Origin of the sequence: Pseudomonas sp. W2Aug9 (genome assembly GCF_023127755.1) — a bacterium.
GTDB classification, from domain to species: Bacteria; Pseudomonadota; Gammaproteobacteria; order Pseudomonadales; family Pseudomonadaceae; genus Aquipseudomonas; species Aquipseudomonas synxantha_A.
In genome coordinates this window covers 28,338-75,676 of record NZ_SPKL01000014.1, presented here as the reverse complement: position 1 = coordinate 75,676, position 47,339 = coordinate 28,338, and the positions used below count along the sequence as shown (strand labels likewise).

Below are 47,339 nucleotides of genomic sequence, written 5' to 3'. Positions count from 1 at the left end.
GCGTTACACGCTGCTGTCAACACCTCTTTTTCAACTTCCTTTTGGCTTCGATGAACTGAAGCAATTTGCTGCCGAAAACTACGTAACTCATTGTTTACCAAGGAGTTTTCCGTTTCGACTGCGCCGGAAGTGGGGCGAATTATAGGCTTCCAGAATCTGCCGTCAACTCTTAATTTGGGTTTTCTATTAAATCCGCGGCAAACTCAAGAATTACACTATATAGACAACCACTGCGTGCGATTTGAGCAATATATTGCTCATCGCTTGACAGTTAAGCATCATAGCGTCTTCTGCTTATTGACTACGACCTCAGAAGAGCCCTCTCAATGACCACTTCACCCCGCAGCCTGGCCTCGGCACTGTTTCCCGTAGGCCTGCTGTTGATCGCCATGGCCTCCATTCAATCCGGGGCATCATTGGCCAAGAGCATGTTTCCCGTTGTCGGCGCACAAGGCACCACCGCCCTGCGTTTGATTTTTGCCAGTGTGATCATGCTGCTCATATTGCGACCATGGCGCGCCAAGCTGACGGCCAAGTCACTGCGCACAGTGATCATCTACGGGATGGCGCTAGGTGGCATGAACTTCCTCTTCTATATGTCACTGCGCACTGTCCCCCTGGGAATTGCCGTAGCGCTCGAATTCACAGGCCCGCTTGCTGTAGCTATCTATGCCTCGCGCCGAGCTGTCGACTTCGTGTGGATTGCTCTGGCGATCATTGGCCTGCTTCTGTTGATTCCGACGGACAAGGCCAGTAGCGGCATTGATCTGATAGGGGCCGCTTACGCGCTGGGCGCCGGCGTATGCTGGGCGCTCTACATTTTGTTCGGCCAAAAGGCGGGAAATGACAATGGCGTCCAGACCGCCGCGCTCGGGGTAATGATTGCCGCCCTCTTCGTTGCACCGATCGGCATCGTGCATGCCGGCGCCGCGCTGCTGACGCCGGCACTGATCCCTGTCGCCATCGGCGTGGCGATTCTGTCCACTGCCCTGCCCTACACCCTTGAGATGGTCGCACTAACACGCCTTCCCGCCCGTACTTTCGGCACACTGATGAGTATCGAGCCGGCGTTCGGCGCCCTCTCCGGCCTGTTTTTCCTGCACGAGCATCTATCGCTCGCCCAGTGGCTGGCCATCACCTGCATTATCCTGGCCTCGGTCGGTGCCACTTTGACGATGCGCCACGAATCCAAACCACTGGTACCCGCCGACTGATCATCTTTAACCCCAGCTCTGGTATTTGCCGCTCATTTAGGCCATGTTTAGGCCGTAACCGAATGTCATTCATGGAGAATTTCGACACGGACTGCATGAACGCTTCGCTCGAGAGCGAGTAAAGCAGCCCTGTTCTTTGCAGGGCGGCTATTAAGGATGGGAATGAAACGAATTTTGATACTGTTGCTGGTTGTGGGCATCGCGGGGTGTGCCGCCACCACTAAAACAGAAGTGAAACGCGGTAAAAAAGGACTGCATATCAACTGTTCGGGCCTGTCCTCCTCCTGGGACCAGTGCTACACCAGTGCCGCCAATTCATGCGGCGCCAAGGGTTATCGAGTGATTGCCAAGTCCGGCGACAACTCCGAAGAGCCAGGGGACTATCCCTTCGGTCTCAACCCTGCCGGCTATACCAGCCGCAGCATGATCGTCATCTGCAAATAGCTGCCCGAGCAGTCTCCCTGACTGCTCATCTTAAATTTCCACACAGGCCAGGCCATTTACGACATGGCGACTAAACTCCTGCTCGATCATCGAGCCAATGGAGTTCCCATGACGCACAACAACAAAATCGTATTGGTGGTAGGCGCCGGTGACGCAACCGGCGGCGCCATAGCCAAGCGCTTTGCCCGAGAAGGTTACATCGCCTGCGTTACCCGTCGTAGTGCCGACAAACTGCAACCACTGGTAGACAGCATTCAATTGGCGGGCGGGCAAGCCCATGGCTTTGCCTGTGATGCACGTAAAGAAGAAGACGTGATCGCACTGGTAGAGCAAATCGAAACGGAGCTGGGGCCCATTGAAGCGTTCGTCTTCAACATCGGTGCGAACGTGCCTTGCAGCATTCTGGAAGAAACCGCACGCAAGTACTTCAAGATTTGGGAGATGGCGTGTTTCTCCGGCTTCTTGAACGCGCGCGAAGTCGCCAAGCGTATGGCCACCCGTAAACGCGGCACCATCCTGTTCACCGGCGCCACTGCCGGCTTGCGTGGGGCCGCGGGATTTGCCGCATTCGCTGGGGCCAAACATGGTATCCGCGCCCTGGCCCAAAGCATGGCGCGGGAATTAGGCCCGATGAACATCCACGTCGCCCATGTAGTAGTCGATGGCGCCATTGATACCGAGTTCATTCGCGAAAATTTCCCGCAAAAATATGCCCTCAAGGATCAGGACGGCCTCCTCAACCCTGACCACATCGCCGAAAACTACTGGTACCTGCACAGCCAGCCCCGGGACGCCTGGACGTTCGAGCTGGACCTGCGCCCCTGGAACGAACCCTGGTAACACGCCCCTATAACAATAAGCAGCGAGTATCGACCATGAGTAAAACCCTGGAATTTTTCTTTGATCTCGGTAGCCCCGCGACTTACCTGGCCTATACCCAACTACCGGCACTCTGCACCGAGACCGGCGCGCATCTGGTCTATCAACCGATGCTGTTGGGCGGCGTATTCAAGGCTACTGGCAACGCCTCACCGATCACTGTGCCGGCCAAGGGTCGCTACATGCTGGATGACTTGGCGCGCTACGCCAAACGCTACAATGTACCGCTCAGTTTCAACCCGCACTTTCCCATCAATACACTGGTACTGATGCGCGCAATCACCGGCATACAAATCCATGAGCCTGAGCGCTTCTCCGACTTTATCGACTGCCTGTTCCGCGCCCTCTGGGTGGAAGGCCGACACCTGGGCGATCCGGAGGTCGTGGCCCACGTGCTGACCGAGCATGGGTTCGACCCAGAGCAGGTATTGGCCCTGTCCAATGATGAAGCCGTCAAAAACGCGCTCAAGGACAAAACCGAACAAGCCGTTAAACGCGGCGTGTTCGGTGCCCCCAGCTTTTTTGTAGGCAATCAGCTGTTCTTTGGTCAGGACCGACTGGACTTCGTGCGCGAAGCCCTCAGCTAAATATCGCTTGCAGCCGGCGCAGGCCGGCTGCAGCCAATCAAATAGCTGTGGTACGCACCTGCAACCACTCAAGCGCCGCACCACTGAGCAGCGGGCTCAAGCGCTCACGCACCTCGGCGTGATAGGCGTTGAACCATTCGCGCTCATCCGCCGTCAGCAACGACGGTTCCAGGCAACGGGTGTCAATCGGGCACAAGGTCAGGGTTTCGAACTTGAGGAACTCCCCAAACTCGGTCTTGCCCGCTTCACGGTTCAACACCAGGTTTTCGATGCGTACACCCCAACGACCAGGGCGATAAGTCCCCGGCTCGATGGAAGTAATCATCCCAGGTTGCATCGCTGTTTGTGGCGCGGCAGCGGCCTGGTAGGCAATAACCTGCGGCCCCTCATGCACATTGAGGAAATAACCTACGCCATGACCTGTACCGTGACCGTAGTCCACCCCTTCGGCCCAGATCGGCGCACGGGCAATCGCATCCAGCAACGGTGAGAGAATACCTTTGGGGAAGTGTGCACGGGACAGGGCAATCACCCCCTTGAGTACCCGCGTGCAATCGCGCTTCTGCTCATCACTCGGGGTACCGATGGGCACCATCCGCGTGATGTCCGTGGTGCCGCCCAGGTACTGGCCACCGGAATCGATCAATAGCAAGCCATCGCCTTCGATCAGGGCATGCTCTTGTTCAGTCGCGTGGTAATGCGGCATGGCGCCGTTGGCGTTGAACGCAGCAATGGTGTTGAAGCTCAGCGACACATAGCCAGGGCGGCGGGTACGCGCCGCAGTCAAGTGTTCGTCGATCGTCAGTTCGGTAATGCGCTCGCGGCCCAGGGCGCTGTCGAGCCAGGCAAAAAATTCGCACAACGCAGCGCCATCCTGCTCCATGGCCTGACGAATATGTTCCGCGTCCGCCAGGCTCTTGCGGGATTTTGCGAGCGTAGTCGGGTTGAGTCCTTCAACCAGCTTGACGCCGGCATCGAGATTTTCCAGCAAGCCGGCCGTCACGCGTGCGGGGTCCACTTGCAAACTGGCCCCCGACGGTACGGCACGCAGTGCATCGGCCACTTCGCTGTAGTCGCGCAACGTCACGCCATCCTGCTCGAGCATCACCCGCAACTCGGCATCGACCTTGCCCAGCGCGACAAACAACGTAGCCTGCTGTTGGTTGATCAACGCAAAAGATACAAATACCGGGTTGAAGGACACATCACCGCCACGCAGGTTGAACAACCAGGCGATGTCGTCCAGCGTCGCGATGAAATGCCAATCGGCGCCCTTGTCTTTCAAGCTGGCGCGCAGTGCGGCGAGTTTCTCGCCACGGCTGACGGTGGCTTGAGGCGGCAGATGCTGGTAGATCGGCTGGTTTGGTAGCGTTGGGCGGTCTTGCCAGACTTCATCGAGCAGGTCGATATCAGTGCGCAAGCGGGCGCCGCGCTCGGCCAGCTTGCCCCCCAGAGTACGTGCCGAAGCCACGGCCATGACCGCACCGTCCACAGCCACTACGCCACCTTCAGGGGTTTGCTCGGCCAGCCATTCCAACGGCCCAGGCTGGCCCGGTTGCAGCTTTACCAACTCAATGCCACTGCCCTTGAGTTCCTTGGTCGCCTGCTCCCAGTAACGGCTATCGGCCCAGACCCCGGCAAAATCCGCCGTGACGATCAGTGTCCCCACCGAACCATGGAACCCCGACAACCATTGGCGCCCCTGCCAGTAGCCCGGCAAGTATTCGGACAAGTGCGGGTCAGCCGATGGCACCAGCAGGGCGTGAATGCCCTCGCGGCGCATCAGTTCACGGGTATGCGCCAGGCGCTGGGGAACCGTTCCATGGGTCAAAGGCTGCGTACTCATTGTGTCTCCTGCTAACCACGAATAATTGTTATATGTTGCCAATGATAAATCAGACCGCCCAAAACGCCGGGGCGCTGGCCAATGCTGCCTTGATCAACTGTGCGGCTTCGTCGATGTCCTGTTCGGTGGTAAACCGGCCCAGGCTCAAGCGAATGGTACGACCGGCGGTGCGAGCATCATGCCCCAGGGCCAGAAGCACATGGGACGGTGCGTTGCTTGCCGAATTGCACGCCGAAGTCGCGGAAAAGGCAATGCCCGCGCTCAGTGTGGCAGAGTTGAACTCACCCTCGCTGAACGTCAGGCTCAGGGTATGTGGAATACGCTGAGTTGGGCTGCCATTGAGGCGCAAGCCGGTAACTGACGTCAGGTGATCCAGCAGGCGCTGGCGCAACGCTGCAATCCGAGCCTTCTCATCAGCAAAGGACGCTGCCGCCAAGGCAAACGCCGTCCCCATGCCGGCAATCTGATGGGTCGCCAGGGTGCCAGAACGCAAGCCCCCTTCGTGTCCACCGCCATGAATCTGCGCCAGCACTTTCTGCTGCGCCAAAGGCCCGACATACAACGCGCCGATACCTTTGGGGCCGTACAGCTTGTGCGCGGAGAATGACATCAAATCCACCGGCCACAGGCCCAGGTCGATGGCTACCTTGCCAGCCCCTTGCGCCGCGTCCACATGAAACAACGCGCCATGCTCACGTACCCGCGCACCGATGGCCGGGATGTCATTCAGGGTGCCCAGCTCGTTATTGACCAGCATCAGCGAGACCAGGAAGGTGTCCTCGCGCAGGGCTTCGCTGACCGCTTCGACGCTGATCAAGCCGTCCGCATCCGGCACCAGGTAGGTCACCGCCACGCCGGCTTCCTGCAGTTGCCGCGCAGTATCCAGTGTGGCCTTGTGCTCGATCTGGCTGGTGATGATATGCCCACCCGCCACACCCCGGGCCTGGGTCACTCCCTTGAGCGCCAGGTTGTTGGACTCCGTGGCGCCGGAGGTCCAGACGATCTGCTCCGGCTGGGCGCCGACCAGTTCAGCGACCTGGCGACGCGCCTGTTCAACCGTGTGCCGGGCCGCCTGGCCGAATGCATGGGAACTGGACGCCGGGTTACCAAAATTGGCATTGAAGCCCAGGCACTCGACCATCACCTGGATAACCCGCTCATCCACCGGCGTGGTAGCGGCGTAGTCAAAATACAACGGACGTTTATTCATGACGTTAAAACTCGCAGAGCGTGCTCCCGAACGCAGCGTCTCGGGGGGGCATCGACCGGAACAGAGGTCGTCAGGTTTAACCGATCGAATGCCATTAAAGAAGGTAACTTTATTTAAATGTGCGTAGGAACGCTCCTGGAATTGAGCTTAACAGGCTGAAGTAGCTCCATGGCAAACAAAAAGCCCGAGGTTCCTTAAGGGAATCCTCGGGCTTTTTATCGCAAGAGGCCGGCTCAACTGGGGCGACCATGCAGGACTACGCTGCGCTCGGCGTTCATTTCACCCTGGCGATCAAAAGAGAAAGGCTTCTGTGGCTGGCCAAGCAACGCAGCGCGCTGCTGCTGATATTCGTCAAACGACAAGCCGCGACGGCTCAGCGCCTCCAGGGCCAATTGCCTGGTCTCCTCGGCGGTGTATGGACGCAATTCCGGGGCTGGATGGGACGCACATCCGGCAAGGACAGAGGTAACAAGTAGCAGCGAAACAGCGAGGAAACGGTTCATGGCGGCGGCTCTGCGAGAGGGGGTTCAAGTCAATGAACACAGGCTACTCCCGGTCCTTCTCGGTGAAAAATCATCGCCCGTGATAGTCGCTATCAACCGGCACGCCACCTTCAACAATCAGCTGCTAATATTCCTTAAAGATCTATAAATATGCAAACACATCCATTTACGGAATAAATCATTTTCTCTATAAATAGCTTCACACGTCAGCAACTGTGCAGTGGCAACAGCCAACCCCAAAACTGGGGTCAGACAACAACTCCCTTTCTCGGCAGCGAGCGCCATACCCATACAGATCAAAGCCTGAACCCGTTGGTACAGCCCTTGTTCAACCTACTTCACCTCTGTTGCTCAGTACCCGCCGTTAAAGGAGCTGTTAACTAGTGTTCCCGTTGCTGCCGCAGCTGTATGCCAGCCTGGCCGGGTACGGGGTTACCAGCCTGACGGGGCCGCTGGGGCATTGAGCCAGTACTTGCCGATCCCGACGTTCTACTCCTGAGAGAGGTGCCCATGCAGCTTTTGACCCTACCGCCCTCGCCCGCCCTTGCGACCTCGATCCGCGCCACGGCCCAGGTCTTCGAAGACCCCAAATCCCAGGCACTGCTCGACCATATCCAACAAGTGGCGCCCAGCGAAGCCAGCGTGCTGATCATCGGCGAGACCGGCACCGGCAAAGAGCTGGTGGCGCGGCATATCCACAACCTCAGCGCTCGGCGCAACCGGCCGTTCGTAGCGGTGAACTGCGGGGCGTTCTCTGAATCCCTGGTGGAAGCCGAGTTGTTCGGCCACGAGAAAGGCGCGTTTACCGGCGCCCTCAGCGCCAAGGCCGGCTGGTTCGAAGAGGCAGACGGCGGCACCTTGTTTCTCGATGAGATCGGCGACCTGCCGATGGCCATCCAGGTCAAACTGCTGCGGGTGTTGCAGGAGCGCGAAGTGGTGCGCCTGGGCTCACGCAAAAGCATACCTATTGATGTAAGAGTCCTGGCCGCCACCAACGTACAACTGGAAAAGGCCATCAACGCCGGGCATTTTCGCGAAGATCTGTACTACCGCCTCGATGTGGTCAGCCTGGAGCTGAGCCCGCTGCGCGAGCGCCCCGGCGATATCCTGCCGCTGACCCGCCACTTTATCCAAGCCTACAGCCAGCGTCTGGGCTACGTCCCGATCACCATCAGCAGCGAGGCCGAGCACAAACTCAAGCGCTACAGTTGGCCGGGCAATATTCGCGAGCTGGAAAACGTGATTCACCACACCTTGCTGATCTGCCGCAACGGCGTGATCGAGCGCGACGATCTGCGCCTGTCGAATATGCGCATCGAGCGCCAGGACGACAGCCAGCACGCCACCGACAACAGCGCCGAAGCCTTGCTTGCGCGGGCGTTTCAAAAGCTCTTCGAGGAACAGGCCGGCGCCCTGCATGAAAAAGTCGAGGACGCTTTATTACGCGCCGCTTACCGCTTCAGCCATTACAACCAAGTACACACCGCCAACCTGCTGGGCCTGAGCCGCAACGTTACGCGCACGCGCCTGATCAAGATCGGCGAGCTGGCGGTAAACAAACGCCGGCCCGGGCAAACGCTGCTGGGCGAACGGATGCTGCATTTATCCATTTAAGCGGCAGTGCAAAGCATCGTCCTGACTGCGCTCAAAACTGCGCAACACCTGGAATGATCCGAAGGTTACAGCCGTCGCTTGATGCGCGCGGATCAGTGTCCAGAAATCTTCGTCGCCGTGCTCGAAACGCTTGAAGGCTGCTTCTCCGTCCTCGCGGGATTGCCATTGCAGGTAATTGAGCACCCGCCGCCCATCATCGCTGACCTGCACACTGGCACTCAGAAAGCCACCATGGCTTGCCGCGAGGCGCTCGCTCTGGGTGGTCAAGGCCGCCACCAGGGCTGATTGCTGGCGGGGCTCGATCTGAAATTCGATCAATTGAGTGAAGCTGCGATTTTTCTCTGATACCTGCATGAGCACTCCCCTTTCTCTGTAGGCAGAATCTTGCGATTCGATGTCACGCAGGGTAAAACCTCTAGTTAAGTCGAGGTCAAGCACTGTTTGGGAGTCTTACATGCTCAGCAACGAACTCAGCGTCGGTCAGTTGGCCGCCCGCAGCGGCGTAGCGGTCACCGCCCTGCACTTCTACGAATCCAAAGGGCTGATCAAGAGCAATCGCAATGCCGGCAATCAACGGCGATATCCACGGGACGTACTGCGCCGGGTGGTGCTGATCAAAATTGCCCAACGCCTGGGCATTCCGCTGGCGACCATTGGCGAGGCATTGCGGGCCCTGCCCGATGGGCGCACACCGAACGCTCACGACTGGGAACGGCTGTCGGCCTTGTGGCGTCAAGATCTGGATGAGCGCATCAACAAGCTGACGCTGCTGCGCGACAAGCTCAATGGTTGTATCGGGTGCGGGTGCCTGTCGATGGAGGCGTGCCCGTTGCGCAATCACGATGACCAGTTGGGTGAGCGTGGCCCTGGTGCGCAACTGCTGGAGCCCACGCTTGATTCCGATCGGTAAAGCCGGTTGCGCAATGCAACGTGACCTATAGTGAAAAGGCTGTAACTCCATAACCACAATCAAAGGAGAACGTTATGAGCGTTAAACCTATTCCCGAGGGTTACCACGGCATTACTCCCTACCTGGGCATCAACGAGGCCGCAAAGGCGATAGATTTCTACAAAAAGGCCTTTGGCGCCTCGGTGTTCATGCGCCTGGACATGCCCGACGGCAGGGTCGGCCATGCGGAGCTGCGTATTGGCGAAGCGGTGATCATGCTGGGCACGCCCTGTGACGAAACGGCCCTGCGCAATCCCGACTCACATCCCAGTGTCGGTTTGCACCTGTATGTGAATGACGTGGACGCACAATTCAAACAGGCGGTTGATGCCGGCGCCAGCGTAGTGTCCGAGCCGCAGGATCAGTTCTATGGGGATCGCTCGGCGAGTGTGAAGGATCCGTTCGGTCACCTCTGGTTCCTGGCCACCCATAAGGAGGACCTGACCGAGGAGCAAATCCGCCAGCGTGCCATGCAGATGTTCAAGCAAAATTAACCCTGTGGGCGTGAGCTTGCTCGCGCCTGCAACACGCCACGCCTTGCCCCAGGTTCCAGCCGGCCAACACGCGTGGCCTGCTCCGGCAAGCTAAAGGCCTGTGTGGAGTCTGGAACACTTCAAGGGTTTGTCGATCTGACACCCCGGTACGCATTGCGCCCCAGCCATATCGTCATGACCAACAAGGCGGTCAATGGCAGCCCATGGAACAACACGATCACCTGGGCCGGCGTCCACGTCACATAGAACGGCCCGACCACCAGCATGCCCACGCCAAAACCGGCCATCTGGATCAGGGTCAAGAGGCTGAACAGCGGCAAGCGCAAGCTATCGGGCTCGCTTTGCGCACGGGAGATCAACGCCACCTCGGACAATCCATCGCCCAGCCCTGCCCACACCACCAGCAACAGCGCCAGCCACAGTTCGGTCTGCTGGAATGTCAGGATAAAGCCGCTGGACATCAACGCCACACCGAGCATGAACAAGCGCTCCATGCCTTGGGTGCCACGACCTTTCAACACTGCACTGGCGATGCGCGCGCCAACAAACTTGCCACAGGCCCACACGGCCAGCAGATAGCCCATGACCGTCTTGGCCGTGTCCGGTGAAATGTACTGCGACAGCACTGGCCAGCCGACGTTATGGGCCGCGCTGCCAAGGGTGTCGAGCATGCTGATCAGCAACATCGCGGCCAGCACCGGCGCACCGCGCAACCCCTTGGTCAGCTCGTGCCATTCGGCGGCCAGCCCGCGATGCGCGGCAACAGCAACGCTAAACAACGCGCGCAAGGGCAAGACCAGGCAAGCGGCAATCACATAGGTGCCGATGTTGACGGCAAACACCGCTTCAAATCCGCCCGTGGCGATCAGCAAGCCGGAGAGCAAACTGCCGAAGACCGCGCCGGTGGCGGCCGCCGAGGTGATCCATGCATTGGTATTCACCCGCTGCTCCAGCGCGACCCAGGTGGGCAACTGACTGTTGAGGCCAATGGCAAACAGCGAATTGCACAGGCCGATACCGAAGGCGATAAAGGGAAGAAGGGTGAGTTGATGGGCCGGTAACAACACCAGCAGCGGCGTCAGCAACAGCGCCCGGGCCAGGTCCAACCCCGCCAACGTCCCACGCCCGGCAAACCGCCGAAAAAACGGGATGCCAAACAGGCTGGCGACAATCCCGCCGGTGACCCGGCACGCCAGGAAAATGCTGACAAACACTACGCTCTGGCTGAGCCAGTACACATAAGTGGACAACGCCACCATGTTGAGGAACGCGCCAAAATCCGACACACCGCGAGCAAAGATGATCAGGCGAGCGTTGCGGGTCGACAGATTCAGTTGTTGATCGTGGCTCATGCAGGCTGTGCCTCCTCGACACTGCGCAGGCTTACCAAGAGCACATCGCGCCAGGCCGGTGCCGTCTCCACCCGCGGTCGCACCTCCCCGGCCCGATGGTAGAACCCACGGTCGTTGATCACGATAGTCTCCAGAAATTTCTCCATCGGCAGTTGCAGCAGCCGGCTGTGCTCCGTTTCGTCGGCAAACACCTCCGACACCACCGGCACCGTGTTGCATTCGCCAATAAAGTGCATGAACACCCAATCCAGGCCGTCCTGGTGAATCCCCGAAGTGGTCGGGCTGCTTGATGGCCCATCCGCCCGCACCCGGAACTGATGGATATCGATCGTATAAGTCTGTTCGCCCAGGTGCGGGGCAATCACTGCAAGGTCCGTCGCCAGCAGCTTCTGCATGAGTGGGTGCTCGATAAAGCCCTCCTCGCTATAGCTCAGGTGGTTCACGCCCTGGCGATAGTTCACCGCGTAGGTGACCGGCGATTTGAACGCCGTATTCCTGTCGATCTGCAATTGCCGTGACGGTAACAGACGATAGCGCAAGATGCGCCGTTCGCGGTGGGTGTAAGTCCTGAACGCCTCGTCGCGCACCAGGTTATCCCAATACGCGCGAAAGCTTTGCTCCTCACCCGGTTCAACTTTGACCAGTTCGCGAAAGTCCGGGCGATGACAGAAGTGATGTTCGCGCAAAAGCGCCGAAATCTGAGGGATGTCCATATCGCTATCCTGCAACCGGTGGATCGATGAGGATGCGCAGGTGTTGCTGCAACGCATCGTGCAAGGCATGAGCGTCGGCGGCATTGCCAACCTGGGCCCAGCATTTGAGCAAATAATGCTCCTCGATATCCGCGTCAATGTAGTGGCCGGGGTCCTGCGGGGCATATTCCAGCACCGAGCGGTGTTGGTCCAGGAACTGCAGGCCGTCAATGCCCCTGAAAAGGCCACTGTGCTGCGGATAAATCGCCAGCATCGCGTAGTGTTGCCCCGCCTCGGCGATCTTATGTGCGCCGGCCTCCAACTGTGCATTGATGCCCTTCTCGCCCAACAACAATCCCATGTACAACTGATAAGGATCGACACCGGCCAAGTCGCGGAACGCCGAGTTCACATACAGTCCGCCCAGGCGCGGGTTGATCTCGATGACCACCGGCCCTGCGTCCGTCATGCGAAACTCGAAATGCACCACAGCGTTGGTCAGGCCCACCGCGTGCAGGCAGTCCACCGCGTACTGGCGGATCTGCTCACACTGGGCCTGGCTGAACGACGTCGGCGGGGAAATCAGCAGGTTCTCAAGGACGGTGCCGCTGCGCTCGGTCAGTAGCAGTTTTTCATTGATCAGCAGCGGATGGACACGCTCGCCGGCAATCACACATTCCACACTGCCTTCGATGCCAGGAATATAACCTTCCAACAGAATGCTGCGCCCTGGCAGGTATTCACGCCGCAGCCCACCCTCAGGCGGCAGGGCGTGCGCACAGCCGTAGAAGTCCGCATAAGCGGCGGCGCCATGATCACTCACGAAATGCCGATAGTGGCTACGTAGCTCCTCCCAGTTCGAGCATTTTTTGATAAACGCCGAAGCCCCGCCAAAGGGCGGTTTGGCGATCAGTGGATAGCCCACGCGCTCGGCGCTTTGCTGGAGTTCCTGTTCGTTGTTGCACAGCACGAACGGTACCGAACGCAACTCATGCTGTTTCAACACGCGGCGCATCAAGAACTTGTTATTGCACGCCGCAATCGCCTCTGGGTGGCTGTAGACCAAGCCCAACCGCTGACACGCCTGCGCAACGATACAGCCCACCTCCCCTTGTGCGGACGGGTGCCCGGCCTGGCAGAAAATCCCCCGCACCTGATAACGCCCGTCCAACTGTCCGACCAACTCCAGGATGGACTGCTCACTGAGCGTTTCGAGCAGGAACACTTCGTCACTGTCGTCCCTGAGTCGTTGCAGGTGCTTGCGCCCCGCCACGGCGGCCGTCAAACACGCCAAGCCGTGGGCGCGGGCCACCGTGAAATGCGGTTCCCGGTAGCGGTAGCGAGCGCAAGCGCTGTCATCCACATCAATAAACAGAATCGCACCCTGTTTCATACCGCATCCTGCCAACTGCACCATTGGCCCTCCCAGTTGCGAAAACGGTAAGTACGCTGCCCATCGCGAACTTCAAAATGCGGTAAGTCTTCAGGTTTTTCAAAGTCCAACAACGGCACGGTGAACTTGCCTTGTGCGTGAGGAAGTACATATTCGGGCAGGGCAATATTGGATACGCGGCGTTTGAGCCGATCCATTATGACGATGGCTTGGCTGATCGAGGCCTTATACTCTGAAGCACCGGGTGAAAACGGCATGAAGTGATATAAGTAATAGGGCTTTACGCCCAGACGATAAAGATCAATGAATAATTTATGCAACGTCGCTTCATCATCATTCACGCCACGCAACAGCGGCATGTTAGAGAATACTATCGGCACCACGCCCTGAATCCGTTTAACCGCGAGGGCAAAATCAGCACTGAGTTCAAGCGGGTGGCAGACATGCACACCAAATGCATTGACTTTGTACTTGTGCAGCATCGCCACCAACTCATCGGTCACGCGAAACGGGTTGAAACTCAACGCCCGCGAATGAATGCGTATCAGCAGGTCATCACGAATGCCGCGCAATACGGCCAACATCTCCTCAAGCTTGCGGTCGGCCAGCATCAGTGGGTCACCGCCACTGAGAATCACCTCTTCAATCGCCGGGTTAGCGCGAATGTACTCCACCGAATCCTTGAACGAGTCGGTGTTGGCGTTAGCTTTGTCGGTGCCCACCTGCAGCGTGCGCAGCGCCTCGAAACAGAACTGGCAATAGGCATTGCAGGTGTTGGTGGTGCGCAGGATCACGCGGTTGTCGTACTTGTGCTGGCAGATGGGCGTCTTCATCTCATGATTGAGTTCCCAGTTTTCGGAACTGCCGTCGTAGTCGCCCTGCACCTGTTCGCTCCAATACGGTACTACCTGGCGCCACAGTGGGTGGTCCATCACCTCGCCGGTGGTGAGTGAACGCTTGATCAAATCAATGTAGTAAGGCGTGATCTGCATCTTGCGATCTTGCAAGTTGTGCTCGATATGCGCCGTTGTGGCCTCGCCCCATCCACCGCAGGCATTGCGCAGTGCAGGTTCATCGCGGATGGCATTCTTCTGCTGCCAACGCCAGTCTTGCCACTGAACTGAACGATGCATGGCTTGATCAAAAATCGACATGAGTTTGAACTCTCTGTTAAGGCATAGGGACGCGTACTTTTCCAGCGCAGGAAAAGTATTATTCGCAACAATGACAACCGACGGGCAGGCGACAGACCACGATCAAGTAACTAATTTGATCACCGGCACCAGAGAGATAAAACAGTTCGCCACGTGATGGCGCGAATAAACGACTAGCACGGTCATGCAATCAACTTCCTTTTTATAATATTTCGACTTCCAAGTCCGCACCCACTAAAGCCGATACCCGCCAATGTGTCAATACAATAAACTTGTAATTTGTCTGGAATTAACCTGCCCCCGCGCCAACACCCTTTAATGACAAGGGGGGGCTTTCGTTCAAGCCAAGCTATTTGAAAAACAAATAATACTGAAAGCAACGCGCGCCGCTGTTATAGAGAGCGTTATTTCTACTTATATAACTACGTAGCCGCACTTCCGCTGAGCCAGGGGTTGGGCGCGAGGCAGTGGCGCTCAAATGCATGGCTGATGACGAAATCACCCAGCGGCATGATCACGTCCCTGGAGGTCAGGCCCGGCCTCACGCAAGCCGCTGAACGCTTGCAGGCTGGTGTATTGCGTGTTCGATCAGCTCTCAAATGCGGCCTGAATGTGAACCTGAAACATTTTCTTTCATATGCGCCTTAGGGATTTCTCATTCTCATTCGTCTTAATTTAGATACAGCCCGTCGCGTCAGCAAAAGCTACGACTGGCCTTTTCCGGGCTTTCATTGCCCCCTTCGCTCAAGACCCTCATTCATATGTCGAAGAAGTCACGCTCCAAACTCTGGTTTCTCGTACATAGCTGGCTGGCGTTGCCCATCTGGTTCTTTGTACTGATCGTCTGTGTCACCGGCACCCTGGCCGTGGTGAGCCAGGAAATCGTGTGGCTGGCCAACCCGGATATCCGTGCGAGCAAGCCGTCGGATGACGCCCAGCCACTGAGCTTTGACCAGGTGATCGCGGCCATCAAGCGCGATGAGCCCAAGGCAATCGTCCAGTCCATCATTCGCCCGGATGAGTCGCACTTCGCCCTGAGCGTCGGCCTCAGCTACCCGGATGGGCGCTCGGTGGACGTCTACGCCAACCCCTATACCGGAGCGATCCAGGGCATCAGCCCCTCGTTCAACTTCCAGCAATTTACCCGCGCGCTGCATGGCTGGTGGCTGGTGCCGTTCACCAATGGGTACAGCTGGGGCTGGTACCTGGTATCCGCGCTGGGCTTGCCACTGCTTGCCTCGCTGATCACCGGGCTGGTGGTGTACAAACGCTTCTGGAAAGGTTTCCTGCGCCCTACCCTGCGTATCCGACACGGTGCGCGGATCTTCTGGGGCGACTTTCACCGCCTGAGCGGCATCTGGTCCATCTGGTTTATCGCGGTCATTTCAATCACCGGCACCTGGTTCCTGATCGAGGCGGCCTTGAGCGACAACCAGATATCCATTTCCAGTGAGCCCATCGTGCCGGTGATTGCCCGTGAAAAGGTGCCATTGTCGGCGTCGGGCGTCCCGGCACCGATGATCCCTATCGATAAGGCCATCGACATCGCCGCCGAAAAAATCCCGGGGCTGGACGCCAGCTTTGTGTTCATGCCAAGCAACGCGTACAGCCACCTGCAAATCGGCGGGCGCGGCTGGTACCCGTTGATGTTCCAGACCGCGCAACTGAACCCCTATGACGGTGAAATTGCTGTCTCGAACCTGTTGTCCGACCGCACCCCCCTGGAGTTCGTCACCGAGTCGATGCGCCCGCTGCACACAGGTGACTTCGGCGGTTTGTGGATCAAGTTGATCTGGGCCTTCTTCGGCCTGGTGCTGAGCATGATGGTATTGAGCGGCTTGCTGATCTGGACCAAGCGCACGGCCCTGGCCACCCTCAATGCCCTCAAGCGCGAAGCCAAGACGCAACGTCAGCCCGCTTCTATCCCGGCCATGCACGCCAAAACCTCGGAGGCACAGCGATGAGCAAGGTCGCGACCGTACCGCCATCCCCCCTGCGCGCCTTCTGGCTGAAATGGCGTTTTCACATCAATGTTCTGCTGTTGCTGATACCGCTGGGGTTCATGCCCAAGTACTTCGCCGACGCCGCGCTGTTTCGCGGGGATGCCGGCATCGGCGAGCGCGTAGCCGGGCAAGTGCAAGTCGGACCCTGGAGCCTGACCCTGGCCGAGTTCCGCAATGAAGGCCCGAGCCCGAACCCGGCCGGGCCGATGAAATTCTTCAACGCCGCCCTGTGTGACACCTGCGCCAACGAAGTCAAGGCCACCTACCTGCGTATCGGTAAACCCCGCAGCCTGCGGGCCGCCGGGGTGATCTTCTTCGGTACGCCATACCGTATGGGCGCCGCCCTGCCGGTGCCAGAACGCACACCAGTGGACGCCGAAGTCTGGGTGACCATGGAAGGCTGGGACGGCAGCATGCACCAGGGTTCCATCCCGCTGAACCAGGCTTCGCCTGCCACCATTGCCTGGCTGAACAAGCAAGGAGTCAAACCATGACGTTCAAGCGCCTGACCCGCGCCGCACTGTTACTGTGCGCCGGCTTGAGTACCACCGCCTTTGCCCACAACCCGATGTGCGAATGCAAGGAAATCCCCGGCGAGCAGATCCAGTGCAAAGGCGGCTTTTCCGACGGCAGTGGCGCACCCGGCGTGACGCTGGATGTGATCGGCTACGACGAAACCATCCTGGTGCCCGGCAAGCTCGGTGAAGATTCGACCCTGACCTTCAAGAAGCCCGCAGCCGAGTTCTATGTGCTGTTTGATGCAGGCCCCGGCCACGTGGTGGAAATCGACCAAGCGGATATCCAGGCGCAATGAGTACTACACAGGTTGTACGCCCCGCCGGTGCCGGCCATGAAACGCTCTATGTGCTGCTGCTGTGCCTGATCATCCTGGCGGTGGCGGGCACGGTCGTGGCGCTGCACGGTGAAACCCAGGAAATTGCGGCGGTGCCAAGCCACCAGTTGGACGCCCGCCGTGACCTGAGCGCCGCCGAGCAAGGCATCTACGCCGACCTGCGGGTGACTCTGGATGAAATCCACTTGTTGCAGCAGGAGCAAAGCGCCCTGCCGACACCTGAGCAACTGGCCGACGAAGGCTTCGCCCCCTTTGCCCAGGATGCCAGCTCGGTCAGCCGTGGTGGCCATCGCTGGCAGTTACTCCCCTCGGCCGCCTACCTGGGCTTGAGCCAGGCACCGGCCACCAGCGGCTCGCTGCTGATGCGCGTGCAGGGCGACGAGCCGGATATCTGGCTCAACCGCAGCGTCAATCTTGCCGCCCCCTCCGACCTCACTGACCAGGCACTGATCGCAGCCGGCTGGCAGCAAGTGGTTGCGCAATTCGATGCCGGCGTGACCCGCCAGCATCGTCACTGAACGAGAAGACCGATTGCCCATGTCTATTTCATCGCCCCTGTTGCGCCTGTTACTGGTCAGCTTTCTCAGCCTGCTGCTCGCTCCCCTGGCGAATGCCGAAGCAGCTAAACGCCTGCGTATCGGCATCACCCTCCACCCCTACTACAGCTACGTGGCCAATATCGTCGGCGACAAGGCTGAAGTGGTACCGCTGATCCCGGCCGGCTTCAATCCACACGCCTACGAGCCCCGCGCCGACGACATCAAGCGCATCGGCACTCTGGACGTGATCGTGCTCAATGGGGTTGGCCATGACGACTTCGCCGACCGCATGATCGCCACCAGCGAGCGCCCGGACATCAAGGTGATCGAGGCCAACGCCAACGTGCCGCTGCTGGCGGCCACCGGCAATGCCGCGCGCGGTGCGGGCAAGGTGGTCAACCCGCACACCTTCCTGTCGATCAGTGCATCGATTGCCCAGGTCAACAACATCGCCCGCGAGTTGGGCAAGCTCGACCCGGACAACGCCAAAACCTACACCCAGAACGCCCGCACCTATGGCAAGCGCCTGCGCCAGATGCGCGCCGACGCCCTGGCCAAGTTGACCAGCGCCCCCAACCCGGACCTGCGCGTTGCCACGGTGCACGCAGCCTACGACTATCTGTTGCGCGAGTTCGGCCTGGAAGTCACCGCAGTGGTAGAACCGGCCCACGGTATCGAGCCAAGCCCCAGCCAGTTGAAGAAAACCATCGATGAACTGCGCGCCCTGGATGTGAAGGTGATCTTTTCGGAGATGGATTTCCCGTCCACCTACGTCGAGACCATCCAGCGTGAATCCGGGGTCAAGCTGTACCCGCTGTCGCATATTTCCTATGGCGACTACAGCGCTGAAAAATACGAAGTGGAAATGACCGGTAACCTCAACACTGTGGTCCGCGCAATCCAGGAGTCAGGGGCATGACCGCCGCCCAACAACTGAACGCCGTCAGCGTCGGCCCGACCCTGAACTTCGACCAGGTCTCGCTGACCCTGGGGCGCACCGTGATCCTCGACGACGTGAGTTTCCAGGTACAGCCAGGCAGCATCCATGCGCTGGTCGGTCCGAATGGCGGCGGCAAAAGCTCGCTGATCAAGACCCTGCTCGGCCAAACGCCCCACCAGGGCCGTTTAAGCCTGGAGTGGCCGGCCGCGCCCGGCACCATTGGCTACGTGCCTCAGGCGCTGGAGTTCGACCGCGGCCTGCCGATGACCGTCGACGATTTCATGGCTGCCATGTGCCAACGGCGGCCTGCGTTCCTTGGCCTGTCCCGGCATTACGCAGCGGCGATCGGTGACGCACTTGAGCGCGTCGGCATGCACGACAAACGCAAGCGTCGCATGGGCGCGTTGTCCGGCGGTGAACGCCAGCGCGTGCTGCTGGCCCAGGGCCTGATCCCTGCACCGCAATTGCTGGTGCTGGACGAACCCATGTCGGCCCTTGATGAAGCCGGCATCCAGGTGTTCGAACGGCTGCTCAATGATTGGCGCCTGGCCGGGATCACCGTGCTGTGGATCGAGCACGACCTGGAAGCCGTCGGCCGCCTGGCTGACCGTGTCACCGGCCTGAACCGTCGCGTGCTGTTCGACGCCACGCCAAAAGAGGCGCTGACCCCGGACCGCCTGCTGACCCTGTTCTCCACTCACCCGCGGAGCCCGGCACAATGAGTTATGAAGCCTTTCGCTTGATGGTCCAGGGCTGGGCGTCTTCCGGTTACCTGCCGGAAGCCCTGGCCTACGGGTTTGTGGTCAACGCCCTGCTCGCTGGCTTGCTGATCGGCCCGGTGCTGGGCGGCCTGGGCACGCTGGTGGTGGTCAAGCGCTTTGCGTTTTTCTCCGAAGCGGTCGGCCATGCTGCGCTGACCGGCGTGGCCGTGGGCATCCTGCTGGGCGAACCCTACACCGGGCCCTATGGCAGCCTGTTCGGCTACTGCCTGCTGTTCGGCATCCTGCTCAACTATCTGCGCAATCGTACCGGCCTGGCGCCGGATACCTTGATCGGCGTGTTCCTGTCGGTGTCGCTGGCGCTGGGCGCCAGCCTGCTGCTGATCCTGGCCGGCAAGATCAACGTGCATATCCTCGAAAACGTTTTGTTTGGCTCGGTACTGACGGTCAACGGCAATGACTTGCTGGTACTGGCAATCGTCGGTTCGCTGGTCATGGCCCTGGCATTGCCGCTGTACAACCGCATCATGCTCGCCAGCTTCAACCCGCAACTGGCGGCGGTGCGCGGTGTGGCGGTGAAGACGTTGGACTACCTGTTCGTAATCCTGGTGACGCTGATCACCGTGGCTGCGGTCAAGGTGATCGGCGCGATCCTGGTCGGTGCGCTGCTGGTGATCCCTGCCGCCGCGGCGCGCCTGTTGAGTCAATCGCTCAAGGGCTTTTTCTGGGTCTCGGTGCTGATCGCCACTGTGAGTACCCTGTGCGGCATCCTGCTGCCGATCATCTTCGACCTGCCGATCCCGTCCGGCGCTGCAATCATTCTGGTTGCCGGTATCGCCTTCGCCTTCGCCGCCATCGCTCGCGGCACCGTGCCCAGCCTCAAAGGGAATCTTGGATAATGCGCCCTGTCTTTCGCCCAATGGCCCTGGCCATCGCTTGCTTGATCAGTACATCGGCACTGGCTGCCGTTGATGGTTTTGACCCGAAGGAATTCAAGGCCAATCACGGCCTCGGCCATGCCGCGCTGACCAAGGCCAAGTCGGTAAAACCGGTCAAGGTGCTGGCCTCGCTGCCCATTACCTACGGTTTGGCCGAAGTGCTGCTCAAGGATACCGACGTGCAACTTGAACGCGCCGCGCCAGCCAACCTACCTGGCTCGCGGCAGGTGTCCTACTTCACCGGCCGCGGCGCGGCGGCACTCAACACCTTGGCGCAGGACGCCGACGCCGCCATCGGCTTGCGCTCGCTGTGGGCCGATGATCCGCTGTACCCCGTGGCACGGCGCAGCAATATCCGCATCGTTGAAGTGGACGCTGCACGCCCGGTGGACGGTGGCTTGCCGGGCATTGCGGTACAACCGGGTGTCACCGATGGCCTCAACAGCCAACCCTGGCAATCGAGCAACAATCTGGGCCGTATGGCCGATGTATTGGCCGCCGACCTGAGCCGCCTGGCGCCGGCTGTCAAACCCAAGATCGACGCTAACCTGGCCGCGCTCAAACAGCGTTTGCTCAAGCTCACCGCCGACAGCGAGGCGCGCCTGGCCAAGGCCGATAACCTGAGTGTGGTCAGCTTGAGCGATCACTTTGCCTATTTGATCAGCAGCTTGAACCTGGAACTGGTCAGCACCGATGCTCGCCCAGACGCAGACTGGACGCCTGAAGCGCTGCAAAAACTCAGTGCGCAGCTCAAGGACAACGAAGTGGCGGTGGTGTTGCACCATCGTCAGCCGAGTGAAGTGGTAAAAGCAGCTGTCACTGCAGGTGGCTCCACACTGCTGGTGTTGAATGTGGACGGCGCCGAACCGGTGACAGAGTTGCAAACCAATGTGGATCAGGTGATCAAGGCGCTGACGCCATAACGTCTACCCCCACATGAATCGCATCATGGCGCCAGAACTCCAGGTCGCAGTCGATCAAACGCTGGTGCTGGTCATAGTTGACCCGGGCGATGCGCAAGCCCGGGCTGCCCACCGAGACGCGCAGCGCAGCGGCCGCTTCCACCGGCAGTGAGGTCGGCACAATCTCGAAACGCACCCGCCCGTAGTGCAAGTCATATTTGCTGGCATACAGCTCAGTCATCGACTGATTCAAATCACACGCCAGGATCCCCGGAAAATACTGCGGGTTCAGGTAGTGCTCCACGTACAACACCAGGCGTCCGTCAATCCTGCGGCCCCGGCAAATCTGGATCACGCTCGACAACGCCGGCAACTGCAACCACGCGCACACCGCCGCCGACGCCGGTTGCAAGCGTGCGGAAATGACCTGCGTGGAAGCCTCACGCCCCTGGTCGCTGACCATCGCGTGAAAGTGGCTGCGCTGCATCAGGTTATAGGCCAGCCGCGGTGGCGAGACGAACCAGCCCCGGCGCTCTTCGCGATAAATCTGTCCTTGGGCCTCCAGTTGTAACAAGGCTTCCCGCACGGTAATGCGGGTGGTACCAAACAACTCGCTGAGCTTGCGCTCGGCGGGCAATTTGCTGGCTGGCGGCAACAGGCCGTGGTCGATCTGCTCTTGCAGCGCCAGGCCGATGGAAGTTACCGCCTTGATTGCCTCATCCCGCATCAACTTTACCTATCTGGACTAGACCAGCACCGTTCAGGTGCACAAATCGCGCTCTATCTGGGCTTTTGCTGCTGCGAGCCAGCCTAGGCATTACAGATGACCGACAGATGACAGCCGGTATCCACCGCCTGCACCACACCCTGCAATACATCGGCCAAGTCCAGGGCCTGCGGGCTGTTGGGCATGGTCTACGCTAAGTCTGAACTGAGCGACACCCGTGCTTCAAAAACGACATCGACATGAAACTGTCATCCATCGGGCCTAAATTGGCTCAGGTATTGCTGACCTAGACCACACCCTCGCCAACGTTCGTATAAGACGCCGCGTGTAAAACGCCCAAAGGAGCTTCGGATGAAACAGCTTTTCCTGGCATCACTGTTAGGCTCGACCATTGCCATGTGCACCGCCGCCATGGCCGCTGATACCGATCTAAAAACACTGGAAGCCGCCGCCAAGGCGGAAGGCGCCGTCAACAGCGTCGGCATGCCCGATGATTGGGCCAACTGGAAAGGCACCTGGGAAGACCTGGCCAAGACCTACGGCCTCAAGCACATCGACACCGACATGAGTTCGGCCCAGGAAATCGCCAAGTTCAAAGCCGAAAAAGACAACGCCAGTGCCGATATCGGTGACGTGGGCGCAGCCTTCGGCCCGATCGCGGTGAAGCAGGAAGTCACCCAGCCATACAAACCCTCCACCTGGGCGCAGGTTCCGGATTGGGCAAAAGACAAGGACGGTCACTGGGCCCTGGCCTATACCGGCACCATCGCGTTTATCGTCAACAAAAAACTGCTGCACGGCTCCGAAGTCCCGACCAGTTGGGCCGACCTGCAAACCGGCAAATACAAGGTGTCGGTGGGTGATGTAAGCACCGCAGCCCAAGCCTCCAATGCGGTACTCGCCGCCGCTATCGCCAACAAGGGCGACGAGAAAAACATCGCACCGGGCCTGCAGTTTTTCACCAGGATCGCCCAGCAAGGTCGCCTCTCACTGTCCAACCCGACCATCGCCACCATGGAAAAAGGCGAAGTCGAAGTTGGCATTGTCTGGGACTTCAACGGCCTGAGCTACAAAGCCAAGATGGCCAACCCGGATGACTACGTGGTGCTGATTCCATCGGATGGCTCGGTGAAATCGGGCTACACCACCATCATCAACAAATACGCCAAGCACCCGAACGCCGCCAAGCTGACCCGCGAATACATCTTCAGCGATGCAGGCCAACTCAACCTGGCCAAGGGCAATGCGCGTCCGATCCGTGCAGAAACCGACCTGAAGCTGCCGGCCGATATCGCCAAGAACCTGATCCCGGGCGAGCAATACACCAAGGCCAACCCGCAGCCGATCAAAGATGCCGATGCCTGGGAAGCGACGTCCAAGAAGCTTCCGCAGATGTGGAACGAGCAGGTCATCGTAGAGATGAAGTAATCGGTCTCTCTGATCGAAGTGCGGTCAGTGTGGGAGCTTGCTTGCCTGCGATAGCGGTCTGACATTCAACATTGGTGTCCACTGATACACCGCCATCGCAGGCAAGCCAGCTCCCACATTTGATCCGGTTTCAACCGAAAAAACGATATCTGCCCATCTGTCGCGGAGCCCCAGCCCCCATGAAGCACACTGTCATCCTTGTCGTGCTCGACGGCCTGAACTTCGAGGTCGCCCAGCACGCCATGGGACACTTGCAGGCCTACGTCGGCGCAGGACGCGCAGCCCTCTACAAACTGGAATGCGAACTGCCCGCCCTGTCCCGCCCGTTGTATGAATGCATCCTCACCGGCGTGCCACCGATTGACAGCGGCATTGTCCATAACAACGTCTCGCGCCTGTCCAACCAGCGCAGCATTTTCAATTACGCCACCGACGCCGGCTTGAGCACCGCTGCGGCGGCTTACCACTGGGTCAGCGAGTTGTATAACCGCACGCCCTTTCTCGCCGCCCGCGATCGTCACACCGACAACAAGGCACTGGCGATCCAGCACGGGCATTTCTACTGGACTGACCACTATCCGGATTCCCATCTGTTCGCCGATGCCGAGAGCCTGCGGCTCAAGCACGCGCCCAACTTTTTGCTGGTGCATCCGATGAATATCGACGATGCCGGCCACAAGCATGGCCTCGACACCGCGCAATACCGCAACAGCGCCCGTTCGGCCGACATTATCCTGGCCGACTACCTGCAAGGCTGGCTCGACGCCGGCTACCAGGTGCTGGTCACGGCCGACCACGGCATGAACAACGACCGCTCTCACAACGGCCTATTGCCGCAAGAGCGCGAAGTGCCGCTGTTTGTCCTCGGTGACGCCTTCAGCCTGGATGCTGACGCCGCGCCGAAACAAACCGATCTGTGCGGTACCGTCTGCGAGCTGCTTGGCGTGCCGCACGACAAACCGGTGTGCCGGGAGTTGCTCAAGTGAATTCGATGACCCGCGGCAAATGGCTGGCCCTGCTGTGCCTGGTGCCCTTCGCACTGTTCTTTATCGTGTTCGAGATCGCGCCGCTGGTATGGGTGCTGATCAACAGCCTGCAAACCGAAGAGGCCGGTTGGGGCCTGGAAAACTTCACACGGATCTTCAGTTCGAAGTTCTACCGGCAGGCGATTCAGTTCAGCCTGGAGATCAGTTTCTACTCCAGCATCTTCGGCATCGTCATCGCCACCTTGGGCAGTTATTCGTTGCGCCGGGTGGATTCGCCGCTGCGCAACTTCGTCACGGCCTTTGCCAACATGACCAGCAACTTCTCCGGCGTGCCCCTGGCCTTCGCGTTCATCATCCTGCTGGGCTTCAACGGCAGCATCACCATCATGCTCAAGCAGGCCGGGATCATTCAGGACTTCAACCTGTACTCCAAGACCGGCTTGATCATCCTCTACACCTACTTCCAGATTCCTCTTGGTGTGCTGTTGCTCTACCCGGCCTTTGATGCATTGCGCGAAGACTGGCGTGAGTCGGCTGCGCTGCTCGGCGCCAATGGCTGGCAGTTCTGGCGACATATCGGCTTGCCGGTGCTCACCCCTGCCCTGCTTGGCACTTTCGTAATCCTGTTGGCCAACGCCCTTGGCGCCTACGCCACGGTCTACGCCCTGACCACCGGCAACTTCAACGTGCTGCCGATCCGCATCGCGGGGCTGGTCTCTGGTGATGTGTCGCTGGACCCGAACATGGCCAGCGCCCTGGCCGTGGTACTGGTGGCGCTGATGACGGTGGTCACCGTGGTCCATCAACTGCTGCTCAAGAGGAGCTACCATGTCTCGCGCTGATGCCGGCCCGGCCTCCCTCTACCATCGGGTAGTGGTGTACCTGCTGTTCCTTATTCTGGTACTGCCGCTGATCGGCACCTTTGTCTACTCGATCTCCAGCAGTTGGTCGGCGACTATCCTGCCCGCCGGATTCAGCGTGAAATGGTACGTACAGCTGTGGAGCGACCCGCGCTTTCTGATGGCGTTCGGGCAATCGTTGCTGGTGTGTGTGGGCGCGTTGATCCTTTCGGTGGTATTGATTTTGCCGCTGCTGTTCGTGGTGCATTACCACTTTCCCAAGCTTGATGCGCTGATGAACATTCTGATTCTGCTGCCCTTCGCGGTGCCGCCGGTGGTGTCTTCAGTCGGTTTGCTGCAACTGTACGGTTCCGGGCCGTTGGCGATGGTGGGTACGCCGTGGATTCTGATCGGCTGCTACTTCACCGTGGCGCTGCCGTTCATGTACCGGGCGATCACCAACAACCTGCAAGCCATCAACCTGCGCGACCTGATGGACGCCTCGCAACTGCTCGGCGCCAGCACCTGGCAAGCGGCGATCCTGGTGGTGCTGCCTAACCTGCGCAAAGGCCTGATGGTGGCATTGCTGTTGTCGTTCTCGTTCCTGTTCGGTGAGTTCGTGTTCGCCAACATCCTCGTCGGCACGCGCTACGAGACCCTGCAGGTGTACCTCAACAACATGCGCAACAGCAGCGGCCACTTCACCAGTGCCGTTGTGATCTCCTATTTCTTCTTTGTGCTGGTGCTGACCTGGGCCGCCAATATCTTGAACAAGGACAAAAGCCAATGAGCTTCGTCAGCGTCCAACATCTGCAAAAAAGCTACACCGGCACGCCAGTGTTCAGCGATATCAACTGTGAAATCGCCAAGGGCGAGTTCGTCACCCTGCTCGGCCCGTCCGGTTGCGGCAAGTCCACCCTGCTGCGTTGCATCGCGGGGTTAACCTCGGTAGACAGCGGCACAATCCTGCTGGATGGGCAGGACATCGTGCCCCTGAGCCCGCAGAAACGTCAGATCGGCATGGTGTTCCAGAGCTACGCGCTGTTCCCCAACATGACCGTGGAGCAGAACGTCGCGTTCGGCCTGCGCATGCAAAAGGTCAACGCCGACGACAGCCACAAGCGCGTGCAGGAAGTGCTGCAATTGGTTGAGCTAACGGAACTGGCCGGCCGCTATCCGCACCAGATGTCCGGCGGCCAGTGCCAGCGCGTCGCCCTCGCCCGCTCCCTGGTGACCCGCCCGCGCCTGCTGTTGCTCGATGAACCGCTGTCGGCATTGGATGCACGTATTCGCAAGCACTTGCGCGAACAGATCCGCCAGATCCAGCGCGAACTGGGGCTGACCACGATTTTCGTGACCCATGACCAGGAAGAAGCCCTGACCATGTCCGACCGCATCTTTTTGATGAACCAGGGCAAGATCGTGCAGAGCGGCGATGCCGAAACCCTCTATACCGCCCCGGTGGATGTGTTTGCCGCCGGTTTTATCGGCAACTACAACCTGCTCGACGCCGACAAGGCCAGCCAGTTGTTGCAACGGCCAATCAACGGGCGCATTGCCATTCGCCCCGAGGCCATCGAGTTGAGCCGCAGCGGCGAGCTCGATGCGCTGGTGCGCAGCCACAGCTTGCTGGGTAACGTGATTCGCTACCGCATCGAAGCCCGTGGCGTGGAATTGGTGGTCGACGTGCTCAATCGCTCGGCCGACGACCTGCACCCGGACGGCCAGCGCCTGGCACTTTCCATCGACCCCAGCGCACTGTGTGAAGTAGCCTGACAGGCAGCAACCTATTGAGAGAGAACATGACGGATGGCATTGGTAATTTTTGATCTGGACGACACCCTGATCCACGGCGACTGCGCCACCCTGTGGAGCGAACAAATGGGCCGCCTGGGCTGGGTAGACCCTGAGTCGTTCATGCGCAGGAACAACGAATTGATGGACGCCTACAGCCGAGGCGAGTTGCGCATGGAAGACTTCATGGACTTCAGCCTGGAGCCGATGATCGGCCGCACCCCCGAAGAAATCGAGCATCTGGTGGAGCCGTGGGTTGAGGACGTGATCGAGCCGCTGATCTATAGCGACGCCACCAAGACCATCGCCCGCCACCGTGCGAATGGCGACCGGATCCTGGTGATTTCCGCCTCGGGCACTCACCTGGTCACGCCGATTGCGGCGCGTATCGGTATTGAAGAAGTGTTGGGGATTAACCTGGACGTCGGCCACGGCGTGTACAGCGGCAGCACCGTAGGCGTGCTGACCTATCGTGAAGGCAAGATCACGCGCCTGCTGGAATGGCTGGAGCAGGAAGGAGAAACGCTGGAGGGGGCGTATTTCTACTCGGATTCGCGCAATGACTTGCCGCTGCTGCTCAAGGTGGATCACCCGCAGGTAGTGAACCCGGACCCGGTGTTGCGCGCCCATGCCGAACAGGCCGGCTGGCCGATCCACCACTGGACCTGAATCAATAGAGATCAACCTGTGGGAGCTGGCTTGCCTGCGATAGCGGTGCAACAGTGAAGAATTCTTCATCTGGTGCACCGCTATCGCAGGCAAGCCAGCTCCACACTGACTGCATTTCAATCCAGGATTCGGTCAGGCTGTTGGCAATATGGACTACATCGAATGTAGGACTGGGTTCTTCTAACCCTCCACATGCCCCTCAACGCCTTGCAATGCTTTCACAGTGCCTCCATAGTGAGTCTGGACTGAGCCCGTAGCAGTAGCGTCGGGCTTTTTGCATTATGCGACCGGACCATATGGAACCGGCTCCCTCAAAGACGGCCTAATATGCGTTATCAATTGCCCCCGCGTCGAATCAGCATGAAGCATCTGTTCCCCAGTACCGCCCTCGCTTTTTTCATTGGTCTCGGCTTCGCGTCGATGTCGACCAATACGTTCGCAGCCAATAGCTGGGACAACCTTCAGCCTGATCGCGATGAGGTGATCGCCAGCCTTAACGTTGTCGAGTTGCTCAAGCGCCATCACTACAGCAAGCCGCCGCTGGACGACGCTCGCTCAGTAATCATCTACGACAGCTACCTCAAGCTGCTGGATCCGTCGCGCAGCTACTTCCTGGCCAGCGATATCGCTGAGTTCGACAAGTGGAAGACGCAGTTCGACGACTTCCTCAAAGGCGGCGACCTGCAGCCCGGCTTCACCATCTACAAGCGTTACCTGGACCGCGTCAAAGCGCGTCTGGACTTCGCCCTGGGTGAGCTGAACAAAGGTATCGACAAGCTCGACTTCACCCAGAAGGAAACCCTTCTGGTGGATCGCAAGGATGCCCCTTGGCTGACCAGCACGGCAGCGCTGGACGACCTGTGGCGCAAACGCGTCAAGGACGAAGTGCTGCGCTTGAAGATCGCCGGCAAAGAGCCCAAGGCCATTCAGGAACTGTTGACCAAGCGCTACAAAAATCAGTTGGCGCGCCTGGACCAGACCCGTGCCGAAGATATCTTCCAGGCCTACATCAACACCTTCGCGATGTCCTACGACCCGCATACCAATTATCTGTCGCCGGATAACGCGGAAAACTTTGATATCAACATGAGTCTGTCCCTGGAAGGCATTGGTGCCGTCCTGCAAAGCGACAATGACCAGGTCAAGATCGTACGTTTGGTACCGGCAGGTCCGGCGGACAAGACCAAGCAGGTCGCCCCGGCAGACAAGATCATTGGCGTGGCCCAGGCCGACAAAGAGATGGTCGATGTGGTCGGCTGGCGCCTGGACGAAGTGGTCAAGCTGATCCGTGGCCCCAAAGGCAGCGTGGTGCGCCTGGAAGTGATTCCGCACACCAACGCACCGAACGACCAGACCAGCAAGATCGTGTCAATCACCCGTGAAGCGGTGAAGCTCGAAGACCAGGCGGTGCAGAAGAAAGTCCTCAACCTCAAGCAGGATGGCAAGGACTACAAGCTGGGCGTGATTGAGATCCCGGCCTTCTACCTGGACTTCAAGGCGTTCCGTGCCGGTGACCCGGACTACAAGTCCACCACCCGCGACGTGAAGAAGATCCTGACGGAACTGCAGAAAGAAAAAGTCGACGGCGTGGTCATCGACCTGCGCAACAACGGCGGCGGCTCCCTGCAAGAAGCCACCGAGCTGACCAGCCTGTTTATCGACAAAGGCCCAACCGTGTTGGTCCGCAATGCTGATGGGCGTGTCGACGTGTTGGAAGACGAGAACCCGGGCGCCTTCTACAAGGGGCCGATGGCGTTGCTGGTCAACCGTCTCTCGGCCTCGGCTTCAGAGATTTTCGCCGGCGCCATGCAGGACTATCACCGTGCGCTGATCATCGGCGGCCAGACTTTCGGCAAGGGCACCGTGCAGACCATTCAGCCGCTGAACCATGGCGAGCTGAAACTGACGCTGGCCAAGTTCTACCGGGTTTCCGGGCAGAGCACCCAGCATCAGGGCGTGCTGCCGGATATCGATTTCCCGTCGATTATCGACACCAAGGAAATCGGCGAAAGCGCACTGCCTGAAGCCATGCCATGGGACACCATCCGCCCTGCGATCAAGCCGGCGTCGGATCCGTTCAAGCCGTTCCTGACGCAGTTGAAGGCAGACCACGACACCCGCTCTGCCAAGGATGCCGAGTTCGTGTTTATCCGCGACAAGCTGGCCCTGGCCAAGAAGCTGATGGAAGAGAAAACCGTCAGCCTCAACGAAGCGGATCGCCGTGCACAGCACTCCAGCATCGAGAATCAGCAATTGGTGCTGGAAAACACTCGCCGCAAAGCCAAGGGTGAAGATCCGCTCAAAGAGCTGAAGAAAGAAGATGAAGATGCCTTGCCGACCGAAGCGGATAAAACCAAACCGGAAGATGATGCCTACTTGGCCGAGACTGGCCGGATCCTCCTCGACTACCTGAAGATCACCAAGCAGGTGGCCAAGCAGTAAATGATGGCAATTTAATGTGACCGCTCCACGCAGTGTCATCATATAGACATCATTCTGTCGTGAAATGAAAGGACCGCAGGCTTAACGCCTGCGGTCCTTTTTTTTTCGATCGAGATCGCCATGACCGTGACCGAACCGCTGAATGCATTGGGCTCAATCCTGGCTCAAGGCAGTTTGCACACCGCAGGAAGCGCGCCTGATGTTGCCCAAGCCGGATAACGCCACGACTGCCCTCAGCGATGAAGGCAGTGACCTCAGCGCCCTGCTGAACGAACAGCCAGCGGTGGATCAAGACACCGCCACGGCTCAAGTGCTGGAAGCGTTCCATCACCAGGCTAATCTCAATTCACTGGCGGTGCTGGATGGCGGCGGTCGCCCGATTGGAATTGTGCACCGACACTCGCTGTCGGACGCGCTGCTCAAGCCGTTCGCGACCGACTTGTTTGCGCGCAAACCGATCAGCCGATTGATGAGCGATGATTTCCTGGCGGTGGAGTTGAGCCAGTCCTTGCAACAGGTCAGCCGTTTATTGACCAGCCGCGCACGGCAGCGCATCGAAGAAGATTTCATCATCACGTTGAACGGTGACTATCTGGGCCTGGGCCGGGTGATCGACGTGCTCAAGCTGATCACCGAACTGAAAATCCAGCAGGCGCGCTACGCCAACCCGCTGACTTTGCTGCCAGGCAACGTACCGATCCAGCAATGCCTGGCTCGGCTGTTGCAGCAACAGCGCGAGTCGCTGATCTGTTATGTGGATATCGACAGTTTCAAGCCGTTCAACGATATCTACGGCTACGGGCGTGGGGATGAAGTGCTGCTGTGCCTGGCGCAATGCCTGAACGACCAGGTAGACCCCAGCCGCGACTTTGTCGGGCATATTGGCGGCGATGACTTTTTGCTGGTGCTGGGCCCGCAGGATTGGCGCAAGCGGCTCAACCAGTTGCTGGACGACTTCCATACCCAATGCCGACGCTTTTACCGCGCCGAGCACGTGGATGCTGGTTGCTTCGTGTCACTCAACCGTCAGGGCGTGCGCCAGGAGTTCGCCTTGCTATCGCTGTCTATCGGTGTGGTGCATCTGTATCCACAGGCCTGTGCGCAACTCGATGCCAGCCAGTTGGCAGAACTGGCCTCGCAAGCCAAGCACCATGCCAAGGACGTGGCCGGCTACAGCATCCATGTGATCGACAGCCTGGACATGTACTCAGCAGCGCTTTAAGCCTCGGCGGACTCCGGGTATTCGTACTCGAACACCCGCACCACTTCCGAAGCGTGCCAGGAAGCAGCCGCCACGCCATCGGAGGGTCCACTGAAGCGCCCGAGACGCTCCACACACTCAAAGAACCCGGTACGTGGCAGGCGGCTGGCACCCTGGCTGATCACCAGGGAACTGCGCAGCGGCTGCTCGGCCTTGGCATCCAGCGCCGCCAGGTGCTCCAAAGCAGCCGCCAGGGTCTGCATGGCAGGCGTCGGAAATTGCAGGCGCTCAAGCAGCGCCCGGTACGTCAACAAATGGCGCTGGCGACGCGCCTGATCCAATTCGTTGAGCAACCCATCCCAGTGTTGACGGCTGATACGTAGGCTCAAGACTCATCCCTCCAACCTGCCACGCCCAATTCCCAGGCCAGGCTGCGGCGAATGGCGGCATCCGGCTGGCGTTCACCACTTTCAATCAAACCAAGGTACGAGGGGCTGATCCCCACCGTGCGTGCCAGGGTCTCGATAGCCAGGCCCTTGGCTTCACGCAGGCCGCGCAGGTCTGCGAGCGGTCGCAGGTCCTGGTCGATGGCGGCAGAGGCGGCAGGAGAAGAAGCGGGTGTAGGTGGCTGCTGACCGGCAGCTCTTAGCAGTGCCTGGTACTGGTCCCATGGCAACACCGCATATTCGGGTGCGCCATCGCGTGAAATGATCTGAATATCCATGACTGCCCCGTAGGATAAAAACACTTACTAAGTAAGTTCTTTCCTTAGAAGTGTAATCCTAACAGCCGCGAAGGTCGCGGGGGGATCCCCGGCATCATTAGTTTTTTTGTGGGTTTTCCTGGGCCAGCAGCTCAGGCGTTGCAGGGAGGCGCTCAACCACCGCGAGTTTTTCCGGGCGTTGCGCATCCCGCCAGGCGCGAAAGGCGCTCAGTTCGCCGCTCAGGGTCTTCATGACCCATGCCAGCACCGCGATGTCGTCGAACATGCCGAACATCGGGATGAAGTCCGGGATCGCGTCAATCGGGCTCAGAAAGTACATCAACCCCGCCACCACCGAGATCAACGCCTTGGGGCTGATCGCTCGGTATTCGCCGCGCCAGTAAGCCAGGCAAAGGGCTTGGAGCAATTTGAGATCATCCTTGAGCTGGCCCAGGCGATTGCCCTGGCCTGAGCCTTTGGCCGCAACGGCAAACAGCAAGGTCGGCAAACGTCCACGGCCCAGCAGACGCGCGGCCATGGGCAGAAAACGGGTGAAGTTGAAGGGTGGTTTCATCAGGCACTCCAGTTCCAGGCGAGGTAAAAGGTTATCCACACAAATTGTGGATAACCTTGTGAACAGAGCCTGTTTTATCAGCTGAAAGCCACGTTCTATAAGGCTTACAGTCAGATCGGGCGTTTTTTGCGCACATAAAAAAAACCCAAGATTTCATTGACTTGGCCTGTATGTGCGGCTACCCGTGCTCGAGTCTTACATCAGACTGCGCGCAATGCTGCGGGTTCTATCGGATTTACCCAGAAACAACAACGCCCCGTCGAGACGGGGCGTTGTGTGTTCAGGCGCCGATTACTTCTTGGCGGCTGGTGCAGCAGGTGCGTCAGCAGCTTCTGCCTTGGCTGGGTCCTTGATGCCCAGCAGTTCCAGGTCGAATACCAGCACGGAGTTGGCTGGAATCGCCGGGCTCGGGCTCTGGGCGCCGTAGGCCAGGTCGGACGGGATGTACAGCTCGACCTTCTCGCCAACGTGCATCAGTTGCAGGCCTTCGACCCAACCCGGGATCACGCCGCTGACCGGCAGGTCAATCGGGCTGCCGCGATCCACGGAGCTGTCAAAGGTGGTGCCGTTGGTGAGCTTGCCGGTGTAGTGCACAGTCACCACGTCGGTTGGCTTGGGCTGTGCGCCGTCGGCCTTCTTCACGATCTTGTACTGCAGACCGGAAGCGGTGGTGACGACGCCGTCTTTCTTGGCGTTGTCTTCGAGGAATTTCTTGCCGGCAGCTGCCGACTCTTCGCTCATTTTGGTCATGCGCTCTTCGGCACGCTTTTGCAGCGCGGCGAAGGCTTCAACCAGCTCGTCATCTTTGAGCTTCTGCTCTTTCTTGCCGACAGCATCTTCGATGCCTTGGGCTACCGCTTTGGAGTCCAGGTCATCCATGCCTTCTTGGGCAAGGCTCTTGCCCATGTTCAGGCCGATGCCGTAGGAAGCTTTTTGCGCCGGGGTTTTCAGCTCTACGCTGGTCTGCGAATCACAACCCGCAAGTACCAGGCTAACCAGGGCCACCGCCGCCGCCAACCGATGCTGTTTCATGCTATTTCCTTGTTCATGCGCCAAAAGGGCATTCGAATAAAGTCGCGAGCTTATCAGGCGGCCACGACCAATGGCTACCGGCATGTGAGCAGGAAACTTCTGATAAGTTCACGTGTTTAAAAGCATTTCCATTTATCATGGGGCACCGCGACGGATCGCGGGACCGCCTGCCAGCAGGCTCATCGCTACTTGCCGCACCTGTGGCGCAGTGGCATAACAACGCGACAATTCGACAAGGATAGTTATCTTGCGCACTTTTTCCCGTGTTTTACTCCTGATACTGATCGCCCTGGGCCTGATTCTGGCCGTGGTGCTCTATTACACCCTCAACCCCAAGCTACCGGACTACGTGCCAGTAAAGCAGGTGCACTACCAGGATCAATGGAGTGCCGCTGACCGCCAGACCTACTACTTCACGCCCCAGGGCACCCAGGTAAAGGGCCTGCACTACGATTGGTTCACGGCCCTGGAGCTGCCGTTCTCCGAGCAACGCTTTGCCGCGCCGGAGTACCTGGCGCGCTTTGGGTTTCTGGTCGACCCCAAGCAAGTGCCCACCCCGCAAAACCCTGGCAACCTGCCGGTAGGTTTTGCCCGACACCAGAACGCCGACAGCCAGGTTCAATACCTGGATATCACCTGTGCGGCCTGCCACACCGGTCAATTGCACTTCAAGGGCCAGGCCCTGCGTATCGACGGTGGCTCGGCGCAACACGTGCTGCCCTCCAGCGTACCCACCTTGCGGGGCGGCAGTTTTGGCCAAGCCCTGGTCGCCAGCCTTGCCGCTACGTATTACAACCCGTGGAAGTTCGAGCGCTTCGCCCGCAAAGTCCTGGGTGATCAGTACGATACCCAGCACAATCAGCTGCGCCAGGACTTCAAACAATCGCTGAACCAGTTCCTCAAAGTCGCCTGGAATGATACCCATCGCGGCCTCTATCCCACCGAAGAAGGCCCCGGTCGTACTGACGCCTTCGGGCGCATCGCCAATGCCAGCTTTGGCGACGCTATTTCCCCCGACAATTATCGTGTCGCCAATGCCCCAGTGGACTACCCGCAGTTGTGGGATATCTGGACATTCGACTGGGTGCAGTGGAATGGCTCGGCTCAGCAGCCCATGGCGCGCAATATCGGTGAAGCCCTTGGTGTAGGCGCAACCCTGGCCTTCTTCGACAGTGCCGGCCAACCGCTCCAGGGCGACGCTCGCTACCCGTCCAGCGTACGCGTGCGGGACCTGCACCTGATCGAAGAAACCCTGCAACGCCTCAAGCCGCCAACCTGGCCGGAGGACTTGTTCGGCGCCATCGACAAACCCCTCGCCGCCCAAGGCCGCGCACTCTTCGCCGAAAACTGTGCTGGCTGCCATATACCCGCGGTCACCGAGGAAAATGGCCGCCCGGTGCAGCAGTTGAAAATGCTGCCGGTGGACTACATCGGCACCGACCCCGGCACCGCCAGCAACATTGCCGACCAGCGTTATGACCTCAGCGCCCTGCAATGGGACCCGGCCGAACTGGCCCAACTCAATGTTGAACTACACCCTGCGCCCACCGCGCCACTGGATCTGAAAAAAATGTCCGTGGCCCAGGGGCTGGCCTACGTCACCGCCTTTGTCGAAGAACATGCCTACCGCGCTGCCGGCGTGACCCCGGCCGAGCGCCCGAGCCTGGACGGGTTCGGCCTGCCGATTGGCGTGCGCGAATTGCGTGCCTATAAAGCGCGACCACTGGCAGGCGTATGGGCTACCCCGCCGTTCCTGCACAACGGTTCGGTGCCGACGATCTACCAACTGCTTTCGCCCCAGGACGAACGCAGCACCACCTTCTATAAAGGCACGTTCAACTACGATCCACGCCATCTGGGTTTTGAAACCGCCTCGTTCAAGAATGCCTTCCTGTTCGATACCCGAATCACCGGCAATCACAACAGCGGCCACGAATTCCGCGCAGGCGCGCGGGGCAATGGCGTCATTGGCCGTGGCTTGCTGCCCCAGGAGCGCTGGGCGCTGCTCGAGTACCTCAAAGTACTGGGCGGCCCGCTGGAGCACCAACTGCCATGATTATTCGATCACAAAACAAGGAACGTTCCATGCTCGCTCGTCTCTGGTTGCGTCTCGGCGCTTTTCTCGGCAAGACCCTGTTGTGGCTGGTGGGCGTTGGGCTGTTGGGGTGGCTACTGGCGACCGTATGGTTCGCCTGGCAGCACAGTGGCCCGGTGTCAGCGGATGAACAGATCCCGCCGGGTGAAGCAGCGATGACCCAAGGCATCATCCAGACCGCCGTACGCATCGTTGACCAGCACCGCGAAGGCACTCGCTACCTGCGCGATGCCCATGCCAAGGCCCATGGTTGCGTGAAAGCCGAGGTCAGCGTTCTGGCGGATCTCGACCCGGCCTTGCGCCAGGGCGTGTTCGCAGAGCCGGGCAAGGTCTGGCAGGCGACGATGCGCCTGTCCAACGGCAACGCCTACCCGCAATTCGACAGCATCCGCGATGCCCGCGGCATGGCGATCAAGCTATTGGATGTGCCGGGCAAGCAACTGATGGCCGACCAGCAAGCCCGCACCGAGCAGGATTTCGTGATGTTCAGCCACCCGAATTTCTTTGTCAGCGATGTCGCCGAATACGCGCAGAACATCGGCGCGCAAGCGGATGGCAAGAAGGTCCTGGCGTTCTTTCCCAAGCTCGACCCGCGCAGTTGGCAAATACGTCACCTGTTTATCGCCCTGGCAACGCTGGCGCCCGCACCGGCCAGCCCGACGCAGACGACTTACTTTTCAGTGTCGCCCTACAAGTTTGGCGCGGCCAACGCCAAGTTTCGCGTCGCGCCCGACCCGCAAAGCTGCCCGGAATACGTACTGCCTAAACAGAACCAGGCCCTGCCGAACTTCCTGCGCAGCGCCCTCAATCAGCAACTGTCCACCGACCGCGTAGCGGCCTGTTTCGTGCTGCAGATCCAACGGCAGAACCCGCAAAAGTTCATGCCCATCGAAGACACCAGCATCGAATGGAAAGAAAGCGATGCGCCGTATGAAACCGTGGCCAAGGTCAGGATTCCTGCCCAGGATTTCGACACGCCGGCGCAGAACCTGGCCTGTGACAACCAGTCGTTCAACCCTTGGTTCGGTGTGGAAGCACACCGCCCCATCGGCGGCATCAACCGGTTGCGAAAGGCGGTGTATGAAGCGGTCAGCGACTACCGTCACAGCCGCAATGCGCCGTAGCGGCCGTTGCGCGTAAAGAGCGCGTAACAATGGGCCCGGCGCCGTAAGGTTTGCGTCGGGTCTATTGAAGCCAGGAAGCCGAGGCCCTAGCGTGATCGTCAACTCAAATCTACGCAGGAAATCACCGTGGAAAGCTCAACTCTCGGCATGCTCGTGCTTTCAATAATTGCAGTGTTCGGCACTGCGTCGTTTATTTTCGAACACTTGGCCGTTCGCCAGACACGCAAGAAAAAACTCAAATAACCCAGCAGTACTCGCCTGGCTTGGGAGTCAGCCGAACCTGTCCGAGGCAGACTTGCCCATACGCTCGAACTCCAACTCAAGATCATCGTCTGCAATAACCCCTGCGCAGTACAAGCGCAGCAGCATGTACAACGGAACAAGCATCCGCCCCGTCTTTTCAATTCGACTTCCTGAACTCTGGGTGACACCAAATTTCGCCCAGAAATCCGCCTGGGTCATCCCTTTTTTCGTTCGAAAAAAAATGACCTCATTCACAAACTTTGAACATCTATACATAAACGCCCAACTCCCGCTCAGAAGAAGGGGATCTTCACATACTCCTTGATATCAGGATACCTATCAACACTTATAGTTTAACGCTTATGCAATCTGCATAAAGCTATGCACTTCGAAGCCGAGGAAGCCAGCATGAAATATCTAATAGACAAACGCGAGAACATATCACCACGTCATCTGGAGGGCATGCATAAACTTCGAGCTTCAATCTTCAAGGATAAAAAAGGCTGGGATGTGTCGATAATTGCCGACATGGAGATAGATGGTTACGACGCCTTGGCCCCCACTTATATGCTGCTGATCGATGATATCAACGAAAACAAAGTGGCGGGCTGCTGGCGTATATTGCCAACCACAGGTCCCTATATGCTCAAAGACACGTTCCCCAACCTGTTGACCACTAAAAAACCTCCGCGTGCCGCCAACATCTGGGAGCTTAGCCGATTTGCCATAAGTGCCAGTGAGCGCGGCGGCTTCGGCTTTTCCAATACCGCCATGAAGGCCATTGGTCACCTCATCAGGCATGCGCACTCGCAGCACGTTGAAAAGCTCATCACCGTTACTTCCGTGGGTGTCGAAAAGATGCTGATGAAAGCGGGGCTGGAGTTGGTCAGACTAGGCCCGCCCCTGACTATCGGCGTAGAACGAGCCATCGCTGTTGAAGTTAACTTGAGCAACAAGACCCTGGACGCAGTCAATGCTATTTGATCTGAGTACTTGACGCCGCTGAAGAGTGAGGCGGGCTACGATGTCGCCAGGGCCGTGCAACTTCAAGCGAACGTGCAAGTTGCAGCAGCAAGGCCTCATTGCCCATCTTTGCGATGAACTGTGTGCCGATGGGAAGTCCTGTTTCGTTCCAGTACAGAGGCACACTCATCGCCGGTTGCCCGCTCATATTGAACGGTGTCGACCACCCCATATATTCCATGACAGTGCGCGAATGTTCTGCAAGGCGATTGCCCAGTCGCAGGGGCCAGTCCATTCCCCATTTACCTAATACTCTACGCGATAGGCGATCCTCCAACGGACTCAAGCGAAACGCTCCCACCTTCGATGCCAACTGGTTGGCTACCGGCGTCACCAGCACATCGTAGTGTTCATGAAAGGCGCTCATGATGCGCCCCTGATGAAGCGCCAACTCTCTCGCCCTGGCGAGATCGACCGCTTTGAGGATATGGCCCTGCCGGGCCAGGGCCCAGGTCCCGCTCTCGAAATCCGCGAAAGTCGCCACGCGATCAAGCATGCGCCCCGCGTTCTGCACCAGGCTCGCCATTTCCCCGCACACCAGGGTCAGCATGGCTTCGCATAATTGATCGGGGGATGCCAAGGGTGGATGGGCTTCAACCACCTCGTGCCCAAGGTCCGTCAACAGCTTCAAACTGCTTTCCAACGCGGCGCGACAGTCGGGACTCAAATCCCCACCCAGAAAAGGCTTGAAGGTGTAAGCAATGCGCAGCCTGCCAGGCGCATCGCCGATACCCGCAAGAAACGATTGAGCCGGTGCGGGCCAACGGTAAGCATCAGCATCATCACTTCCCGCAATCAGGATATCGAGCATGGCAGCACTGTCGCGCACGCTTTTTGAGACCGCGTGTTCAACTACCAGACCCTGCCATAACTCTGAAAAATGCGGCCCGCAGGGAGACCGACCACGTGTTGGCTTGAGGCCGAAAACCCCGCAATGGGAAGCGGGTAGCCGAATTGAGCCACCTCCATCGCTGCCGTGGGCAATCGGGGTCATGCCCGCCGCGACCGCTGCACAGGCACCGCCGCTGGAGCCGCCCGGCGACAGTTCCAAGTTCCAGGGGTTACGTGTGGCACCGGTTGCATCAGACTCGGTATAGGGATGCAAGCCCAACTCCGGCGTCGCGGTTTTACCGACAAAGATCAACCCCGCCTGTCGATAACGCTTGATCGTCTGCGAGTCCTCCCTGGCAACATAGTGCGCGAACAGCCGGGAGCCGTTACGTGTGGGGCAGCCCTGAATTTCCGCAAGCAGGTCCTTGACCAATAAGGGGACGCCGGACAACGGGCCGTCTGCCAATGGCACCTCGCATTGTGCCTTGGCCTCGCGCTCAAGAAGATGCACCACCGCGTTGATCGCGCCATTTCCTGCGTCGATCCGCTGAACGGCGGCGCTCACAAGCTCCAGAGGGGTTACTTCTTTAAGGCGCACCATCTCAGCCAGCGCAATGCCGTCCAACTGGTCGTATTCAGGAAAGTGGAACGCGCTGACCATAAGAACCCTTATTTGAAGGCGTTATCGATAATCCGCATCAGGGCGTGACCAGGCCGGAACGGATGCCGCTGATCACGGCATGCTGGCGTGATTCAGCATTGAACTTACGCATAAAGTTGGTGACATGGTAATTAACTGTAACTTCTGCACAGGACAGAATTCGCGAAATTTCCCAAGAGGTTTTACCGGCGGCCACCCACTTCAGACATTCCAGCTCACGAGCGGTCAACTTCGGTGGTTTTTCGACCTCCTTTTCAGCAGCACTCTGTATTTTCTGGAACGATTCGATCAGATAATCACGCATCAAGGCAAATTGTGGCAGCCCCTTGGAACGAATGACGTCGGCCGGTGACTTCTCATCCGTAATAAAGTTCAACATTCCGAACTCTCCGCGCGGCCCATGGATGGGCATACACAGCCCCGAACAAACACCACTGGCGCTCGCAGCCTCATACAATTGCTGTTCGGGCTTGTTAATAAAATTTTCCTTTGTCCAGACCAACGGCAATGAACTGTTCAAGCAATGAAACACAACAGGGTCGACTTCGTAATAGGCATTCGCGTCATAGATACTGCGCCATGACCTGGAATAATTACTGATGATGGTCGAAGAGCTGAAAGGCGTACTGATCGTGGGCTTAACCCCAAACAGCACCGAAGAAAATCCATACTCTTTCGCCAAGGCAAACAGCACTTTACTCCAGGCCTCCAGCGTCTCACACATCAGAATGTCTTCAAGCATCTTAACCTCCTTGTTATATGGGGACTATTAGTGGCCGCCCCACATTGAATGGCCACTATTCGAAGAGCAACGCTCACCTTGCCAGGCAGGTTGGATCCAATCCACTTCAAGAAGTAAGTTAACGAAAAAACATAGATTGTCAAATTAAACAAAAGTCATAATGGCGCGCATTAAGTCCCGTGACGAATGGTTCAATCGCGCCTGTCAAGATAGTGCATAAGTGTGTTATGGAAGTGCCGTATCCTGGATTCATGAAGATCGCTCAATACCAGCGGGTCATTGCTCAAGGCTTGCAGGCCCGCACGCATATTCTTGATATTGTCCATGTCCTGATCGTATACATAGCCTAACCAGTCAGGCAGTACACCGGCGTGCTCATAGGTGTCGTCCGGCCCCATTTCCACGGTCGCTGCAGGCTCGGGCCGCTGCGCGCCCTTGGGTATGTCGACCAAGTAGAAAAGATCGAAGATGCAGCTGTTATGGTCGTTTTGGTTGGGGCGAAAACGCAGCACGGGCGGCAGAGAAATGCCGCGAAAGAAGATCATATTCGGGAACAGCGAATACTGCAGTACATCGACGGCTTCAGCGTCAGACAACCCACTGACATCCCTGCCACTGGCCAACCCGTATTGCAAACGCATCACACTGGCCATGTAGCGCCTTGCTGTCATGCCGGCCTGAAGGTGAGGGGCGTAGGGGCCGCTTTTCCCATTGAGTACGTTGCGATGAAATTGATCCATGATCGCCTGTTCGGACAGCGGCTCATGATCCTCGCAGACCGACAGCCCGACCGCGTGAAAACTGCGGCTCACATGACGCTCATCGGGTCGAACATCGTATTGCAGGGTATCGCTCAGATGGGCCCATGTATGCCCGTGCGTCTCGGGGGCATGCAACCCTTCCATGAAGGACTCCATGACGTTTTTCCAGTTCGCCGGGAGTATGTGCCGGCTGTGCCCCGCAATGTACTTGCCCTCATACTGATTGATGGCCAACTCACCGGGCAGGCTCTCCATATAATCGGCCAAAGGCTCGCAGGCAGGATCCATATTGATGAAAATGAAACCGCCCCAGGTGTCTGTCTTGACCTCCAGCAAACGGCGACCCTCCCAGTCAAGGTGGGCAAAATCCCATGCCGCCGGTATGCGCTTGAGGGTGCCATCCAGGTCCCAGGCAAATCCGTGATAGGGGCAACGCAGTTCTCGCACGCTCGAATCGCCCGAGCACAGGCGCCGGCCACGGTGACGACAACTGTTGTAGTAGGCCTTGATTTCCAGTGCTTCGTTACGAACGAGGATGAAGGATAACTCGCCGATCTCGTAGAGCGTCAAATCCCCCGCCTCTGGAATTTGTTCCTCCCGCGCAGCCATCTGCCAAACTCGAGACCACATCCGATCCATTTCCAGTTGATGAAAACCGGCAGACAGATAGGCGTCGCGATCAACCTCCATCCTGTACCGGCCTGCGGGAAAATGCTCCCGCATATCGGCCGGGACACTGCTCTGATCGTCGCGTGCCAGGACCTCTTGATAATCGATGGGCATGGACAAGTCCGCGACGTGCTCGATCAATTTGCTTTTCATCTTCCCTCCTTTGATGCCGTGTGGATGAGCAGGCTGGACTTATGCATCCGCCTGGGAACCCGGCATCACCGGGCTGAGGTTCTTGATATACGCCGTCACCACCCCCAACAACCCCAGGTGGTTATACAAACCAAAATGATCCATGCCAGCGATTTCCGAATAGTCAGCACCCTCATGCAGTTCGATAAAGCGCTTTGACTCATGGGGGCTCACAGCTTCATCACAGGTGCCGGCGATGACATGGCACGGCACCCCGAGTTGCTCATCCTGCAGCGGGTACTCGCCGACTTGCAGCGCGGTAATAGCCCGGCTATAGCAATACAGCGACTCCGCGGATTCAAAGGGCAGGCTCGTCAGGTGGATAAGGTTCGGATCCGTCGCGTCGAGGATCTCGCTGGATTGGCGGCTCTGTGTCGCACTCTCGGTATTCTCACTGCCGGAGCGCGCAAAAAACGACGCGTGAAAGCGCTCTGCCTGGCTACGCGACTGTGAAATAAGCGGCAACACCTGCCGCAGGTTGCGCATGAAAGCGGTCTCCTCTTCCTCTGCGCTCACCAGGCCATACGCGCCACTGATAAGCGTCAGGCTCGCGACTTCTTTCAACTTGCGGGCGTGATAGGCGATGTAGGCCCCCGAACACCAGCCGATCAGATGTGCTTTTTCTATATTGAAGTAATCAAAAATCCGCTGCAGGTCGCCGATATGCGCCGCAACACTGACGTCAATGGTGTCGATATCATCCACGGGGCTGGGGATACCGCGGCTTTCCCAGGTAACAAAGCGGAAGTCATCTTCCAGAGCCTCCCTGAGGCGGTTGGCCAGTTCCAAAGGCATGCCGACTGCGTTGATGAAGACCACGGTTTCCTTGCGCTTGTCCGCCGAGGCATAGACATTGAGGGGCACCCGGTCTTGTGTATCGATCACGTATTGACGCAAGAGGTCAGGTTTGCGTTGGCTCAGCGCCACCACCCCACCCTTGATGTAGCCCTCGACGTCTGCAATCGTCAGCGCACAGCCGCTTCCATCGGCCCGAAGAAAGGTCTTGGTGTTGTGGATGTAGGGGTTGTAAAACACGGTTTTACGGGCCAGCAGTTTCTCGATGGCCGAGGGGTTTTCCAGCCCGCTTTCATCGATCTGCAAACCACTGAGCTCAATGGCCCGGGAAATAATATCGAGCAACACGCGCACTTCGATATTGGTCGACGACGTGGCGTGGAAGATGCCCCGCGGGCAACTCGCCAGATTGTCGTACACCCGCATGATGTCCTGGCACACCTGATCTACTGGCACCAGGTTGACCCTGGCGTGGGGCTTACCCGACAGGCGCACGGTTTGTTCAGTGTTGCGCATGGCGCGCTTGAGGCGGTTGACCTCCCTCAGGAACCCATACAGGCCAGTGGTGCTGCCACCTGCGGATTGAGTGGCCTGCGGACCGATAACAATCGACGGTCGGATAATCACCAACTCAATTCCACTGGCAGTGCACAGGCGGTCAATCAAGTGCTCGGCCGCACATTTGGTTTCTTCGTAATAGTTATTGAATTCAGTGCTCTGGTGCAGGCATTCCTCCACCTCACCCGAACCAACGCCTGCGGTATAAGCAGTCGAGATATAGAAAAACGTCTGGCAGCCCAACGCCTGTGCTGCATGGAACGCATGGGTCAGGCCGTTGATATTGTGCTCATAGATAATGTCGCGGTTCTTTTCTTCGAAATTGAGCGATGAAGCAAAGTGCAGGAAGACCGCCTGCTCCGAGGCCTGCGCCCGGGACTGAGCGATATCCATCCCCGCCAACGGCTGGGTGATATCGGCGCGCCGGGCTTTCAAGCCGGCAAAAGAGAGTCGCGCGTCAGTGGCAGGATAATGCTGGCCCGCCGAGAGCACCGCATCGCGGATACGATGTCGGCACTCATTGTCGTCGCGCCCCCTGACCAGGCAGGTCACATCGAACTCACCGGTGAGCAAATGCCGATAGATAAAATGGCTTCCCAGAAAACCAGTGCCGCCGGTCACATAGAGCTTTTTCATGTCGCCTTCCTCAAACGGTAAATGACGGGCCTGCTCAGGCCGGTTCATGGGCCTGTTGCAAAGCCATCTGGCGCAATTGATTTTTGGCAATCTTGCGCAAGCCGGCACGGGGAAAATCTTCCAGGAAAATAATTTCGCGAGGCCGCTTGAAGTCGGCCAGGCGCTCGCGGCAGGCCTGTTCGATATGCCGCCTGGCGAGCGCCTGGTCCTCACGACCGCTAGCGTTGAGCACGGCAAACAACACCGGTGTTTCCGTCAACAAGGGATCGGGGCGCGACACTACCGCCACTTCGCTGATCATGGCGCTGGCGTACGCAGCGAACTCAATCTCCGAAGCCGATACGTTTTCCCCGCCCACCTTGATGATGTCTTTCAAGCGCACATCAAAAAACAGCACGCCCTCGGTAGTCTCGAAAAAGCGGTCGCCAGTGATGTACCAACCGTCCTCTGTGAAGGCGTCGCGGGTTTCGCCAGGCTTGTTGAGATAGCCCAGAAACAGATTCTTGCCGGGTTGCGCGTTGAACTGCAGATCGGCACTGATTCGCGCATTGAACGGCCCGGCATTCGTGACGGGATCGGTCAACCGATAGCGGTAGCCACTCACTGGCTTGCCAATCGAATAATTGAGGTCCGCGCTGTGCTGCTCGCTCGTCACACTGCCAATGGCAAACAGCTCAGTCATGCCCCACCACCCTACGGTCTTCACACCGAACAGCGCCTCCACGTCGGTGTTGCGGCTGGGAAAGCCCCAAAACCTGAAGCTGTGTCGAACCGGTTTCTCCAGGGCTGCCAGGGCATGACAAACGAACGGCAGGATCGCGGCCCATGTGCATTCAAAGTGTGCCGCATCGCTCCAGAAGCGTTGGGGGTTGAACACCCGCCGCAGCACCATGGCGGCTCCCGAAAACAATGAGGTGAGCACTTGATAGGAAAAAGCCATGGTGTGGCAGAGCGGAAAAAACACCAGCGTCACATCGTTTTCGGTGACCTGCAGGTGCTCGATATTGGACTGCGCTGACCACACCAGGTGCGCGTGGGAGATGACGACGCCCTTGGGCTGGCTGGTAGTGCCCGACGTATAGAGGATCAGCGCTGGATGATCGCCTGCGACGTACGCCATGCCGACGCAGGCCCCCCGCATGGAGACGAGCTCATCGATGCCAGGAAAAACGGAGCACTCGCCGGTGTCCTCGTCCGAGGCTGCCACCACTACCAGGGAAGTATGCAGGTCGCCGGCAAACAACCCCAGGTCATTGAGTGAGGTGACGACCATCTTCGGCGCAGCATCGCTGACGATGTAGCGCATTTCTTCCTGACTGAGGCGATTACCCACTACTACAGCGGTCGCTCCGAGATAGGCGCAGGCGAATACCAGGATCAACGCATGGGCTTCGACATCGAGGCACAGCACGATTCGATCGTCACGCTTGATACCCAGCCCGGCCAAGGCCACCGCTGCGTTGCTGATAGCTTGATGAAGCTGGGCATAGGACAGCTTCGCGGCACTGCCCAGATCCGGTAAGTGCAGCGCGGTACGCTGGGCATGCCGATCGCACACCTGCGCTAATGCCAGGCATACATTTGCACCGACGCCAGGGGTCAACTGTTCCATCTCACATTCCCTTGCCATACCAAAAATAGAAGACGCACATTGCCAGCCGCGGTGCCAGGCGAAGCAGGCTCACGTACCGCACTCCGGCCTGGCCTGTGCGCGTTGCTCGATCATCACGTCGCTGTCGATCAGATGCACCTTGTAGGTCGTCAGTGCGCAGCGGGTATGCGGCCCCAACGCCTCGCCCGTCTCCAGGTCGAACCTGGCGCCGTGGTGCGGGCAAATCAGTTGGCCGCGCCGGATCAAGGCGCCGTCCATCGTCTTACCCTGATGCGGGCAGCGGTTTTCCACGGCATAGACCGCCTGCCTGGCCTGGCAAAGCAATATCGCCTGCCCTTCTACTTGAACAGCCAGCGTGCCGCCTTCCTCCAGCGCATCCCGCTTCGCGGCGAACTGACAAGCGGGCGGATGCTCTACCAACGGCGACGACGCCTTCACGACCTCACTGCTCACGTTGGGCGAACCACTGGACGATCTGGTCGATACTGCAACCGTAGAGGCCAACTGCATCCTTTTGCGCAACGGTGACCTGGCTGACACGCTCAAGCTGCGCGAACAGTGCCATCATGGTCAGCGAGTTGATTTTCAATCGAGTCTCGATCAGTGGCACATGTGGCTCGACCGTCACGGCTCGGCCCAGGGTGGCCTGCAACGCGTCCTGGACGGTCTGGCGAGTGATCTGCATCTACGCCTCCTGTGGATGCCGGCGACCCGGGCATCGGTGCGGATTGGATTTTTATATTCCCCATCTTCCTGGCGGCCATCAACCTATAAGCCTTATGGGGAGACATCTTCCCGCGCCCATGAAAAACTTACCGCACGCGGGCTTTCAGTCTTCAACTGGCCAATAGCGTTGACGGGCGAACGGATACGTGGGCAATGACAGTTTCTGTGCCTTTACCAAGCGGTAATAATCCAGCCAATCAAAGCTGACTCCGGCCTGCACAACGTCGCAGGCAAAGCGTTCCACGTCAGCGAACGTCAGCATTTCCTCGGCCAGATGCACGCAGCGCCCGGACGATGGCACGGTTACAGCCCAGGCCTGGCGGCTGACGACGAGCACTGCAACCTGGGCCGAATCAGGCCAGCCAGGGGAAGCAAGCTGGGCGGCGCCCTGCCCCTCCTGCACAAACGCGCTCAACCACTCAGGGCTAGCGTCTAGTGCCGACGATGCGCCGCACCCGAGCTGCAGACAGCGGTTGATCCAGTGGCCGTAACCCCTGTCGATCACGGCCTCGAACACCATCCCCCAGCGCACCAACTGTTGATACAGCGCCACTTCGAACGCCAGTTCGGCGCAGCGAGCCGCCGCTTCAACGGTCTGTGGCGTACTGGAGAGACGGCCCAGGCACTCTGCGTAATCATCGGCCATGCGCTGGTATCTCGGCGCCGCCAGCCATGCCTGCCGACTGGCATCGTCAAGGTGCTGCGGCTGCTCGCACAGGTAATACACCAGGCGCGGCGTGAACGTCGCCGGCGCATCCAGCACGCTGTGTGCGGCCTCTTCAAAAAACCTGTCCACGTCTATGCCTGCTTTCAACACACCAGCGAACCGCTCGCGATGTGCGCTGCGGCTGATGTTTATGGTATGCGCCAGCGCCAGACGATCAATTGGCCCGCTGTCACGGACGAAATGGGCGAACCGCAGCAGGTATTGGCGTAGTTGCTCTCGCGTTGCGGCAGACAGACAAATCGGCACGTCCACCGCTGCGTCGGTCCCGCGCACCAGAGCTGGCGCAACGGACTGCAGCACGCTGAACACATTGGTGCCGCCGAT

47 protein-coding genes and 2 pseudogenes are annotated in these 47,339 nt (G+C 58.8%); 27 read left to right on the top strand and 22 right to left on the bottom strand.

From position 1 onward, the window contains the following. The first annotated feature begins 326 nt into the window (after nucleotides 1-326). From rhtA to E3O56_RS12705, 4 genes are all read left to right on the top strand, one after another. Nucleotides 327-1,214, top strand: coding sequence for a threonine/homoserine exporter RhtA (gene rhtA / locus E3O56_RS12720; RefSeq protein WP_103735448.1), 888 nt, complete (start codon nucleotides 327-329; stop codon nucleotides 1,212-1,214). Between the two features lie 162 nt (nucleotides 1,215-1,376). Next, the gene (locus E3O56_RS12715; protein ID WP_003190182.1) at nucleotides 1,377-1,658 is read left to right on the top strand and encodes a hypothetical protein; all 282 of its coding nucleotides are present in this window, start codon (nucleotides 1,377-1,379) and stop codon (nucleotides 1,656-1,658) included. A gap of 108 nt (nucleotides 1,659-1,766) precedes the next feature. Then, complete coding sequence (locus E3O56_RS12710; protein ID WP_032876930.1) at nucleotides 1,767-2,498, top strand: SDR family oxidoreductase; 732 nt, start codon at nucleotides 1,767-1,769, stop codon at nucleotides 2,496-2,498. Nucleotides 2,499-2,533: 35 nt separating this feature from the next. Continuing rightward, nucleotides 2,534-3,124: a 2-hydroxychromene-2-carboxylate isomerase gene (locus E3O56_RS12705; RefSeq protein ID WP_103735449.1), complete on the top strand. Its 591-nt coding sequence runs from the start codon at nucleotides 2,534-2,536 to the stop codon at nucleotides 3,122-3,124. 37 nt (nucleotides 3,125-3,161) lie between these two features. On the opposite strand, the gene E3O56_RS12700 is transcribed toward E3O56_RS12705, so the two are convergent. From E3O56_RS12700 to E3O56_RS12690, 3 genes are all read right to left on the bottom strand, one after another. Then, on the bottom strand, nucleotides 3,162-4,970 hold the full coding sequence (locus E3O56_RS12700) for an aminopeptidase P family protein (protein WP_078820807.1): 1,809 nt from the start codon (nucleotides 4,968-4,970) through the stop codon (nucleotides 3,162-3,164). A 49-nt stretch (nucleotides 4,971-5,019) separates the two neighbouring features. After that, a complete protein-coding gene (locus tag E3O56_RS12695; RefSeq protein WP_078820806.1) occupies nucleotides 5,020-6,180 on the bottom strand; it encodes an aminotransferase class V-fold PLP-dependent enzyme in 1,161 nt (386 codons plus the stop codon). A 233-nt stretch (nucleotides 6,181-6,413) separates the two neighbouring features. Next, nucleotides 6,414-6,683, bottom strand: a complete 270-nt coding sequence (locus E3O56_RS12690; protein ID WP_032876941.1) for a hypothetical protein — start codon at nucleotides 6,681-6,683, stop codon at nucleotides 6,414-6,416. 380 nt (nucleotides 6,684-7,063) lie between these two features. Between E3O56_RS12690 and E3O56_RS12685 the strand changes: the two are divergent. Both E3O56_RS12685 and E3O56_RS12680 read left to right on the top strand, forming a co-directional pair. Next, nucleotides 7,064-7,147, top strand: a pseudogene (locus E3O56_RS12685) (hypothetical protein); the annotation flags it as partial. A gap of 46 nt (nucleotides 7,148-7,193) precedes the next feature. After that, nucleotides 7,194-8,297 (top strand): sigma-54 dependent transcriptional regulator, encoded by a 1,104-nt coding sequence (locus tag E3O56_RS12680; RefSeq protein ID WP_103735450.1) that lies wholly within the window; start codon nucleotides 7,194-7,196, stop codon nucleotides 8,295-8,297. Here the strand turns inward: E3O56_RS12680 and E3O56_RS12675 are convergent. Next, nucleotides 8,286-8,651 (bottom strand): antibiotic biosynthesis monooxygenase, encoded by a 366-nt coding sequence (locus E3O56_RS12675; protein WP_005786757.1) that lies wholly within the window; start codon nucleotides 8,649-8,651, stop codon nucleotides 8,286-8,288. The two genes, E3O56_RS12680 and E3O56_RS12675, sit on opposite strands and share 12 nt — an antisense overlap. Before the next feature lie 100 nt (nucleotides 8,652-8,751). Here E3O56_RS12675 and soxR point away from each other — a divergent pair, with 100 nt between their 5' ends. Beyond that, nucleotides 8,752-9,207 (top strand): redox-sensitive transcriptional activator SoxR, encoded by a 456-nt coding sequence (gene soxR / locus E3O56_RS12670; protein ID WP_078820804.1) that lies wholly within the window; start codon nucleotides 8,752-8,754, stop codon nucleotides 9,205-9,207. Nucleotides 9,208-9,281: 74 nt separating this feature from the next. Continuing rightward, nucleotides 9,282-9,740 carry a VOC family protein gene (locus tag E3O56_RS12665; RefSeq protein WP_032876949.1) on the top strand — a complete coding sequence of 153 codons (459 nt, stop codon included), beginning with the start codon at nucleotides 9,282-9,284 and terminating at the stop codon, nucleotides 9,738-9,740. A gap of 119 nt (nucleotides 9,741-9,859) precedes the next feature. Here E3O56_RS12665 and E3O56_RS12660 read toward each other — a convergent pair whose 3' ends face one another. Genes E3O56_RS12660 through E3O56_RS12645 form a run of 4 tightly spaced genes read right to left on the bottom strand, consistent with a single transcriptional unit; the run spans nucleotide 9,860 to nucleotide 14,310 of the window. Further along, the gene (locus E3O56_RS12660; protein WP_005786751.1) at nucleotides 9,860-11,092 is read right to left on the bottom strand and encodes an MFS transporter; all 1,233 of its coding nucleotides are present in this window, start codon (nucleotides 11,090-11,092) and stop codon (nucleotides 9,860-9,862) included. After that, entirely contained in the window at nucleotides 11,089-11,805 is a 717-nt protein-coding gene (locus tag E3O56_RS12655; RefSeq protein WP_103735451.1) for a 2OG-Fe dioxygenase family protein, read from the bottom strand. The genes E3O56_RS12660 and E3O56_RS12655 overlap by 4 nt, the downstream gene beginning before the upstream one ends. A 4-nt stretch (nucleotides 11,806-11,809) precedes the next feature. Beyond that, nucleotides 11,810-13,177 (bottom strand): ATP-grasp domain-containing protein, encoded by a 1,368-nt coding sequence (locus E3O56_RS12650; RefSeq protein WP_103735452.1) that lies wholly within the window; start codon nucleotides 13,175-13,177, stop codon nucleotides 11,810-11,812. Beyond that, nucleotides 13,174-14,310 (bottom strand): radical SAM protein, encoded by a 1,137-nt coding sequence (locus E3O56_RS12645; protein WP_248128368.1) that lies wholly within the window; start codon nucleotides 14,308-14,310, stop codon nucleotides 13,174-13,176. Before E3O56_RS12645 ends, E3O56_RS12650 begins: the two co-directional genes overlap by 4 nt. Before the next feature lie 782 nt (nucleotides 14,311-15,092). On the opposite strand from E3O56_RS12645, the gene E3O56_RS12640 reads away from it, so the two are divergent. The 8 genes from E3O56_RS12640 to E3O56_RS12605 are packed head-to-tail and all read left to right on the top strand — an operon-like array spanning nucleotide 15,093 to nucleotide 21,246. Continuing rightward, nucleotides 15,093-16,295: a PepSY domain-containing protein gene (locus E3O56_RS12640; protein WP_032876963.1), complete on the top strand. Its 1,203-nt coding sequence runs from the start codon at nucleotides 15,093-15,095 to the stop codon at nucleotides 16,293-16,295. Beyond that, a complete protein-coding gene (locus tag E3O56_RS12635; RefSeq protein ID WP_078820799.1) occupies nucleotides 16,292-16,828 on the top strand; it encodes a thiamine pyrophosphate-binding protein in 537 nt (178 codons plus the stop codon). Before E3O56_RS12640 ends, E3O56_RS12635 begins: the two co-directional genes overlap by 4 nt. After that, nucleotides 16,825-17,148: a hypothetical protein gene (locus E3O56_RS12630; protein WP_005786738.1), complete on the top strand. Its 324-nt coding sequence runs from the start codon at nucleotides 16,825-16,827 to the stop codon at nucleotides 17,146-17,148. Before E3O56_RS12635 ends, E3O56_RS12630 begins: the two co-directional genes overlap by 4 nt. Continuing rightward, nucleotides 17,145-17,705: a DUF6162 family protein gene (locus E3O56_RS12625; protein WP_032876971.1), complete on the top strand. Its 561-nt coding sequence runs from the start codon at nucleotides 17,145-17,147 to the stop codon at nucleotides 17,703-17,705. Before E3O56_RS12630 ends, E3O56_RS12625 begins: the two co-directional genes overlap by 4 nt. A 19-nt stretch (nucleotides 17,706-17,724) precedes the next feature. Next, nucleotides 17,725-18,645 carry a metal ABC transporter substrate-binding protein gene (locus E3O56_RS12620; RefSeq protein WP_032876974.1) on the top strand — a complete coding sequence of 307 codons (921 nt, stop codon included), beginning with the start codon at nucleotides 17,725-17,727 and terminating at the stop codon, nucleotides 18,643-18,645. Continuing rightward, on the top strand, nucleotides 18,642-19,388 hold the full coding sequence (locus E3O56_RS12615) for a metal ABC transporter ATP-binding protein (RefSeq protein ID WP_005786733.1): 747 nt from the start codon (nucleotides 18,642-18,644) through the stop codon (nucleotides 19,386-19,388). The genes E3O56_RS12620 and E3O56_RS12615 overlap by 4 nt, the downstream gene beginning before the upstream one ends. Next, the gene (locus E3O56_RS12610) at nucleotides 19,385-20,284 is read left to right on the top strand and encodes a metal ABC transporter permease (protein ID WP_005786732.1); all 900 of its coding nucleotides are present in this window, start codon (nucleotides 19,385-19,387) and stop codon (nucleotides 20,282-20,284) included. Before E3O56_RS12615 ends, E3O56_RS12610 begins: the two co-directional genes overlap by 4 nt. Continuing rightward, nucleotides 20,284-21,246: a zinc ABC transporter substrate-binding protein gene (locus E3O56_RS12605; protein ID WP_103735454.1), complete on the top strand. Its 963-nt coding sequence runs from the start codon at nucleotides 20,284-20,286 to the stop codon at nucleotides 21,244-21,246. Before E3O56_RS12610 ends, E3O56_RS12605 begins: the two co-directional genes overlap by 1 nt. On the opposite strand, the gene E3O56_RS12600 is transcribed toward E3O56_RS12605, so the two are convergent. Next, nucleotides 21,227-21,952, bottom strand: coding sequence for a UTRA domain-containing protein (locus E3O56_RS12600; protein WP_032876981.1), 726 nt, complete (start codon nucleotides 21,950-21,952; stop codon nucleotides 21,227-21,229). The genes E3O56_RS12605 and E3O56_RS12600 overlap by 20 nt on opposite strands. Nucleotides 21,953-22,303: 351 nt before the next feature. Between E3O56_RS12600 and E3O56_RS12595 the strand changes: the two genes are divergently transcribed. The 8 genes and pseudogenes from E3O56_RS12595 to E3O56_RS12560 all read left to right on the top strand — a co-directional run. Then, nucleotides 22,304-23,380, top strand: coding sequence for an ABC transporter substrate-binding protein (locus E3O56_RS12595; protein ID WP_005786727.1), 1,077 nt, complete (start codon nucleotides 22,304-22,306; stop codon nucleotides 23,378-23,380). Between the two features lie 179 nt (nucleotides 23,381-23,559). After that, the gene (locus E3O56_RS12590) at nucleotides 23,560-24,366 is read left to right on the top strand and encodes an alkaline phosphatase family protein (RefSeq protein WP_103735455.1); all 807 of its coding nucleotides are present in this window, start codon (nucleotides 23,560-23,562) and stop codon (nucleotides 24,364-24,366) included. 5 nt (nucleotides 24,367-24,371) lie between these two features. Next, nucleotides 24,372-25,208, top strand: coding sequence for an ABC transporter permease subunit (locus tag E3O56_RS12585; RefSeq protein WP_177464543.1), 837 nt, complete (start codon nucleotides 24,372-24,374; stop codon nucleotides 25,206-25,208). Next, nucleotides 25,195-25,995 carry an ABC transporter permease gene (locus tag E3O56_RS12580; protein WP_032876990.1) on the top strand — a complete coding sequence of 267 codons (801 nt, stop codon included), beginning with the start codon at nucleotides 25,195-25,197 and terminating at the stop codon, nucleotides 25,993-25,995. The genes E3O56_RS12585 and E3O56_RS12580 overlap by 14 nt, the downstream gene beginning before the upstream one ends. Further along, nucleotides 25,992-26,981 (top strand): ABC transporter ATP-binding protein, encoded by a 990-nt coding sequence (locus E3O56_RS12575; RefSeq protein WP_248128367.1) that lies wholly within the window; start codon nucleotides 25,992-25,994, stop codon nucleotides 26,979-26,981. Before E3O56_RS12580 ends, E3O56_RS12575 begins: the two co-directional genes overlap by 4 nt. Nucleotides 26,982-27,014: 33 nt before the next feature. Continuing rightward, nucleotides 27,015-27,668 carry an HAD family hydrolase gene (locus tag E3O56_RS12570; RefSeq protein WP_032876994.1) on the top strand — a complete coding sequence of 218 codons (654 nt, stop codon included), beginning with the start codon at nucleotides 27,015-27,017 and terminating at the stop codon, nucleotides 27,666-27,668. Between the two features lie 360 nt (nucleotides 27,669-28,028). Continuing rightward, nucleotides 28,029-30,110, top strand: a complete 2,082-nt coding sequence (locus E3O56_RS12565) for a carboxy terminal-processing peptidase (RefSeq protein WP_228309648.1) — start codon at nucleotides 28,029-28,031, stop codon at nucleotides 30,108-30,110. A 181-nt stretch (nucleotides 30,111-30,291) separates the two neighbouring features. Further along, nucleotides 30,292-31,332: pseudogene (locus tag E3O56_RS12560) on the top strand (GGDEF domain-containing protein); the annotation flags it as partial. Here the strand turns inward: E3O56_RS12560 and E3O56_RS12555 are convergent. From E3O56_RS12555 to E3O56_RS12540, 4 genes are all read right to left on the bottom strand, one after another. Continuing rightward, nucleotides 31,329-31,700, bottom strand: coding sequence for a hypothetical protein (locus E3O56_RS12555; RefSeq protein WP_005786715.1), 372 nt, complete (start codon nucleotides 31,698-31,700; stop codon nucleotides 31,329-31,331). The pseudogene E3O56_RS12560 and the gene E3O56_RS12555 sit on opposite strands and share 4 nt — an antisense overlap. Beyond that, on the bottom strand, nucleotides 31,697-32,035 hold the full coding sequence (locus E3O56_RS12550; protein WP_103735457.1) for a helix-turn-helix transcriptional regulator: 339 nt from the start codon (nucleotides 32,033-32,035) through the stop codon (nucleotides 31,697-31,699). The genes E3O56_RS12555 and E3O56_RS12550 overlap by 4 nt, the downstream gene beginning before the upstream one ends. 97 nt (nucleotides 32,036-32,132) lie before the next feature. Then, nucleotides 32,133-32,588, bottom strand: a complete 456-nt coding sequence (locus E3O56_RS12545; RefSeq protein WP_248128366.1) for a YkvA family protein — start codon at nucleotides 32,586-32,588, stop codon at nucleotides 32,133-32,135. A gap of 291 nt (nucleotides 32,589-32,879) precedes the next feature. Beyond that, nucleotides 32,880-33,620: an FKBP-type peptidyl-prolyl cis-trans isomerase gene (locus tag E3O56_RS12540; protein ID WP_005786709.1), complete on the bottom strand. Its 741-nt coding sequence runs from the start codon at nucleotides 33,618-33,620 to the stop codon at nucleotides 32,880-32,882. Nucleotides 33,621-33,867: 247 nt separating this feature from the next. On the opposite strand from E3O56_RS12540, the gene E3O56_RS12535 reads away from it, so the two are divergent. Both E3O56_RS12535 and E3O56_RS12530 read left to right on the top strand, forming a co-directional pair. Continuing rightward, nucleotides 33,868-35,676, top strand: coding sequence for a di-heme-cytochrome C peroxidase (locus tag E3O56_RS12535; RefSeq protein ID WP_148852238.1), 1,809 nt, complete (start codon nucleotides 33,868-33,870; stop codon nucleotides 35,674-35,676). Next, a complete protein-coding gene (locus E3O56_RS12530) occupies nucleotides 35,673-36,839 on the top strand; it encodes a catalase family protein (protein WP_223018443.1) in 1,167 nt (388 codons plus the stop codon). The genes E3O56_RS12535 and E3O56_RS12530 overlap by 4 nt, the downstream gene beginning before the upstream one ends. A gap of 270 nt (nucleotides 36,840-37,109) precedes the next feature. On the opposite strand, the gene E3O56_RS12525 is transcribed toward E3O56_RS12530, so the two are convergent. Then, the gene (locus E3O56_RS12525; RefSeq protein ID WP_050549313.1) at nucleotides 37,110-37,301 is read right to left on the bottom strand and encodes a hypothetical protein; all 192 of its coding nucleotides are present in this window, start codon (nucleotides 37,299-37,301) and stop codon (nucleotides 37,110-37,112) included. 189 nt (nucleotides 37,302-37,490) lie between these two features. Here E3O56_RS12525 and E3O56_RS12520 point away from each other — a divergent pair, with 189 nt between their 5' ends. Continuing rightward, nucleotides 37,491-38,066, top strand: coding sequence for an acyl-homoserine-lactone synthase (locus E3O56_RS12520; protein WP_248128365.1), 576 nt, complete (start codon nucleotides 37,491-37,493; stop codon nucleotides 38,064-38,066). Here E3O56_RS12520 and E3O56_RS12515 read toward each other — a convergent pair. The 8 genes from E3O56_RS12515 to E3O56_RS12480 form a co-directional block, all read right to left on the bottom strand. After that, complete coding sequence (locus E3O56_RS12515; protein ID WP_248128364.1) at nucleotides 38,059-39,597, bottom strand: amidase; 1,539 nt, start codon at nucleotides 39,595-39,597, stop codon at nucleotides 38,059-38,061. The two genes, E3O56_RS12520 and E3O56_RS12515, sit on opposite strands and share 8 nt — an antisense overlap. Nucleotides 39,598-39,634: 37 nt before the next feature. Further along, complete coding sequence (locus E3O56_RS12510; protein WP_050549315.1) at nucleotides 39,635-40,339, bottom strand: LuxR family transcriptional regulator; 705 nt, start codon at nucleotides 40,337-40,339, stop codon at nucleotides 39,635-39,637. 191 nt (nucleotides 40,340-40,530) lie between these two features. Next, nucleotides 40,531-41,922, bottom strand: a complete 1,392-nt coding sequence (locus E3O56_RS12505; RefSeq protein WP_032877002.1) for an aromatic ring-hydroxylating dioxygenase subunit alpha — start codon at nucleotides 41,920-41,922, stop codon at nucleotides 40,531-40,533. 39 nt (nucleotides 41,923-41,961) lie between these two features. Further along, nucleotides 41,962-43,950, bottom strand: a complete 1,989-nt coding sequence (locus E3O56_RS12500; protein ID WP_248128363.1) for an alpha/beta fold hydrolase — start codon at nucleotides 43,948-43,950, stop codon at nucleotides 41,962-41,964. Between the two features lie 34 nt (nucleotides 43,951-43,984). Beyond that, the gene (locus E3O56_RS12495) at nucleotides 43,985-45,562 is read right to left on the bottom strand and encodes a class I adenylate-forming enzyme family protein (protein WP_248128362.1); all 1,578 of its coding nucleotides are present in this window, start codon (nucleotides 45,560-45,562) and stop codon (nucleotides 43,985-43,987) included. Nucleotides 45,563-45,631: 69 nt separating this feature from the next. Next, nucleotides 45,632-46,015 (bottom strand): Rieske (2Fe-2S) protein, encoded by a 384-nt coding sequence (locus tag E3O56_RS12490; protein WP_050549317.1) that lies wholly within the window; start codon nucleotides 46,013-46,015, stop codon nucleotides 45,632-45,634. Continuing rightward, nucleotides 46,005-46,247 (bottom strand): hypothetical protein, encoded by a 243-nt coding sequence (locus tag E3O56_RS12485; RefSeq protein ID WP_032877005.1) that lies wholly within the window; start codon nucleotides 46,245-46,247, stop codon nucleotides 46,005-46,007. Before E3O56_RS12485 ends, E3O56_RS12490 begins: the two co-directional genes overlap by 11 nt. A 144-nt stretch (nucleotides 46,248-46,391) precedes the next feature. Then, nucleotides 46,392-47,339 (bottom strand): hypothetical protein (locus E3O56_RS12480; protein ID WP_248128361.1); only part of this gene is annotated, 948 nt, incomplete at its 5' end.

Excerpts from the sequence above, each read along its gene's own strand:
- rhtA (WP_103735448.1), top strand. The coding sequence starts at position 327 with ATGACCACTTCACCCCGCAGCCTGGCCTCGGCACTGTTTCCCGTAGGC.
- E3O56_RS12715 (WP_003190182.1), top strand. The coding sequence starts at position 1,377 with ATGAAACGAATTTTGATACTGTTGCTGGTTGTGGGCATCGCGGGGTGT.
- E3O56_RS12710 (WP_032876930.1), top strand. The coding sequence starts at position 1,767 with ATGACGCACAACAACAAAATCGTATTGGTGGTAGGCGCCGGTGACGCA.
- E3O56_RS12705 (WP_103735449.1), top strand. The coding sequence starts at position 2,534 with ATGAGTAAAACCCTGGAATTTTTCTTTGATCTCGGTAGCCCCGCGACT.
- E3O56_RS12700 (WP_078820807.1), bottom strand. The coding sequence starts at position 4,970 with ATGAGTACGCAGCCTTTGACCCATGGAACGGTTCCCCAGCGCCTGGCG.
- E3O56_RS12695 (WP_078820806.1), bottom strand. The coding sequence starts at position 6,180 with ATGAATAAACGTCCGTTGTATTTTGACTACGCCGCTACCACGCCGGTG.
- E3O56_RS12690 (WP_032876941.1), bottom strand. The coding sequence starts at position 6,683 with ATGAACCGTTTCCTCGCTGTTTCGCTGCTACTTGTTACCTCTGTCCTT.
- E3O56_RS12680 (WP_103735450.1), top strand. The coding sequence starts at position 7,194 with ATGCAGCTTTTGACCCTACCGCCCTCGCCCGCCCTTGCGACCTCGATC.
- E3O56_RS12675 (WP_005786757.1), bottom strand. The coding sequence starts at position 8,651 with ATGCAGGTATCAGAGAAAAATCGCAGCTTCACTCAATTGATCGAATTT.
- soxR (WP_078820804.1), top strand. The coding sequence starts at position 8,752 with ATGCTCAGCAACGAACTCAGCGTCGGTCAGTTGGCCGCCCGCAGCGGC.
- E3O56_RS12665 (WP_032876949.1), top strand. The coding sequence starts at position 9,282 with ATGAGCGTTAAACCTATTCCCGAGGGTTACCACGGCATTACTCCCTAC.
- E3O56_RS12660 (WP_005786751.1), bottom strand. The coding sequence starts at position 11,092 with ATGAGCCACGATCAACAACTGAATCTGTCGACCCGCAACGCTCGCCTG.
- E3O56_RS12655 (WP_103735451.1), bottom strand. The coding sequence starts at position 11,805 with ATGGACATCCCTCAGATTTCGGCGCTTTTGCGCGAACATCACTTCTGT.
- E3O56_RS12650 (WP_103735452.1), bottom strand. The coding sequence starts at position 13,177 with ATGAAACAGGGTGCGATTCTGTTTATTGATGTGGATGACAGCGCTTGC.
- E3O56_RS12645 (WP_248128368.1), bottom strand. The coding sequence starts at position 14,310 with ATGCATCGTTCAGTTCAGTGGCAAGACTGGCGTTGGCAGCAGAAGAAT.
- E3O56_RS12640 (WP_032876963.1), top strand. The coding sequence starts at position 15,093 with ATGTCGAAGAAGTCACGCTCCAAACTCTGGTTTCTCGTACATAGCTGG.
- E3O56_RS12635 (WP_078820799.1), top strand. The coding sequence starts at position 16,292 with ATGAGCAAGGTCGCGACCGTACCGCCATCCCCCCTGCGCGCCTTCTGG.
- E3O56_RS12630 (WP_005786738.1), top strand. The coding sequence starts at position 16,825 with ATGACGTTCAAGCGCCTGACCCGCGCCGCACTGTTACTGTGCGCCGGC.
- E3O56_RS12625 (WP_032876971.1), top strand. The coding sequence starts at position 17,145 with ATGAGTACTACACAGGTTGTACGCCCCGCCGGTGCCGGCCATGAAACG.
- E3O56_RS12620 (WP_032876974.1), top strand. The coding sequence starts at position 17,725 with ATGTCTATTTCATCGCCCCTGTTGCGCCTGTTACTGGTCAGCTTTCTC.
- E3O56_RS12615 (WP_005786733.1), top strand. The coding sequence starts at position 18,642 with ATGACCGCCGCCCAACAACTGAACGCCGTCAGCGTCGGCCCGACCCTG.
- E3O56_RS12610 (WP_005786732.1), top strand. The coding sequence starts at position 19,385 with ATGAGTTATGAAGCCTTTCGCTTGATGGTCCAGGGCTGGGCGTCTTCC.
- E3O56_RS12605 (WP_103735454.1), top strand. The coding sequence starts at position 20,284 with ATGCGCCCTGTCTTTCGCCCAATGGCCCTGGCCATCGCTTGCTTGATC.
- E3O56_RS12600 (WP_032876981.1), bottom strand. The coding sequence starts at position 21,952 with ATGCGGGATGAGGCAATCAAGGCGGTAACTTCCATCGGCCTGGCGCTG.
- E3O56_RS12595 (WP_005786727.1), top strand. The coding sequence starts at position 22,304 with ATGAAACAGCTTTTCCTGGCATCACTGTTAGGCTCGACCATTGCCATG.
- E3O56_RS12590 (WP_103735455.1), top strand. The coding sequence starts at position 23,560 with ATGAAGCACACTGTCATCCTTGTCGTGCTCGACGGCCTGAACTTCGAG.
- E3O56_RS12585 (WP_177464543.1), top strand. The coding sequence starts at position 24,372 with ATGACCCGCGGCAAATGGCTGGCCCTGCTGTGCCTGGTGCCCTTCGCA.
- E3O56_RS12580 (WP_032876990.1), top strand. The coding sequence starts at position 25,195 with ATGTCTCGCGCTGATGCCGGCCCGGCCTCCCTCTACCATCGGGTAGTG.
- E3O56_RS12575 (WP_248128367.1), top strand. The coding sequence starts at position 25,992 with ATGAGCTTCGTCAGCGTCCAACATCTGCAAAAAAGCTACACCGGCACG.
- E3O56_RS12570 (WP_032876994.1), top strand. The coding sequence starts at position 27,015 with ATGGCATTGGTAATTTTTGATCTGGACGACACCCTGATCCACGGCGAC.
- E3O56_RS12565 (WP_228309648.1), top strand. The coding sequence starts at position 28,029 with ATGAAGCATCTGTTCCCCAGTACCGCCCTCGCTTTTTTCATTGGTCTC.
- E3O56_RS12550 (WP_103735457.1), bottom strand. The coding sequence starts at position 32,035 with ATGGATATTCAGATCATTTCACGCGATGGCGCACCCGAATATGCGGTG.
- E3O56_RS12545 (WP_248128366.1), bottom strand. The coding sequence starts at position 32,588 with ATGAAACCACCCTTCAACTTCACCCGTTTTCTGCCCATGGCCGCGCGT.
- E3O56_RS12540 (WP_005786709.1), bottom strand. The coding sequence starts at position 33,620 with ATGAAACAGCATCGGTTGGCGGCGGCGGTGGCCCTGGTTAGCCTGGTA.
- E3O56_RS12530 (WP_223018443.1), top strand. The coding sequence starts at position 35,673 with ATGATTATTCGATCACAAAACAAGGAACGTTCCATGCTCGCTCGTCTC.
- E3O56_RS12525 (WP_050549313.1), bottom strand. The coding sequence starts at position 37,301 with ATGACCCAGGCGGATTTCTGGGCGAAATTTGGTGTCACCCAGAGTTCA.
- E3O56_RS12520 (WP_248128365.1), top strand. The coding sequence starts at position 37,491 with ATGAAATATCTAATAGACAAACGCGAGAACATATCACCACGTCATCTG.
- E3O56_RS12515 (WP_248128364.1), bottom strand. The coding sequence starts at position 39,597 with ATGGTCAGCGCGTTCCACTTTCCTGAATACGACCAGTTGGACGGCATT.
- E3O56_RS12510 (WP_050549315.1), bottom strand. The coding sequence starts at position 40,339 with ATGCTTGAAGACATTCTGATGTGTGAGACGCTGGAGGCCTGGAGTAAA.
- E3O56_RS12505 (WP_032877002.1), bottom strand. The coding sequence starts at position 41,922 with ATGAAAAGCAAATTGATCGAGCACGTCGCGGACTTGTCCATGCCCATC.
- E3O56_RS12500 (WP_248128363.1), bottom strand. The coding sequence starts at position 43,950 with ATGAAAAAGCTCTATGTGACCGGCGGCACTGGTTTTCTGGGAAGCCAT.
- E3O56_RS12495 (WP_248128362.1), bottom strand. The coding sequence starts at position 45,562 with ATGGAACAGTTGACCCCTGGCGTCGGTGCAAATGTATGCCTGGCATTA.
- E3O56_RS12485 (WP_032877005.1), bottom strand. The coding sequence starts at position 46,247 with ATGCAGATCACTCGCCAGACCGTCCAGGACGCGTTGCAGGCCACCCTG.